The sequence below is a fragment of the Zoogloea dura genome (genome assembly GCF_012927165.1).
GTDB lineage: Bacteria > Pseudomonadota > Gammaproteobacteria > Burkholderiales > Rhodocyclaceae > Zoogloea > Zoogloea dura.
Genome location: NZ_JABBGA010000011.1, coordinates 1 through 55,491 on the forward strand (window position 1 = coordinate 1; position 55,491 = coordinate 55,491).

Below are 55,491 nucleotides of genomic sequence, written 5' to 3' on the forward strand. Positions count from 1 at the left end.
TGAGCTCGCCGAGGGTTTCCAGCTCGCCCAGCTGGGCCGCATCGTTGGCATCGTAGATCGAGCCCGGACGCAGGCCGTCGCCCAGCGAGAAGGCCACATCGTAGGCCTTCATGATCTCGCAGATCTCCTCGAAATTCGTGTAGAGGAAGCTCTCCTTGTGGTGGGCCAGACACCACTTGGCCATGATCGAGCCACCGCGGGAGACGATGCCGGTCATCCGGTTGGCGGTCATCGGGATGTAGCGCAGCAGCACCCCGGCGTGGATGGTGAAGTAGTCGACGCCCTGCTCGGCCTGCTCGACGAGGGTGTCGCGGAAGATCTCCCAGGTCAGCTCCTCGGCCTTGCCGTCCACCTTCTCGAGGGCCTGGTAGATGGGCACGGTGCCGATCGGCACCGGGGAGTTGCGGATGATCCACTCGCGGGTCTCGTGGATGTTCTTGCCGGTGGACAGATCCATCACCGTGTCGCCGCCCCAGCGGGTGGCCCAGGTCATCTTGTCGACCTCCTCGTTGATCGAGGAGCCGAGGGCCGAGTTGCCGATGTTGGCGTTGATCTTCACCAGGAAGTTGCGGCCGATGATCATCGGCTCACTTTCCGGGTGGTTGATGTTGTTGGGGATGATGGCGCGGCCGCGGGCGACTTCGGCGCGGACGAACTCGGGGGTGATCTCGGCGGGGATGGAGGCACCGAAGTCCTGGCCCTTGTGCTGGCGGCCGAGCAGGGCGGCCATCTTCTCGCCCATCGGCCCGGTGGCGCGCAGGCTCTCGATGTAGGCGGCGCGGTTGACGTTCTCGCGGATGGCGACGAACTCCATCTCGGGGGTGATGATCCCCTGGCGGGCGTAGTGCATCTGGGAGACGTTCTTGCCCGGCAGGGCGCGGCGGGGCTTGCGGTGCAGGCCGGGGAAGCGCAGATCAATGAGCTTGGGGTCGGCGGCGCGGGCGCGGCCGAACTCGCTGCTCAGGTCGGGCAGCACCTCGGTGTCGCCGCGCTCCTCGATCCAGCGCTGGCGCAGGGCGGGCAGGCCGGAGCGGATGTCGATGCGGGCGGCGGGGTCGGTGTAGGGGCCGGAGCAGTCGTAGACGAAGATCGGCGGGTTCTTCTCGCCGCCGAAGCCGGTGGGCGTGTCGGCCTGGGAGACTTCACGCATGGGCACGCGGAGGTCCGGGCGGGAGCCTTCGATGTGGATCTTGCGGGAGTTGGGCAGCGGCGCTACGGCCGCTTCGTCCACATGGGCGGAGGCGGCGAGGAATTTGTCGGTGGCGTTCATGAAGGCTCCTTGATTGGGGTCCGGACTCTTTGTGCTTATTTGAAGGGGCGCCGAACCGGCGAAAGCCCGGTTGGTTGGCTGCAGTTTCATTCAGCAAGTATCAGACCAAGCGGAATCCCGCAGAAGAGCAGGGGGCGCACGGTGCTTCCCGGAAATATGCCCGGGCGTCTCGCCCTATTCCGGAGACGTTTGTCTCTGCCGTCGCAGGAAATATGAGACATCTGTCTCCTTGTTTTCTCCAATTCCGGGAATAATTCCCGGGAAAATACGGGAAATTGTCTCTGGCAAAGAAATTGCAGAGAGCCTCTTGCCGCAGGTTATTTCAGGCCCGCGGAGTTTCGGGTTTCCGGGTTGGGATACCGGGACGAAAAAAACAAGAGGAGACATTCATGATTCAGCACGCATCCAATTGCCGCACCCCGGTGCTCCGGCCGCTCTGTGCAGCCCTGCTCATGTCCGCCCTGGCGGCACCGGCCCTGGCCGAGACCAATGTGGCCATCTACGGCATCATCGACGCCGGCCTGCTTTACCAGAGCCGCACCGACCCGAGCGGCAAGAGCAAGACCTCCATGGAAACCAGCGGCCTGCGCCAGTCGGTGCTGGGTTTCAAGGGTGACCGGGATCTGGGGCGGGGCCTGGAAGGCTTCTTCAACCTGGAAGTCCATTACGACACCAATAACGGCAGGTTCCATGGCACTGGCGATGCCCAGGGCACCGGCACCCCCTTCTTCCGGCGCCAGGCCAATCTGGGCCTGCGTGGCGACTGGGGCAGCGTGACCTTCGGCCGCCAGTACGGCCCGGCCCTGCTGGCCCACCTCGGCACCGAGCCGCGCGCCTTCAAGGAGCAGTTCTCCAACCTGTATGCCTGGGCCTACAACCAGTACGCCGCCACTGCCGGTGCGCCGGGCACCGACCGCAACACCAATAACGACGTCGGTATCTTCTTCAGCAACGCCATCCAGTACCGGCATACCGTGGGCCCGGTGAACTTCGGCATCCTGTGGGCGCCTGGCGGCCAGGCCGGCAGCACCCAGAAGAATACCGCCTGGGCGATGGGCGCCACCTATACCGGCCCGGTGGTCTTGTCGGCCTCCTACCAGGTCATCAAGGACGAGGCGACGGCCAATGACAACGTGCGTCACGGTGGCCTCGGCTTTGCCGTGCCCTTCGGCCCCTTCACCTTCAAGGCCAATTACCTCAACGCCCGCAACGAGACCAGCACCGGCGCCAATGTTTCCAACGTGAACGGCATCAGCACCGGCGTGGACTGGAAGTGGAATCCGGATAACACGGCGACCCTTGCCTATTACGACAACAAGGACAAGCGCAACGACAAGGATCACACCCGCAACGTGGTGATCAGCAACGACTACGCGCTGCGCAAGGACACCACGATCTACGTGCAGGCCGCCTACGTGGATGCGGATTCGGGCGCCACCATCAAGACCAGCATCGTCGCCGCGGGCATCCCGAGCGTGGGCAACAAATCCACGCTGCTCAACGCCGGTATCAATTTCACTTTCTGAGCGCAGGCCTCTCCATGCCCTCCGTGTGTTCGAGACAGCCGCGCGGTAGGGCTTGTGTGTCCGACAATAAAGGAAACAACATGAAATTCGCCCTGAAGCCCCTGCTTGTCGCCGTAGGTGCCAGCCTGCTGGCCGGTTCCGTCCTGGCTGCCGACAGCCGCCCCGGTTATGCCGACCCCGACAACTGGCCGCAGTACCACCGCAGCTACAACGCCTGGCGCTACAGCCCGCTGGCCCAGATCAACAAGACCAACGTGAAGAAGCTCAAGGTGGCGTGGATCCACCAGCCGGGCAACATCACCCACGGCCTGCAGGCCACGCCCATCGTGCTGGACGGCGTGCTGTACTACATCTCCGCCGACAACAACGCCTGGGCGGTGGATGCCGCCACCGGCAAGACCATCTGGCACTACACCGCCAAGCTCAACCCGATCGCCAAGCAGGCCTTCTACGCCGCGGCCAGCCGGGGTGTGACGGTGGGCCGTGGCAAGGTCTTCATCGGCAGCCTCGACGGGCGCTTCATCGCCCTCGACCAGAAGACCGGCAAGGAGCTGTGGTCCACCCAGCTGACCGACCCCAAGACCCAGTACGGCGCGCTCTTCTCGGCACCGCCCCAGCTCGCTGGCGACGTGCTCTTCGGCGGCACCACCGGCGGCGACCAGCCCATCGCCGGCAAGATCTATGCGGTGAATGCCGACACCGGCAAGCCGGTGTGGACCTTCGACGTGATCAAGAACGACCCGGCCAGCTGGCCCGGCGACAGCGGCAAGGTGGGCGGCGGCTCCGCCTGGATGCCGGGCACCTACGACGAGAGCAGCGACACCATCTACATCGGCACCTCCAACGCCGCGCCCGACTACTACACCCCCGGCCGCGAGGGTGACAACAAGTACACCGCGACCCTGCTGGCCATCGATCCGAAGACCGGCAAGCTCAAGTGGCACCGCCAGGAGATCCCGCACGACACCTGGGACTTCGACTCTGCCTACGAGGCCCTGCTGGTCAAGAAGGACGGCAAGGACGTGATCGTCCACCTCAACAAGAGCGGCTTCGTCTTCGTGATGGACAAGAAGGACGGTGCCCTGGAGAACGTCTGGCAGTTTGCCGAGAACATGAACTGGGCCAAGGGCATCGACCCGAAGACCGGCGCCCTGATCGAGCCGCGCCGTCCCCAGCCGGGCAAGCGCGAGCTGCTCTGCCCCAACCTGCTGGGCGCCCGCAGCTGGAACCACGGCGCCTACAACCCGGGCACCGGCCTGTGGTACTCCCACGCCATGGAGGTGTGTAACGAAGTGGTGTCGGGCAAGGATGATCCGTCCAACCTGACCGCCATCTCCTCCCTGTCCCTCGGCATCGACGAGATCAAGCTGGTGCCGCCGCCCAACGGCAAGAAGCCCGATGGCCGCCTGGATGCCCGCGACCCGCTGACCGGCAAGGTCAAGTGGAGCATCCGCTACGAGCTGCCGCCCCTCTCCAGCGTGCTCACCACCGCCGGCGGGCTGGTGTTCACCGGCGACATGGAAGGCCGCCTGTATGCCTACGACGCCGACAACGGCAAGGAACTGTGGCGCTTCAACGCCGGCTCCGGCGCCCGTGGCGGCCCGGTCAGCTACGCCGTCAAGGGCAAGCAGTACATCGTGATTCCCACCGGCCTCGGCTCCCACGCGCCGGGCTTCCTGGCCGGCGCCTTCCCGCAGATCAAGGATCTGCCGGGCGGCGCCGCCCTGATCGGCTTCACCCTCGAGTAAGCCGCCGGTTCAGCTCCGCGGCACGACCAGGCCGGACGCGGCGGGTCGTGCTGTTCCGGGGTGCGGCGCACCTTCCCGCGCCGCACCCCTTTTTTCCTACTGGATCAAGACAAAAACATGACCCCTTTGCGCACACTCCAGCAGATGCTCCGCCCGGCCAGCCTGATCCTGGCCCTGATCGCCGCCACCGCCTCCCATGCCGTGGCACCGCCCGCCGACGAGGGCAAGGCCCGTGTGTCGGCCGGCAAGAACCGCTTCGAAAAACTCTGTGTGAGCTGCCATGGTGCCGACGGCGCCGGCGTGGCCCCCGGTGGCGCGGGCAGCAGCTACGGCCCCAGATTGTCGGCCCGGCCCGACCTGGCCGAGGCGCAGATCCGCGACCGCATCATCCACGGCAAGCACGGCGACAAGGCCATGCCGCCCTGGGGCACGGTGTTGCAGGACGCCGAGATCGAGCAGCTCACCGCCTACGTCAAGGTGATCGCCGCCGCCCAGCCCGGCAAGCCCGCGGCCGGCCCGCTGGCTCCCTTCGACCTCGGTGAGCAGGCCCGCATCGACGCCGGCAAGCGCCGCTTCGCCAAGACCTGTGCCGGCTACTGCCACGGCTTCGAGGGCGTCGGCGGCCGCGCCCCCGACTTCAAGGGGCGCACCGACCTGCCGCCCGAGATGGCCTACGAGACCATCTTCAAGGGCCGCCAGGGCGCCGACGTGATGCCGCCGTGGGGGAGCGCCTTCACCAACGAGCAGATCTGGGAGCTGGTGGCCTACCTGATGTACCTGGGCAAGCAGCAGCCCTGATGTCTGCGCGTTGATACCGACACCGTACGGGGAGGGTTTTTCTAAGCACTAGATAGCCAGTTCATCCATCGAATTTGCCTGGACTGCAGGACGGGGCGCCGGATCCAATTTGCCGCCCCGCATCTTCCATTTTCGGAGACGTCTGTCTCCGCAGTCTCAGGCTGTTCGATACATCTGTCTCCTTATTCTCGTATTGCAGGGTGGTTTTCTCCATGCAATGACGGGAATTACGGCCCTGGCAAACTAATTGCAGAGGGCCTCTTGCCGCTGGCTATTTCAGGTCGGCGGCGTTTCGGGCTTCCCGCTTGGGATACCGGGACGAAAAAACAAGAGGAGACATTAATGATTCAGCACTCATCCATACCGCGCAGTGCGCTTCGCCGCGGAGTCTGCGCAGTGGCCCTGCTGTCGGCCGTGTCGGTCCCTGCGCTGGCGGAGACCAATGTGGCGATCTACGGGATCATCGACGCGGGTCTGCTGTACCAGAGCCGCACCGACCCGGACGGCAAGAGCAAGACCTCGATGGAAACCAGCGGGCTGCGCCAGTCGGTGCTGGGCTTCAAGGGCGACCGGGATCTTGGGCGGGGCCTGGAAGGCTTCTTCAACCTGGAAGTCCATTACGACACGAACAACGGCAAGCTGCACGGCACGGGGGACGCGCAGGGGACGGGCACGCCGTTCTTCCGGCGTCAGGCAAACCTGGGCCTGCGGGGCGACTGGGGCAGCGTGACCTTCGGGCGCCAGTACGGTCCGGCGCTGCTGGCGCACATCGGCACCGAACCGCGGGCCTTCAAGGAGCAGTTCTCGAACCTTTACGCGTGGGCGTACAACCAGTACGCGGCGACGGCGGGTGCGCCGGGCACCGACCGCAACACCAACAACGACGTCGGCATCTTCTTCAGCAACGCGATCCAGTACCGGCACACGGTGGGCCCGGTGAATTTCGGGATTCTGTGGGCGCCTGGTGGCCAGGCGGGCAGCACCCAGAAGAACTCGGCCTGGGCGATGGGGGCGACCTACACCGGCCCGGTGACCCTGTCGGCGTCCTATCAGGTGATCAAGGACGAGGCGACGGCCAATGACAACGTGCGCCACGGTGGGCTGGGCATTGCGGTGCCCTATGGCCCCTTCACGTTCAAGGCGAACTACCTGAATGCGCGTAACGAGACCAGCAGCGGGGCCAACGTCTCGAATGTGAATGGGATCAGCACGGGCGTGGACTGGAAGTGGCACGCCGACCACACGGCGACGCTGGCGTACTACGACAACAAGGACACGCGCAACGACAAGGACCACACCCGCAACATCGTGGTCAGCAACGACTACGCGCTGCGCAAGGACACCACGATCTACGTGCAGGCCGCCTACGTGGATGCGGACTCGGGCGCCACCATCAAGACCAGCATCGTCGCCGCCGGCATCCCCAGCGTCGGCAACAAATCCACGCTGCTCAACGCAGGCATCAACTTCACTTTCTGAACACGGTTCCGGGCCTGTGCGCCCGAGCCAGCAAGGAGTATCGAACATGAAGACCAGCCGGACCCTGATTGCCGCCCTTGTGCTGAGCGCCTGTGCCAGCATGCCGAGCCGTGCCGCCGATGCCGTCGGCAACTGGCGGGAATACAACGCCGACAAGAGCGGCTCGCGCTTTGCCGCCGCCGCCGATGTCACCGTGGAGAGCGTCAAGTCGATGAAAGTCGCCTGGCGCTGGGCGATGCCCGACAACGCAATCGCTGCGGACAACCAGGAGCTGCGCACCTGGGTGAACGAGTCGACCCCGATCGCGGTGGATGGCGTGCTGTACACCACCTCGCCGATGAGCCTTGTCTCCGCCATTGACGGCGCCACGGGCAAGACGCTGTGGACCTACGATCCGAAGGCTTACCAGGACGGAACCCCGCCGAATCTCGGCTTCATCAACCGCGGCCTGACCTACTGGGAGGAGGGGGCCGACAAGCGCCTGATCCTGGGGACCGGCGATGGTTACCTGATCGTTCTGGATGCGAAAACCGGCAAGCCGGTGAAGTCCTGGGGCGACAACGGCCGGGTGGATCTCACCAAGGGCCTGCGTCGTCACGTCGACCGGTCGCTGGTGGCGGTCACTTCGCCCCCGATCGTGTGCGGCAACCAGATCATCCCCAGCATCGCCGTCCTCGACTCTTTTGCCGTGGGCCGTCAGCCCATGAAGAGCCATCCGCCGGGGGACATCCAGGCCTTCGACATCAAGACCGGCAAGCGCGCCTGGCTCTTCCAGCAGCCGCCGCAGGCGGGTGAAACGGGCAACGAGACCTGGGAGAATGACTCCTGGAAGACCACCGGCTCCGGCAACATGTGGGCGCGCCCCAGCTGTGACGAGGAACTGGGGCTGGTGTACCTGCCGTTCTCCACGCCCACCAACGATTTCTACGGCGGTCATCGCAAGGGCAACGGCCTGTTCGGCGAATCCCTGGTGGCGTTGAACGCGCGCAGCGGCAAGATCGCCTGGTATTACCAGATCGTGCACCACGGACTGTGGGACTACGACCTGCCTACCGCGCCGAACCTGATGGACCTGACGGTCAATGGCAAGAAGATCAAGGCTGCCGTTCAGGTGACCAAGCAGGGCTTCGTCTTCGCCTTCGACCGCAGCAACGGCAAGCCGGTGTGGCCCATCGAGGAGCGGCCGGTACCCCAGTCCACCGTGCCGGGTGAAAAGTCTTCCCCGACCCAGCCTTTCCCCACGCTGCCCGCGCCCTTCGTCCAGCAAGGGGTGACCGAGGACGATCTCCTCGACCTGACGCCGAAACTGAAGGATGAGGCCAAGAAGATCCTCAGCCGCTACAACTACGGCCCCCTGTACACCCCACCGACCCTGGACAAGGCTGGTACCTTGCAGGTGCCGGGCGTGCTCGGCGGTGGCAGCTGGGTCGGTGCGGCGCACAACCCGCGGACCAATGTGCTCTACGTGCCGTCCTTCACGATTCCCTTCGGGATCAAGATCAAGAAGGAAAACACGGGCGTTTATGAATACACCGGCACCTGGGCAGGCGTGGGCGGACCGCAAGGGCTGCCGCTGTTCAAGCCGCCGTTCTCCACCGTGACCGCCATCGACATGAACACGGGCAAGCACCTGTGGCGCATTCCGGCGGGGAAGGGCCCGGTGGATCACCCGGCGATCAAGGATCTGAACCTGGATCGGGTTGGCGTGCCCCGTGAGAGCTTCGTGGCGCTCACTGACAACATCCTGTTCCTGGCACCTGAAGGGACCAACAGCGTGCTCGGCCTGTCGTCCCGCGGGAATGCCCTGATCACCCAGGCGACCGCCGACGAGAAGGAGCCTTACCTGTATGCCCACGACGCGAAGACGGGTGCGCTGGTGTCGGAGCTGCGCCTGCCCGGTGCGGCCTTTGGCAGCCTGATGAGCTACCGGACCAAGGGCAAGCAGTACGTGATCGTGCCGATCGGCGGAGCCGGGCTGCCGGCTGAGCTGGTGGCTGTCCAGGTTAACTGAGACGGCTGACCCGGCAGGCTGCCCTCACCCCGGGGCGGCCTGCTGGCACAAGCCTTGTTCCCCCGCAGATCAACGATCAAAAAATAACGGAGACAAACATGATCAACAAAACGGGCCTGATGGCCTGCCTGCTCGCGACCTTTCTGGCGCCTGCCCTGGCTTTCAACGCCGTCCTCCCCGAAAAGGCCGCTGACGAGCCGGCTGCCGCCCGCCAGCCCGATGCCGTCAGCCTTGCCCTGCCTTTCGAACTGAGCAACAAGGCGCGGATCGTGTCGGGCCGTGACCGCTTCCAGTCCACCTGCGCGGCCTTCTGCCATGGGCATGAGCCGGCGCTGTTCATCGGTCGCGATGGGCTGGAACCCCAATACGTCTACAACACCATCCGCGATGGCGGCAAGGGCGCAACCCCGATGCCCCCGTGGGGCGAGGTGTTCTCTTCTGAAGAAATCTGGGAAATCGTTGCCTACCTGAAATCCCTCGGCAAATGGTGAGTCGCTCCAGGGCAGCCAGACCCTGAGTGACCGACCCCCTCCGGCGCAGGGACCTTCCTCCTGCGTTTTTGCGGGCGATCCGGGTGGATCGCCCGTTTTTTTTCAGAAGTCCCGGCGGTTGGGTGGAACGATGTTGAGGCGGGTCAGCTTGCGGTAGAAGGTCGCCCGGGAGAGCCCCAGTTCCTTGGCCGAGACCGTCACCTGCCATTGGTTGCGGCGCAGGGTCTCGAGCATGAGTTCGCGCAGGCGCAGATCCTTCTCCTTGAGCTGCGGCAGTGCTTCGGTTTGCTGAGGCGCGGGGACGGGGCCGCGGAGCGCTTCCTCGCGCACCGGCCGGCCCGACATCAGGCGCGGGCCGAAGAAGAGGTCCGGCGGGAAATGCGAGGCGTGCAGCAGGGTGCTCTCGCAGATCGCACAGGCGTAGCGCATGGCGTGGCGCAGCTGGCGGATGTTGCCCGGCCAGCCGTGGCGGATCAGCGCGTCGCGGGTCTCCGGCGCCAGGCGCAGGCTGTCGCGGCCCATGGCGATGGCCTCTTCCTCCAGCACCCGGTCGATCACCGTGCCGATGTCCTCCCGCTCGCGCAGCGGCGGCAGCATGAACACCGCGCCGTTGAGGCGGTAGTACAAGTCCTCGCGGAAGCGCCCTTCCTCGACCAGGGTGGGCAGATCCTGGTGGGTGGCGCAGACGATGTGCAGCTGCACCGGGGTGGGCTGCTCGGCGCCCAGGGGCAGCACCTCGCCCTCGGCCAGCACCCGCAGCAGGCGGCTCTGCAGCTGCAGCGGCATGTCGCCGATCTCGTCGAGGAAGAGGGTGCCGCCGTCGGACTGGATGATCTTGCCGCGGGCGCCCTTGCTGCGCGCGCCGGTGAAGGCGCCGTCGCGGTAGCCGAAGAGTTCGCTCTCGATCAGGGTCTCGGGGATGGCCGCGCAGTTGAGGGCCACGAAGGGCTGCTTGTGGCGGCTGCTGCAGTCGTGGATGGCCTTGGCGAAGGCTTCCTTGCCGGTGCCGGTCTCGCCCAGCAGCATCACCGGGATGTCCCGGTTGGCCACCTTGAGGGCCCGCTGCACATTGGTGCGCACCCGCGAGTCGCCGGTGGCCAGGTGGCCGAAGCCGCGGGCTTCGTTGCAGCCGTTGAGGTCGGGGGTGTCGCCGGCCAGGTTGGCCGGCGCCCGGCGGCGCGCATCGGGGGCCCGCAGCAGGCCGAAGATGCGCTCGCCGCTGTCGGTGATGCGCAGCGGAATGGCCTGGCCCGGGCGGGCATGGGCGGCGGCCAGCAGATCGTTGGCCGAACACTCGAAGAGGTCGGACACGGTGCTGGCGCTGCGGCTGCCACGCTGCAGGAGCTCCTTGCGGGCGCGCCGGTTGCCGCCGACGAAGAGGCCCGCGTCGTCGAAGGCCAGCAGGTAGTCGGTATGCACGTTCATCAGCTCGGGGGTGCGGCCGAGCTGCAGGATCCAGTAGTCGCGCAGGCTGTGGAAGGCGAAGGCGTCCTCGATCAGGCGGGCCTTCTCCACCACCATCTGGAACACCAGCATCTGGCTGTCGCGGTTCTCGGGCGAATACAGGGCCGAGGCGTCGAGCACCGCCAGCGGCCGGTCGTCGATGCCGAAGATCGGCGCCGAGCTGCAGGTGAAGGCGATATTGTGGGAGCGGAAGTGCTCGCCCCGGTGCACCAGGATGGGCTGGCCGTCGGCCAGGCTGGTGCCGACACCACAGGTGCCCTCGTCCCGCTCCGACCAGCGCGTGCCATTGCGGAAGCCCTCGCCGCGCAGCTCGCGGTCGAGGCTGGGCACGGTGCGGAAATCCACCGTGACGCCGCTCGCGTCGGTGAGCAGCACGCAGTAGTTGCTGGGCAGCAATTGCTCATGCAGGCGGTCGAGGCCCTCGCGGGCAATCCGCATGAAGGCGTCCAGCCGGTCCCGGTGCTCGCGCAGCTCCTGGGCGGTGACCACCTGCGGCGTGCTCGCCAGGGATGGATCCACCTGGTAATTGCTGAGCGATCTCTTCCAGGAGCGGGCCAGCCGGTCCTGTGCGGCAGTGTGCCTTGGCAGGCTCACGCCTTTCTCGACCACCTCGACCACGCGTTCCACGTGGCGGGCAATCTCTCCATGTCCCCGGATCATTCTATTTCCCCCTTATAGGTCGGGAGTGTATTGGTTGAAACCACCTTTGGTGATAGCAAAGCGTATTCCCCTACGGCAATTAAATCAATGCTGACGTTTGTCTCCCGAATCTGAGACAGGTGTCTCAGTTTCTCGTTTTCTCACTGTCTCAGGGCCGGAAGTGCGTAGGTGTCCGGGGTTCTGTGCTGCGCAATCTTATTTTCATTGAATTAAGCAGTGGATTGATCCTGAAGGGGAATTCGTTTTTGTGCGCTGCAATCCAATTGCCCCGGAATGAAAGCTGGCATGCCAAGTGCTGAATGAAGCCCAATTGCCAATCCAATCCGGGACAATTGTGAAACACACATCCTCCACTGCCGCGCTGGGAATAATCGCTAATCCGGCGTCGGGGCGCGACATCCGCCGCCTGACCAGCCGGGCACTGGTATTTCCGACGGTGGAGAAGGTCAACATGATCGAGCGCCTGCTCGGCGCCTTCGCCGCCACCGGGGTGCAGCGGGTGCTGATGATGCCCGACCTGGTGGGGATCGCCGCCGGCCTGCTGCGGGCCATCGAGGGGCGTCGCGGCCAGGGCGAGGCGGCCTGGCCCGAGGTGGAGTTCCTCGAGATGCCGCTGACAGACAGCGCGCTCGACACGGTGCGGGCGGTGGAGCGGATGCGTGCCGCCGGCGTCGCCGCGATTGTCGTGCTGGGTGGTGACGGTACCCACCGGATCGTCGCCGGCGCCTGCGGTGATACGCCACTGGCGACCCTTTCGTCCGGCACCAACAACGCCTTCCCCGATCTGCGCGAGGCGACCCTCACCGGCCTGGCTGCCGGGCTGTTTGCCAGCGGCGCGGTGAGCCCGGCCGAGGGCCTGGTCGGCAACAAGCGGCTGCGCCTGAGGGTGGGCGAGCGCGAGGAACTGGCCCTGGTGGAGGTCTGCGTGACCCGCCTCGAACACGTGGGGGCCCGCGCCGTGTGGGACCCGGCGAGCATCGCCGAGGTGTATGCGGCCTTTGCCGAGCCGGACGCGATCGGCCTGTCCAGCATCGTCGCCGGGGTGAGCCCGGTGGGCCGGCGCCAGCCGCACGGTGCCTGGGTGCATTGCGGCGGGGCGGGCGCTGAGGTGGGTGCTGAGAGGGGTGGTGTTTGGGCTCCCATCGCCCCGGGCCTGGTGGTGCCGGTGCCTATCGCCGCATCCGGCCTGCTGCAGCCGGGCCAGCCGGTGGCGCTGCGCAGCCTGCGCGGCAGCGTGGCCCTGGACGGCGAGCGCGAGATCGAGCTCGACGGCCGCCAGATGGCGACCCTGACCCTCGAGCTGGACGGCCCGCGCAGCCTCGACGTGCCGGCCACCCTCGGCGCCGCGATCCGCCGCGGTGCCCTGCGTTACCCCGCCGCGGCCCCTCTCGGGCCGCCCTGAATCAGCGGGTGGCGAGCGCTTCGCCACCCCTTGCCGAATCCACGAACGGGCGCGCTCCGCCCGTTCCGGATGTACCCCCAGAAATCCAACAACCTGGAGACGACCGTGACCAAAGCACTGACCCGCGAAGACCTGCTGAAGGCCTATCGCACCATGCGCACCATCCGCGAGTTCGAAGAGCGCCTGCACACCGACTTCGCCACCGGCGAGATCCCGGGCTTCGTGCACCTTTACGCCGGCGAGGAGGCCTCGGCCACCGGCGTGTGCATGAACCTTACCGCCGAAGACCACATCGCCAGTACCCACCGCGGCCACGGCCACTGCATCGCCAAGGGTGTGGACCCGGTCGGCATGATGGCCGAGATCTGGGGCCGCAAGACCGGCACCTGCAAGGGCAAGGGCGGCTCCATGCACATCGCCGACCTGTCGGTGGGCATGCTCGGCGCCAACGGCATCGTCGGTGGCGGCGGCCCGCTGGTCTGCGGCACCGCCCTGGCGGCCAAGCTGCGCGGCCAGCCCCACGTCAGCGTGTGCTTCTTCGGCGACGGCGCGTCCAACCAGGGCACCATCTTCGAGGCCATGAACCTGGCTTCGGTGTGGAACCTGCCGGTGATCTTCCTGGCCGAGAACAACGGCTATGCAGAAGCCACCTCGTCCAAGTTCTCGGTGGCCTGCGACAACATCGCCGACCGCGCCTCCGCCTTCGGCATGCCCGGCATCACCGTGGATGGCTTCGACTTCTTCGCGGTGTATGAAGCGGCCGGCGCCGCCATCGAGCGCGCCCGCAAAGGCGGGGGCCCGTCCCTGGTGGAGGTCAAGCTGTCCCGCTACTACGGCCACTTCGAGGGTGACCAGCAAACCTACCGCGCCCCCGGCGAAGTCCAGAACATCCGCGACACCAAGGACTGCCTGCTGCAGTTCGCCCGTCGTGTCACCACCGGCGGCCAGCTCACCCAGGCCGACCTGGACAGCATCGACGCCGAAGTGAAGGCCCTGATCGACGGCTCCGTCGTGAAGGCCAAGTCCGATCCCAAGCCTTCCGAGGCCGATCTGCTCACCGATGTGTACGTGAGCTACTGAACGCGCCCGATCACGAGATAACAGGAGACAAAAAATGGCACGAAAGATCACCTACCAGCAAGCCATCAACGAGGCGCTGGACCAGGAAATGAGCCGCGATCAGAACGTGATCGTGATGGGCGAAGACGTGGCCGGCGGCGCCGGCTCGCCGGGCGAGCAGGATGCCTGGGGCGGCGTGCTGGGCGTGACCCGCGGCCTGTACCACAAGCACCCGGGGCGGGTCATCGACACGCCCATCTCCGAGTCCGGCTATGTCGGCGCCGCGATCGGTGCGGCCTGCTGCGGCATGCGCCCGGTGGCGGAGCTGATGTTCGTGGACTTCCTGGGCGTCTGTTTCGACCAGATCTTCAACCAGGCGGCCAAGTTCCGCTACATGTTCGGCGGCAAGTCCGAGACCCCGGTGGTGATCCGCGCCATGTACGGCGCCGGCTTCCGCGCCGCGGCCCAGCATTCCCAGTGCCTCTACAACATCTTCACCCACATTCCGGGCCTGAAGGTGGTGGTGCCCTCCAACCCCTATGACGTCAAGGGCCTGCTGATCCAGTCGATCCGCGACAACGACCCGGTGATCTTCCTGGAGCACAAGGCGCTGTACACCATGGAAGGCGAAGTGCCGGAAGAAAGCTACGCCATTCCCTTCGGCGAAGCCGCGGTGGTGCGCGAAGGCCATGACGTGACCATCGTGGCCATCGGCCGCATGGTGCTGAAGGCCCAGGAGGCGGCTGCCGAGCTGCAGAAGCAGGGTATCCACGCCGAGATCATCGACCCCCGCACCACCTCGCCGCTGGACACCGACACCATCCTCGAAAGCGTCGAGAAGACCGGCCGCCTGATCGTGGTGGATGAATCCCATCCCCGCTGCAGCATGGCTTCCGACATCGCCGGCCTGGCCGCCGAGCGGGCCTTCTCCAGCCTCCGGGCGCCGATCCGCCAGATCACCGGCCCCCACTCTCCCGTGCCTTTCAGCGATGCGCTGGAAGAGCTTTACATCCCCAGCGCCGCCCACATCGTGGCGGCCGCCAAGAGCCTCAAGGAGTACCGCTGATGTCTGCCATTCACCCCGTCACCATGCCCAAGTGGGGCCTTTCCATGCAGGAAGGAAAGGTCAACGGCTGGCTCAAGCAGGTCGGTGACACCATCGAGCCGGGCCAGGAAATTGTTGAAGTCGAAAGTGAGAAGATCGCCGGCGCAGTGGAGGCTGCTGTTGCCGGGGTGCTGCGCCGCCAGCTGGCGGCTGAAGAAGATGTACTGCCGGTCGGCGGCCTGCTCGGCGTGATCGCCGATGCCAGCGTCGCCGACGCGGATATCGACGCCTTCGTCACCGAGTTCCAGTCCAACTTCACCCCCGCCAGCGGCGATGAGGAAGACCAGGGACCGACGCCCCAGAAGATCGATGTGAAGGGCCGCAAGCTGCGCTATCTGAAGCGTGGCGAGGGTGGCGAGCCGATGGTGCTGATCCACGGTTTCGGCGGCGACCTCAACAACTGGCTGTTCAACCACGAAGCCCTGGCGGCCGACCGGGAGGTGTATGCCCTCGATCTGCCTGGCCACGGCGAGTCGTCCAAGGACGTGGGCGAGGGCACCCTGGAGGCCCTGGCCGACACCGTGGCCGATTTCATGGCCGCGGTCGGCATCGATTCCGCCCACCTGGTCGGTCACTCCATGGGCGGGGCCGTGTCCCTCACCGTGGCAGCCCGGCATCCGGCGCGGGTGCGCTCCCTGAGCCTGATCGGCAGCGCCGGCCTGGGCGAGGAGATCAACTCCGGCTACATCGACGGCTTCGTGTCGGCCGCCAGCCGCAATGCCCTCAAGCCCTTCCTGGCCGACCTGTTTGCCGACAGCAGCCTGGTGACCCGCCAGCTGGTGGACGACCTGCTCAAGTACAAGCGCCTGGAAGGCGTCGGCAGCGCGTTGGGGACCCTCTCCGGCAAGCTCTTCGTGAATGGCCGCCAGACCAGCGTGCTGGCCGACCAGGTGGCCGGGCTGGGCAAGCCGGTGCTGGTGATCTGGGGCGAGCAGGACCGCATCATTCCGGTGGCCCACGCCCACGCCCTGTCGGGCAAGGCCCAGGTGGAAGTCATCGGCACGGGTGGTCACATGGTGCAGATGGAAGCCGCCAACGATGTGAACCGGGTGATCGCCCGCTTCGTCGGCTGAGGCCCAGAGGGGGCAGGGGCCGCGACGCCCTCTGCCTCCTCCGGTGGCCCGCAGTTTGCGCGGGCCCGGCGCTGTCCGGACAGCCTCCTCCCTCGCTGCCCACGATTCCGGACCGGCGCCGCGGCCCGCGCACCCCATCCTGTGCCTCATCTCGTGCCCCCTCCCAGGAGAGACCATGTCCAACGCTTCCACCCCCCGCGCCGAGCCCGTCAGTCTGCGGGGTTCGGCCAAGCTGGCGCGCATTCCTGTCCGGGTGGACAGCCAGCGCGCCTCGCCGCCCAAGCCGCCCTGGCTGCGTGCCCGTGACCCCGGCACGGCCAAGGTCGCGGCGCTCCAGCAATTGCTGCGCGAGCAGGAGCTGCACACCGTCTGCGAAGAAGCGGACTGTCCCAACATCGGCGAGTGCTTTGCCCGCGGCACCGCCACCTTCATGATCATGGGCAGCATCTGTACCCGGCGCTGCCCCTATTGCGACGTGGCCCACGGCCGCCCGGCGCCGCTGGACGCGGACGAGCCGGCCCGCCTGGCCCGCACCGTGGCGGCCATGAAGCTGCGCTACGTGGTCGTCACCTCGGTGGACCGGGACGACCTGCGCGATGGCGGCTCTGCCCATTTCGCCGCCTGCATCGGGGCCATCCGCGCGGCGACTCCGACGGTCCAGATCGAGGTCCTCACCCCCGATTTCCGGGGCCGCGAGCAGCTCGCCCTGGAGACCCTCGCCGCGACCCCGCCGGACGTCTTCAACCACAACATCGAAACCGTGCCGCGCCTCTACCGGGCGGTGCGGCCGGGGGCCGACTATGCCGGCTCCCTGCGCCTGATCGCCGCCTTCAAGGCCCGCAATCCGGCGGTGCCGACCAAGTCCGGCCTGATGCTGGGCCTTGGCGAGACCGACGACGAGGTGCTGCAGACCCTGCAGGACCTGCGCGCCCACCGCTGTGACATCCTGACTCTCGGCCAGTACCTGCGTCCCTCGGCGGCCCACCTGCCGGTGGAGCGCTACGTGCCGCCGGAGGAGTTCGACCGCTGGCGCGTGCGCGCCCTGGCGCTGGGCTTCCGCGAGGTGGCGGCCGGCCCGCTGGTGCGCTCGTCCTACCGTGCCGACCAGCTGGCCGCGGCGGCGGAGATCTCATCATGAGTGGCGTGGCCATCCGCCTCAATGGCGAGCCGCGGGCATTGCCCGGCCCGTGGGCGATCGCCGATCTGATCGACGATCTGGGTTTCACCGGCAAGCGCATTGCAGTGGAAGTGAACGGGCAGATCGTGCCCAGGAGCCATTACGGTGAAATCCGCCTGGCGGCGGACGACCGGGTGGAAGTTGTCGTTGCAGTGGGAGGAGGTTGATTCATGGGATACATGGACACGCAATGCGCCGGGCCGCTGGATACGCCCTTCGTGATGGGCGGGGAGACCTTCCGCTCGCGCCTGCTGGTGGGCACCGGCAAGTACCGGGATTTTGCCCAGACCCGCGACGCCATCGAGGCCAGCGGGGCGCAGATCGTCACGGTGGCGATCCGCCGCACCAACATCGGCCAGGAGGCGGGCCAGCCCAATCTGCTGGAGGTGATCGACCCGCGCCGTTACACCATCCTGCCCAACACGGCCGGCTGCTATTCGGCCATGGAGGCGGTGCGCACTCTGCGCCTCGGGCGGGAGCTGCTGGACGGGCATGACCTGGTCAAGCTGGAAGTGCTGGGCAGCAAGGAGACCCTCTTCCCCAACATGCCGGAGACCCTCAAGGCCGCCGAGATCCTGGTGCGGGACGGCTTCCGGGTGATGGTGTATTGCTCCGACGATCCTGTCCAGGCGCGCATGCTGGAGGAGATCGGCTGTGTCGCGATCATGCCCCTGGCCAGCCTGATCGGCTCGGGCATGGGCATCCTCAACCCGTGGAACCTGCGCATCATCATCGACCAGGCGCGGGTGCCGGTGATCGTCGACGCGGGGGTGGGCACCGCGTCGGATGCGGCGATTGCGATGGAGCTGGGCTGCGACGGGGTGTTGATGAACACGGCGATTGCCGCCGCCGGCGACCCGGTGCGCATGGCGCTGGCCATGCGCCAGGGGGTGGAGGCCGGCCGGAACGCCTTCCTGGCCGGGCGCATGCCGCGCCGGGAATACCAGGCCAGCCCGAGCTCGCCGGCAGAGGGCTTGCTGGGCTGAGCCCGGAAGATCAGCCGGCCAGGTTGGCCGCCGCCAGCGCGGCCAACCAGCCGCCGGCCACCACGCCGGCCGGGAACAGCAGGCGGGTGCGGGTATTGAAGGGATGGCTCTCGATGCGCCGGTGGAACTGGTGGCCGCCGGCGATGCTGACCGCCACGGCCAGCAGCATGCCGAGGGCGTTGATCACCGGATTGACCGGGAACAGGGTGGTGACCAGCGCATTGACCAGCAGGCACAGGGGGAAATGCACCAGGAACACCGAGTAGGAGATCCGGCTCAGGTGGCTCAGCGCCGCCGGCACCGGCAGGGTGTGCAGGAAGCCGTGCTGCCGGCTCAGGCCGAGGAAGAGCATCACCCCGGTGGCCACGGCGATGCGGGCGCGGAACTCGACGGCCAGCGCGGCCAGGGCGAGCAGGGCCAGCAGGGCCAGCCAGCGTCCGGCCCGCGGTTGGCCGGAGACCCACCAGGCCAGCATGCCGAGCCCGAAGGCACCGAAGAAGTAGAAGGCGCTCTCGTCCCACAGGGCGTCGCGGTTGAAGCCGAACAGCGAGGCGGCGGTCATCAGCACGATGAGGGCCGGCGCCAGCAGGGCCAGGCGCGGATCACGGCGGGCCAGGCGGGTTGGCAGCCACAGCAGCAGGATGGCCAGGGCGAACAGCTGGAAGTCGATGGCTACGTACCAGACCCCGGCGGACAGGGCCTCCTGGTCCAGCAGGTCGTGCAGCAGGAGGACATGGGCGAGCAGCTGGCCGAGGTCGGGCGCCGCCGAGATGGAGGGGTGGTCCATCCACACGCTGGCCACCGCCGAACAGGCCACGGCCAGGAAGATGGCGGCGGAGTAGGGCATCACAAGGCGGATGTAGCGCTGCAGCACCAGGGCCAGCGGCGAGGCGCCGGCCGGCAGGCCGAAGGGGCCGAACTTGCTGGCGAACAGGAAGCCGGAGGCGACCAGGAAAGCCTGCACGGCCATGCGGCCGTAGTCGTTGAACCACTGCACGAGGCCCGGCATCAAGGGCTGGGCGATGTCGGCCATGGGGCCGTAGAAGGCCAGGTGGTGTACCACGATGGCGATGCAGGCGAGGGCCTTGAGTGCATCCATCGCTGGCATTCGGTGTGTGTCCTTGCGCATGGGGCTTGCGCGTCCTCCATTGCAGAAATCGGGGCTCAACAGGGCTCCGCGGGAGCCTTTGGGGACCCCGTGTTGGCGTGATCTGCGGAAATGAACGGACGACCCCTGGCTCGGGATGACCGGGCCGGGCGCCTGATGGGACTAAGTTGCGAGATCCTGCCGGGAACCGTCAGTGCCTCAAATGAGCGCTGCGGTTGAGCGAGAATTCATAATTATACGCGGCGGGAATGGATTCGCGCCCGGGATTGCCCCGTTTTGGGCAGATCCGGGCGCGAATTTTTTCATGCAGGCGGGCGGGAAGGCGCCTCCCTGCGGCAGCAGAGCACGTCGATCAGGGCTTGTAGGCTTCGACGGCGATGGTCAGCTTGACCTCGTCGCCCACGTAGGGAGCGTACTTGCCAGCGTTGAATTCGCTGCGCTTGATGGTCGCCGTGGCGTTGGCGCCACAGGCGTCCTTCTTGAGCATCGGGTGGGGCATGCAGTGGAAGGAGGTGACGGTCAGGGTGACCGGCTTGGTGACGCCCTTGACGGTCAGGTTGCCTTCGATGCTGGTGGGCTTGTCGCCGTCGAAGTTCACCTTGGTGGACTTGTAGGTGATGGTCGGGTAGGTGGCGGTGTCGAAGAAGTCTTCGCCCTGGATGTGCTGGTTGAACAGCGGATAGCCGGTGTTCACCGAGGTGGTGTCGATGGTCACGTCCACCGAGCCGGTCTTGGCGGCCTTGTCCAGGGTGATGGTGCCGGTGGTCTTGTCGAAGCGGGAGAGCTGGGTCGAGTAGCCGAAGTGGCTGTACTCGAAGCGCGGGAAGGTGTGGGTGCCTTCGATGGTGTAGGTCTCCGGCGCGGCGAAGGCGGCGGTGGACAGGGTGGCGGCAATGGCCAGGGCGGCGAGTTTCTTCATGGAGTTCTCCGTTGGGTCTATGAGTAAGGGAAACAGGGTTACTTCTTGGCGGCGTTGGCCACCACGTGGAACTTGATCTCGATCTCGTTGGCGACGGCGGATACGTCGGCCCACGGGCCTTCGCCGATGTTGTATTCCATGCGCTTGAGCACGAAGCCGCCGTCGAACACTCCGCTGGCGCCGTCCTGCTTGAAGGTGAAGGGGGCGACCACGTCACGGGTCTGGCCCTTGATGGTCATCTTGCCGATGGCCTCGAAGCGGTTGCCGCCGAGCGCCTTGACGCCGGTGGACACGAACTTGGCGGTGGGGAAGGCTTTGACGTTGAACCACTGCTTGCCGACCACTTCGTCGTTGGCGTCCTTGGAGCCGGCGTCGATGCTGGCCAGGTCGATCTCGAGGGTGGTGCTGGCGGCGGTGGGCTTGGCCGGGTCGAAGGCGATCTGGGTGGTGAAGCGCTTGAAGCTGCCGGGCACCGGTACGCCCATCTGCTTGGACGAGAAGGCGAGGCTGCTCCTGGCCGCATCCACCTGGTTGAATTCGGCGGCGTGGGCGTTGCCGGCCAGCAGCAGGGCGGTGCTCAGCGCAGCGTTGAGGGTCAGGGTCTGGATCTTCATGGTCTCTCCTTGAGGTCTGGGTTTATTTGCCGAAGGGCAGCATGCGGCGCAGGGTGCCGTCCTTGTCGAGGATCACGTGCTTGAGGGCGCCGGCCACGTGCAGGCCGACCAGCACCAGCAGGGCCCAGTTGAGGGCTTCATGCACCTCCTTGAACAGGTCGCCCAGTTCTTCGCTCTTGCCGATCAGGTCGGGCAGCGGCAGTACGCCGAAATACACCACCTGGAAGCCCTTGGCCGAGCTCATCAGCCAGCCGGTCAGCGGGACCAGGAACATCAGCAGGTAGAGCAGGTGATGAGTGCCCTCGGCGATCTTGTGCTGCCAGGCCGGCATCGGCAGCGCTGCCGGCGGGCGGTGGGTGATGCGCCACAGGATGCGCGGCACGAAGAGCAGCAGCACGGTGATGCCGATCCACTTGTGGTACGAGTAGAGCTTGAGCTTGTTGGGCGACAGGGGCAGGTCGTGCATGTACACGCCCAGCGGGAAGGCGACCAGGATCAGCGCGGCGATCAGCCAGTGGGCCGCAATGGCGGGGCCGCTGTAGCGGGGGGCGGTGGTGTTCATTTCAGTGCTCCGGATTGAAGGGGGCAGGGCTGGCGTCCTGCCAGAGATAAGCGTCCATGGCCAGACCGCCGTAGGTGTATTCCGGTTCCAGGCGGACGGGAATCTCTCCGTGGCCGGCGGCGCCCAGGGCGGCAAAAAGGGGCAGCAGGTGCTCCTCGCTGGGGTGGGCGGCGGCACCGTGTTCGGAAGCCTGCCGGTAGTTGAGAAGGGCCGGCCGGTCGTCGCGGGACAGGGCTTCGGCCAGCCAGTTGGCGAAGGCGCGGGCTGCTTCGTAGGGCTTGCTGTTCTCGCCCCAGGTGAGCCAGCCGAAGTTGTGGGTGACCGCACCGGAGGCGAGGATCAGCACACCTTCGTCGCGCAGGGGGCGCAGGGCGGCGCCCAGGCGCCGGTGCCAGTCGGTTCCGGCATTGGGCTGCAGGGCCAGCTGCACCACCGGGATGTCGGCTTCCGGGTACATCGCCGTGAGGGGAATCCAGGCGCCGTGGTCCAGGCCCCGTTCGGGGGTCTCGGCGCAGGGCAGGCCGGCTTCGCGCAGCAGGTCGTGGACCCGGGTGGCCAGCTCCGGGGCGCCCGGTGCCGGGTATTGCATGGCGTAGAGGGCCGGCGGAAAACCGCCGAAATCATGGATCGTCTCCGGCCGGGTCACCGTGCTGACGGTGGGCTCGCGGCTGGCCCAGTGGGCCGAGATCACCAGGATCGCCCGGGGGCGTGGCAGGTCGGCGCCGAGGCGCTTCCACAGGGCCACGCTGGCACCGGGCTTGAGCAGCACGTCGGGTGCGCCGTGGGAGACGAAGAGAACGGGGTGACGGTGCGTCATGACGGATTCCTCGGGGCGTAGAACTCGTGGATCAGGCAGTCCAGGGACTTGGGCGGATGGCCGACCAGGGCGGCGAAGTCGCAGGTGGTCGCGGCGAAGCGGCCTTCTGCGACGCAGCGGAACATGTCGCCCAGCGCGGCGGCAAACCAGGCCGGGATGCCGGCAGCGACCAAGCTCCCGACGTAGTCGTCAAGAGTCACGTGCTGGTAGGCCAGGGGCTTGCCGCTGACCCGCGCGATGCGGGCGGCGATGTCGGCATAGCTGGCGGACGACTGGCCGGTGAGGGTGTAGATCCGCTTGTCCAGGCGGGGCGCCTGGGCCGCCGCGGCGATGGCCTGGGCCAGTTCGTTGCGGGACACCAGGCTCACCGCGCCGTCACCGGCGGGCAGGCGCAGTACATCCTGTTGCAGTTCCGGGGTGACGAGCAGGCACAGGTCGTCGGCATAGAGGGTGTTGCGCAGGATGGTGTGATCCATGCCGCTGTCGGCCAGCGTGGCCTCGGTGTCCTTGTGGACGATGGCGAGTTCGGTGGGGGCTGCCGCATCCGCATCCATGAAGCTGGTGTAAAGGATGTGCCGGACGCCGGCCTCCCGCGCAGCCCGGATGGCATTGCGGTGCTGGGCGATGCGCACATCCCGCGGGCCGTCGGTGGACACCAGGACCAGCCGTTCGGCGCCGGCGAAGGCCGCCGCCAGGGTTTCCGGCTGACCGAAGTCGCCTTGTCGGACGAGCACGCCGCGCCTGGCCAGGTCGCCGGCCCGGGCCGGATCGCGCACGCTGATGGCCAGCCGGCCGCCCAGGAGGGCGGGCTCGCGGGCGATCAGGTGCTGGACGATGCGCCGGCCGAGTTGGCCGTTGGCGCCGGTGACGAGGATCATGATGAGTGGCTGTCCGGGTTGCTTGAATGAGTTGAGCAGACTTTAGGCTTTTGATTCGTCGTGAAATAGCCTTTAATAGAGAAATCTTTGTTGCAAGAAGTAGAACAATGGATCGTCTGCAAGGTATGGAGGTGTTCATCCGGGTGGCTGAAACCGGCAGTTTCACTGCGGTGGCGGAGCATCTCGGAGTGGCCCGGTCGATGGTGACGCGGGTGGTGGCCGGGCTCGAGGCCCACCTGGGGGTCAAGCTGCTGGCCCGCAGCACGCGCAGCCTGCGGCTGACCGCCGAGGGCGAGGTTTACCTGGAGCGCTGCCGTGAGATCCTCGATCTGGTGGAGGCGGCGGAGGGCAACCTGTCCGGCGCCGACCGGGCGCCCCGCGGCCCGATCCGCATCAGCGTGCCGGTGAGTTTCGGGGTGCGCCACCTGTCCCCGCTGGTGGCCGACTTCGTGACCACCTACCCGGAGGTCAGCCTCGACATCGATTTCAACGATCGCCAGGTCAATCTCATCGAGGGTGGGCTGGACATGGCGATCCGTATCACCACCCAGCTCGACCCGACCCAGGTGGCGCGCCGCATCAGCACCTCGCGGCTGCTGACCCTGGCCTCGCCGGAATACCTGGCCCGCCACGGTAGCCCCAGGGTGCCGGCCGATCTGGCGCAGCACCACTGCCTGGGCTACACCGGCACCTCGCGGGCCGCCTGGCCGTACCGGGTGGAGGGCGAGACGCAGTGGGTGCCGGTGCAGGGGCGTTTGCAGGCCAACAGCGGAGACGCCCTGCTGGATGCCTGCCAGCGTGGCCTGGGCATCACCCGGCAACCCAGCTTCATCGCGGCACCTGCGGTGCAGGCGGGCTTGCTGGAGGTGCTCCTGCCGGAGTTTCCCGGGCTCGACCTGGGGATCTACCTGATCTTCCCAAGCCATCGCTACCTGCCGACCCGGGTGCGGGCCCTGGCGGACTACCTGGCGGAACGCATCGGGGCGTCGCCCTATTGGGATCAGGGCTTGCCCTGACCAGCCTGCCGGGCGCGCCGTGGCGAGCGCTCCGGCGTTTTTGCCGATTGCCGATGGGATGTTGTTTGCTATAACACCATCATCACCGGCTCCGGCAGAGAGACCTTCAGCCAGGCACAGGGGCAGCAGATCCCGCCATGGAGGAAGAGGGCGCCGGTATCCCATTTCAGGGAAGGGATGCATCCATGAAGCGCACCCTCTGGGCCGTTGTTGCGGCCATCGCTGTCTTGTCCGGCATCTACTACAGCGGCGTCGCCGATCCTCCTCCGCTGATTCCCGTTCAGGCCGCCGATCCGCCGGCCGCCGCGGTGCCCGCCCAGGCTGCGGCCCGGCCCGAGCCCGGTGTGCAGGACCAGAACGCACCCTACATGGAGGCCTGCGCCCGGGAGGGGCTCAACGCCTCGGAATGCGTGGGCCGCCTGATCTGGTTCAAGGCCACCGGCGGCAACGAGCGCTTTCACACCTACACCTTCCAGCAGCGCGTCGGGGTGCTGGTGGACTGGTTCAGGGTGCTCCGCGCGGACCAGCGGGACGACCGCTTCTGGGCCTGGGGAATCATCAACGACCCGTCCTGCTGCAAGCCGGGCGAGGCGGATTGCCCGGCAAAATCCCTGGACGACACCTATGGCCTCGACTGGTGTCCCGGCGACGACGTGCTGCTCAAGTTCGTGGGCAAGCCGGGCTACGTGGACCCGGCCTGCGGGCTGCAGGATGCCGCCCTCGACCCCGAGGATCCGCACACCAAGGGCGGCAAGGTGGACCAGCGCCACAGCGCCTGTGACCTGCGCTTCGGCACCTCCACCGGCGCCCTGGGGATCCGCAAGTTTCCCAATCCGCGTTTCGATCCCGAGAAATGGAAGGCCCTCAACGGTGGCACGGCCAGTTGGGCCGGCTTCAACCGCAAGCTCGACGCCGTCACCGGCATCGAGTCCGACAGCCGGGTCAGCAAGCTGGCGGATGCTTCGGTCGAGCCGCCCTTCCTGATCGGCACTTCCTGCGGCTCCTGCCATATCGCCTTCGACCCCCTCAACCCGCCGGCGGATCCGGCCCATCCCAAGTGGGAGAACATCAAGGGCCTGGTCGGCAACCAGTACACCCGCATGTCCGAACTGCTCGGCTCGGGCATGCCGAAGACGGCGCTGGAATACCAGATGTTCGCCCACGCCCGCCCAGGGGTGACCGACACCTCGGCGATCTCCCATGACCAGGTGAACAACCCGGGCACCATCAACGGCCTCTTCAACGTGGCCCAGCGCCCGGTCTTCAAGGGCGAGCCGGTGACCAAATGGCGCAAGGTGGCCAGCTGCGCTGCCGGGCAGGATGAGGCCAAGTGCTGGTGCGAACCCGGTCGCGACGGCAAGTGCTGGCAGTTCTCCACCCGCACGGACGACGTCACGCCGGTGTTCCTGGGCGGTACCAAGGTCAACCTGCCGGGCATCCACCACATCCTGAAGGGCAGTGAAGACTCCACTGGCGCCCACGAGGCGATCCAGCGTGTGTACTTCAACATCGGCTCCTGCTCGGAGCAGTGCTGGGTCAATCATTTCACCGACATGCGCCAGGTGGACCCGGAACAGCGCGGCTTCGGCCAGACGCCCTTCAACGTGGGCCAGTGCCGGCGTGACTGCCCCAACTTCCGGGCGGTGGAAGACCGGCTGCAGAACATCCTGGACTTCTTTGCCTCCGCCGAGTCGGACCAGACCGACCTGCAGGTGGCACGCGCGAATGCCCGCCAGGCGAAGGGCGCGACGGCCACATATGGTCACGCCGAGCTGGTGGCCGACCTTGAGAAGGAGTTCGGCAAGGGCGCCGTGGCACGGGGCCAGACGGTCTTCGCCGAGAACTGCGCGCGCTGCCACTCGAGCATCCCGGAGGCCGAGGGCGGAGCCTTCAAGGGGCGTGATTTCGCGGCGCCGAACGAGGCCCACCCCCGCAAGGTGCGCGCCGACTTCCTGGGCAATGACCAGGCCACGCCGGTCACCGAGGTGGGCACCTTCCGCTGCCGGGCCCTGCACTCCAACCACATGGCGGGGCATCTCTACATGGAGTACGCATCGGACGCCCTGCGCACCCGCCAGGTGGTGGCCGACATCCCCGAGCCAGAGGCCCTCAAGAATGGTGGCCGGGGTTATTACCGCAACATCTCGCTAGTGAATGTATGGGCTACCGCGCCCTTCATGCACAACAACGCCATCGGGCCCGAAGTGTGCGGCAACCCGGCCAACAAGGACAACGACTTCCACCGGGCCCGCTATGCCGACGAGAACAACGTCCTGCTGGCGAGCCAGCCCGCCTGCGTGCGTTACGACCCGAGCGTGGAGGGGCGTTTCGATCTCTACAAGCGATCGATGCAGGAGCTCCTCAACCCCAAGGCCCGCGGCCGCAAGATCACCCTGACCAATGCCGACCTGCTGATCGACCTGGGCATCCGGCCCCTGGATGGCAAGGCCGAGAAGCCTCTGGGCGGCTTCGGCCAGGTGAAGATCCCGATGGGGGCCAGTGCCGGCTTCCTGAACGGCCTGCTGCACAAGCAGCTGATCGGCGACCTGTTCCTGGCCAAGCGCGACCCGGCCCGCCTGGAGGCGGCCGGCCGGAAGGACCTGGTGCCGACCCTGCAGGCCATCGCCGACGAGGTGCTCAAGAATCCGGCGCGTTTCGTGGAGATCCTGCGCGAGAAGCGGGACTTCCTGGCCGCCCACTACCAGACCTGCGACCAGATGGTCGAGAACGAGGGGCACCGCTTCGGCGAAGACCTTTCCGACGCGGACAAGAAGGCCGTCACCGCCTTCCTGGCCACCCTGTGAGGAGAACCGCCATGCGTGCCCGCACTGCAGTCTTCGCCCCTCTGGCCCTTGCCGTCCTTGCCCTGAGCGCCTGCAACAAGGAGACGCCGCCGCCGAACATCCCCTTCGCCCCCTGGGACAAGTCCTACGCCTCCAAGCCGGATCTGGCCCTGGTGGATCATGCCTATCCGATCCCCACGGTCGAGCTGGCCCGCATCACGCCCGAATACCTGGCCACGCTGGACCAGGAGCAGATCGACCAGATCTATGCCCGCCTCAGCGCCGGCCCCATTCCGGATGGTGCCTTCGACGGCAAGATCCTGCTGCCCCGCGGCGGCGGCGGCAAGTTTCGCTTGTCCGAGATCGTCGGCGGCTTTACCGGCACGGCCCTGCACCTGAAAGGCCTGGTGCTGGAGGATGTGGGCGAGACCCTGTGGCGGGGCAAGGTCTTCTATCGCAACGAGCGGGTGCTGCGGAACCGCATTGAGGACCTGTCCTTGCTCAAGAAGATGGGGCTGGTGCAGGGTGATCCGAAGAAGATGGACTTCAACGGCAAGGAGACCTGGCTGCTCTTCCCGGCCAAGCTGTACTGCGGGCAGAGCCTGCTGGACGCGCGGCGGGAGTCCATCATCATCGACTACTTCTTCACCGACGAGATCCCGGGCTACCAGGAGAACCCCGACTTTCTGGCGGGGCGCCGCGGCTTGCGCGTGCGTGACGAGATCCGCATGATCCGGCCCGGCCTCTACTTGGGGCGGGCCTACCTCGACAAGGGCTTCGCTCTCAACTTCACCCTCTACAACAAGGCCATGGACGAGCAGGGGCGGGACGCCTTTGTGAAGACGGGGCAGGCCCAGGAGGATTGCTGGTCCGGCACCCAGCCCCGGCGGATACTCGCCTCGGCCGGCTGACGGCGGCGGCCCGTATGGAGCGCGTGGATGATCAGCCGTTGGCGGCAGGGGCTGGTGGCGGGTGTCCTGGTCATGTGGGCAGCCTGCGGGGCTGAGGCGTCCGATGTGGCAGATGCGGCCTGGGTCGTGGATCCGGCCCGGCCCGGGGCGCATCTGCCTCCCCGGGGAGCATCCCTGTTCGACCGCCTGTTTGCCGCGCCATCCGGTGATCGTCACGCGCTGCCTTTTCCCTTCGAAAGGCTGGTTGCGCGTATCAATCGCGAGTTGTCGCCCGCTGCACCGGGTGGTCTGCCGCCGCTGAAGGCGGTGCTGCTGCCCCTCGGGCGTTCCCTGCAGCGCACTGCGGCAGCGCCGGACTACTTCCGCTTTCCCCGGGTGGTGGTGGCGGTGGATGCCCCGCCAGCTGCGGGGTCGTCCCTGTTGCTGAAGGACCGCCTGTACATCGGCTACCAGGAGAAGTCTGCCGTGCTCGAGGTCATCAGCTACAACGAAGAGGCCGGCCGCTTCGAGTTCCAGCTGGTCAAGGACTACCGGGCCGGCGGGCAGCCGAGGGTCTTCCAGGCCAACCGTAACATCTGCTTTGCCTGCCATCAGAACGGGGCGCCGATCTTCTCCCGTGCCCTGTGGGACGAGACCAACGCCAATCCGGCCATTGCGGCCCGCCTCAAGGCGACCGGGCGCCGCTATTACGGTGTGCCACCGGAGCGCGGGGTGGATCTGCCCTATGCCATCGATGTGGCGGTGCGTCGCGCCAACCGGCTGGCCCTGGCCCAGCGCCTGTGGCGCGAAGGCTGTGGCGATGGCGAGGCGGGCTGGCGCTGCCGGGCCGGCCTGTGGCAGGCCGCCCTGCGCCTGCGTCTGGGGGACGATCGGCGCCTGCCGCCCGATGCGGCCTTCGAGGAGGTCAGTGCCGCGCCGCTGCGGCGCACGGCCGCCCGCAACTGGCCGGCCGGCCTGGCCCTGGGGCGCCCGGATCTGCCGAATCGCAATCCCTTGCCGGACGGCGCTGCCTGGCCGTCTTCCCCCGCGGAGCAGGTGGCCCGCTCGAACGTTGCGGCAATCTTCGACCCGCTGCTGCCGCGCGCGGCCGAGCAGGTCTGGCGCAGCGACTCGCCGCAGGCGGTGGACGAGGCGGTCGAGGCCGTCGCCGGGTTTGTCGTCGACGGCCGCTGGCCGGGCCTGATGGCGGCCTTGGCGCGCCGCGCGGCGGCCCTGCCGCGGTTGGTGATCGCGCTGGAATGCACGCAGCCGGCCTCCGGGCCGGAGCGCGAATGCCTCGGCGCCGACGGCAGCCGCCTGCGCCTCGATCCGGCCGCCGGGCGGGTCGAGGGCTTGCGCCTGGCCGGCGGTCTGCCGCATCCCGCCTTCACTCTGCGGCCGGCTACGGCGTTGCGCCTGGCGGGTGGCAACTGGCTTGAGCGGCTGGACATGTCGGGGCTGAAGAACGGGAACGGAACACTCCGGCTGGTGTTGCGGGACGACCACGCCGCCCTCGCCGCCGCGTTCCGCCGCCTGGCCGGGCAGCCGTCATGGCAGGCCTTGCTGGATGGCCGCCCGCTGCCCCGCGAGGCCTTGCTGAATGCACTCCTGCTCGAGCTGGGGGAGCGCCTCCCACCGTCGGCCTCTGGCACGCTGCCGGTGCCGCAGCTGGAGCTGCCCGCCGCCTTGCCCACCACGGAGACCCGCGGGCTGGCACCTTCCCTGGCGGCCTTCCATGCCTGGTGCGCGGCCTGCCACTGGAGCGCCGAGACCTTTCCGCCCAATTTCCTGCAGGGGCCGGCAGAGACCCTGGAGGCCCGGCTGCGCCAGTGCGCGCCGCGGATCTACGTACGCCTGGCCATGGCCAGCCTGCCCCGCGCCCAGCGCGCCAAGACCCCCATGCCGCCGGAGACCATGCTGCCGGCCTTCGGCACCCACGCCGAGGCCTGGGCTCAGGGGGCGGAGCGCGCCGCACTGGAGGCGACCATCCGCCGCATGCTCGTGGCCGAAAGCGGGCGCGAGCCCGATCTGCCGACCCTGCTGGCCGGGGGCTACGAAGCGCTCCGCCCCTGCCTGGCTCCAGCCCGTCCTTGAAGGGATGCGACCATGACCCGCCCCACCGTGCCCTCCCTCCCGTGGAAGCATCGCTTCCTGATCCTGTTTGCGCTGACCGTGATCCTGCCGGCCAGCCTGGGCTTGTGGCTGCTCGGGCGCTTCGGGGCCGACACGCCGGTGGACTATGCCGATCCGGTCGAGCACTTCAAGTACGGCTCCACCGGCGGCGAGCACGAGATGGGCTTTCCCTACTGGATCTGGCGCGCGCTGCCCGAGGTGTGCGGCCACTATCTGCCGGGGCCGGGCTATCAGTCGATTGGCATGATCTACGAGAAGAACCCGGATGGTAGCCTCAAGGACCTGCCTGTCGGCACCTCGAAGCGTCGCTACCAAGGGGTGGACCGGGTCTTCGTGAATTGCGCGGTGTGCCATGTGAGCACCGTCCGGGCCGCCGCCGACACGCCGCCGCTGCTGGTGCCTGGCATGCCGGCAGCCTTGTTCAACATGAAGGCCTTCGAGGAGTTCTTCTTCCGCTGCGCTGCCGATCCGAAGTTCTCCCAGGAGTATCTGATCCCCGAGATCCAGCGGCAGGGCGCCGACCTGGACCTGCTCGACCGCTACCTCGTGTATCCCCTGGCGATCGGCATCATGCGCGACCGGGTGCTGGCCCTGAAGGGGCGCTTCGAGTGGGTCTTCGAGCAGAAGGCGTGGGGGCCGGGGCGGGTCGACACCTTCAACTCGGCCAAGGTGATCTTCAACTTTCCGATGCACCGGCTCGACCCGAAGGAGTTCGATGCCCCGGCGGACTTCCCGTCGATCTGGCTGCAGCGCCCGCGCCGCGAGCCGCGGGCCATGGAGCTGCACTGGGACGGCAACAACTCTGACATGACCGAGCGAAACAAGAGCGCCGCCTTCGGCACCGGCACCACCCCGCCCACCATCGACCTGCCACGCATCCGCCGCGTGGAAGGCTGGATCATGGATGCCGAGCCGCCACGCTTCGATACCCTGTTCCCGGTGGATAAAGCCCTCGCCGAGCGAGGGGCGCCGCTCTACCGGGAATACTGCGCCGCCTGCCATGGCGCCAGCGGCCGGGACTTCAGCGGTGAAAAGGTAGGGCGGGTGACGCCCCTTGCCGATATCGGCACCGACCGTCGTCGCCTGGATTCCTACACCTATACGCTGGCGGTGAACCAGGCCACCCTGTATGCGGGCTATCCGTGGCGCTTCACCCGTTTCCGCAAGACCCACGGCTACGCCAACATGCCCCTGGACGGCATCTGGCTGCGCGCCCCCTATCTGCACAATGGCTCGGTACCCAGCCTGCGTGATCTGCTGGAACCCGCCTCCCGGCGCCCTGCGGTGTTCTGGCGGGGCAATGACCTGTACGACCCGCTACGCGTGGGCTTTGCTTCCGACAAGGCGGAGGTGGCCGGGCGGCCCCTGTTCGAGTTCGATACCCGCCAGCCCGGCAACGGCAATGGGGGGCACGAGGGCAAGGCCTACGGCACCGAGTTGTCCGCCGACGACAAGGCGGCGCTGGTCGAATACCTGAAGACATTCTGAGCGGAGGGTGCCATGAACAGCTTTAATCCCCGTGATCGCCGGGCCTGGCGGCGGATCGCCTGCGGGCTGCTGGCGGTCCTGCTGGTGGCCGCCGCCTACCTGGGCTGGAGCCGCGGCTTCCGGGAGGAGCCCCAGCCTGCCTGGGTCTTCGAAACGCCGGACAGTCGCTACCGCTATGGCTCCATCGGCGCCGAGCATGAGGCCGGGATCCCCTACTGGATCTTCTACGTGCTGCCACGGGTCTTTCCCGAGAAGTTCCGGCAGGACGGCCAGGTGGTGGCCGGCGGCTACGCGGCGCTCGGAGTGGCCTGGGAGCAGGGCCAGGAGCTGCCCGTCGGCTTCACCAAGAAGACCATCGGTTTTCCGCGGGTGGCCAACAACTGTGCGGTCTGCCATACCACCAGCTACCGGGTGAGCGCCGACTCCAACCCGGTGTTCGTGTCCGGCGGGCCGGGGCACACCCTGAACCTGCAGAATTTCTTCCGCCTGCTGATCGACTGCGCCCGTGATCCGCGCTTCAACGCGGACATCCTGATGGCCGAGATCAACCGGGTCACCAAGCTCGACCTGATCGACCGGCTGCTCTACCGCTTCGTGATCATTCCCATGACCCGCCAGCGCCTGCTCGAGCGCGAGGCGCAATTCGCCTGGATCTACCGTCCCGACTTTCCCGATTGGGGGCGCGGGCGTGATGACGGCATGAACCTCACCAAATACCTGTTGATCCGCGCGCCGATGGACGAGACCTACGGGCCCGCCGACATACCCGCCATCTGGAACCTGGCCAAGTACAAGGCGGAGACCGGGCAACTGCCCAACTACGCCGGCGACACCCACGACGTGCATTCGGTGATGATCGATTCAGCCCTCGGGGTGATGGCCGCCGCACCGGCCGATCCGGAAGATTTTCGCAAGCAGATGGCCTGGTTGCAGGATTTCCTGTCCAGGCTGCCGCCGCCGAAATACCCCTTCCCGGTGGATGGCGACAAGGCTGCGGCCGGCCGGGCCATCTTCGCAGCGGAATGCGCGGCCTGCCATGCCGGCACGCGCGTGGGCACCCGCATCCCCCTGGCCGAGGCGGGGACTGACCCCGGCCGTCTCGAGTCCTGGAACCCCGACGCGGCCAGGGCCGCCAACCGGATCGTCGGCAAGATGGGTATCGAGCGCAAGGGGCTGGTGGAGGCGCCCCTGCCCGGCTACAAGATCCCCTTCCTGGACGGGATCTGGCTGAGGGCGCCCTATCTGCACAACGGCGCCGTGCCGACCTTGCGGGATCTGCTGGAGCCACCGGAGCGCCGGCCGCGGGTGTTCTGGCGGGGCTACGATGTGTATGACCCGGTGAAGGTGGGCTTCGTGAGCGATGGCGAGGAGGCCCGCCGGGCGGGTTCCCGCCTCGACACGGCCGAGCGGGGCAATGGCAATGGCGGACACAATTTCGGCACCGGGCTGGCTCCCGCCGACAAGGAGCGCCTGGTGGAGTACCTCAAGACGCTGTAGCGCAGCCGGCACGGCCAGGAAAGGCTGGCGGAGCCCGCCGGGAGGCCCTAACATGAGTGCCCGCGTGGGCCGCATGGCCTGCGCGCCTACAACAACATGATGATCCCCAAGGAGTTTTTCCATGTCTTCGACCGTTACCCTGGGTGGCAACCCCGTGCAGGTGGAGGGTGATCTGCCCCAGAAGGGCCAGCAAGCGCCGGCCTTCACTCTTGTCGCCAAGGATCTGTCCGACACCGCCCTCACCAGTTTTGCCGGCAAGCGCAAGGTGTTGAACATTTTCCCGAGCATCGACACGCCCACCTGCGCCACCTCCGTGCGCAAGTTCAACCAGTCCGCCAGCGAGATCGCCAACACCGTCGTGCTGTGCATCTCCGCCGACCTGCCCTTTGCCCAGAGCCGTTTCTGCGGCGCCGAAGGCCTGTCCAACGTGGTGACCCTGTCCACCCTGCGTGGCGCGGCCTTCATCAAGGATTACGGTGTGGCCCTGGCCAGCGGCCCCCTGGCCGGCCTGACCGCCCGTGCCGTGGTGGTGCTGGACGAGAACGACAAGGTGCTGCACAGCGAGCTGGTGCCGGAGATCAAGAACGAGCCGGATTACACCGCCGCGCTGGCCGCCCTGGCCTGATCGAGCGGGTTGGGGAGGCAGCTGTCATGCAGGATGCAGTCGGCTTGGACGAAGCGCATCTCGAGGCCCTGGTGCGGGGCTTCTATACCCGCGCCCGCCAGGATCCGGTGCTGGGCCCGGTCTTTGCTGTCGCGGTGACGGATTGGGAGCATCACCTCCAGGTGGTGACCGATTTCTGGTCGCGCATCCTGCTGGGCAGCCAGCGCTATTTCGGGTCGCCCTACACGGCCCATATGCGCCTGCCCCTGCAGCCCGCGCATTTTGATCGCTGGCTGGCACTCTTCCGTGAGGCCGCCGCAGACTTCCTGCCACCCGATGCGGCGGTGACTGCGGTGGCCAAGGCCGAGATGATGGCCGCCAGCTTCAAGGCGGGGCTGGAAGGCGCCAGTCTTTCCGCGCCTTGATGGCGTGTGGCGCCGGGCGGCGTCAGTAGGAGTAGTCGACGACCCGGGCGCCAACCATGCTGCCGACCACGGCGCCCACCGCGGTTGCCGCAATTCGGCCGCTGCCACGGCCGATCTGGTTGCCGATCACGCCGCCGGCGATGGCGCCCACGGCCTGACCGACCACACGGTTATCGTAACGGCGCGAGCGGGGCGGCGGAGCGTCGTAATACACCGGCTCGGGCTGGGCGTAGTAAACAGGGCGGTCGCGATAGACGACCCGCTCCTGGTAAACCACCCGGGGTGCCGGGTAGACCACCGGCGGAGCCTGGTAGACCACCTGAGGCTGTTCATAGACAAGCGCCGGGCGGTCGCGCCAGTGGCGGTGCCCACTGTAATGTTCGTCGCAGTCATCGTGCCAGCCCCGGTCGGCAAAGGCGTTTGCGCTGGCGGTCGCGGCGAGGGCCAGAATCCAGAGTTTTTTCATGGTGTCGCTCCTGGGAGGTGCCGCCCGCCGCGATGAGGCGTCGGGCTGCCGGCCACGGCCTTGCGAGGCGGTGACCGGATGGCACGCGGGCTTACTTGGTCGGGATGGCCTCGACGGGCTTGGTATCGGCCGCCTGCTTGGCGGCATCGGCGGCATGCTTGTGGGCATGGGTAGCCTTGTTCTTGGCGCCATCGACGGTCTTCGCAGCGTCGGCCTTGGCGGCATCCACCTTCGGTGCTTCGACCTTCTTCTCGAGGGCGGCTGCAGCAGCCGGCTTGATGCTTGCGGCAGGAGCCGCGACAGGGCCGGCAGTGGGGCCGGCCGCGGGCCCGGCGGAGGGGGCCTGGGCGAAGGCGGTGGTGGCGAAAACAGTGGTGGCGGCGACGGCGAAGATCTTGTTCAGCATGTGTGTTCTCCTGGAAGGAATCGGTCTTGGTTGCCGGGCGGCGGGAGAGCCAGCCCTTGCATCGAGTAACGCGACCCGTTTCCGGAGGTTGTCTGCCGAGATGTAAGACCTTGTTGACTTGTAAGCAGGCGGCCCGGCTCAGGGGGCCGTCCGGAGGGGTTGGGCCGCCTGGCGCCGTTGCATTTCGTTGATCACGGCGGAGAACTGCTCCGCGGTCTCGTGGCGGACCAGGGCTGTGCCGACCCAGGGCGGGAACCAGAAGCCCGGCAGCACTTCAGCGTGGTAGCGCAGGCGAGTGCCCTCGTCGGCCGCCTCCACCTGCATCAGGCTCTCCATCTGCCTGACGTTGCCACCGCTGCCATGGGCCCGGATCTCCCGCTTCGGGGTGAGCTGGATGTCCCGGATCGACTCGAACTCGGTCGAGAAGGGGCCATAGCGGGCAATGCCCTTCTGGCTGATCTGCAGCAGATTGCCCTGGCTGGAGAGCACCTGGCTGCGCGTGAGGTTGGGGACGAAGCTGGCCATGTGCTCGAAGTCGGTCAGCACGGCCCAGGCCAGGGCCGGCGGGACACGGGCAAGCATGACCAGATCGACGGCGAAGCCGCCGTTGGCGGTGCGCTCCACGTGGACGGCTGCTTCTGTAACGGCGGGTGGGGCTCCGGCCGTGACGGGCATGGGCAGAATACAGGCGACCCAGCTCGCAAGGCCGAGAGCCCGGACTGTGAGGGCGCGATTCATGGGATGGATCCGTCAGGCTTCGGGGCGGTGTGCCGGCTCAAAGCGTAATCGCTCCACCCGGGAGCTTCAAGGGGAGTGGGGAGCTCCGCGCTTACTGGACAATGAAGGACGTGAAGAACACCTGCTTGACCGGCCCCTCGCCGGCAATCCGCTTGCCCTTCTTGTCCGTCCTGGCGGGGGTGCCGATGACGCCGTTCACCGCGTCTTTGATCTCGTCCACCAGGGTTTCGCGGCCCGAAGTGAGCTTGAGGTCTTCACCCGTGTGCGACGACAGCACCAGCAGGATGTCGTGCCGGATCTGCGGCATGTAGGCGGTGATGGCGGCTGCGGCCTGGGGGTCGTGGAGGCGCAGGGCGATGACGAGCTGGATGAAACGGGATTCCTTCCCGGTCTTGGAGGCAAGGTTGGTGGTGATGGCTTCTAGGGAGACGATGTCGCTGACGCCACCCCCGCCATGGTCATTGGCCGTGGCGTGTCCGGTCAGACCGAGGAGGCAGAAGAGAAAGGCGGCTGTGCGCAGGGCACGAATGGCATTGAACATGAGTGTGGCGGTGTTGGCTGATGGAGGACCGGCGCCCAATCTATTCGCTTGGGGCCGGGCCGTGATGATGCAGGTCAAACCTGTTGCTCTGCACAAATGCGGGGTGCCGCCCGTGGTGCCCGGGGCAGGCTCAGGGGGATGGTGCCGCCGAGTTCCTGTCCTCGAGATGCGGGATCAGGATCGGCCCCATGGATTTGAGGATCTGCACGGGCAGGGCCGAGGTGAACTGGTAGCTGGCGGCGTCCGGGCCCATCACGTAGGCGGTGAGGGTGCCGAAATGGCGGGGGCCGAGGTAGAAGACGAAGGTGGCCGTGCGGTTGAGTGCGACGCCGCGTCCATGCCCCTGGCTGATGACGATGCGGTTGTCGCCAGTGCCGGTCTTGCCGCCCACCGGGAGGGGCTTGCCGTCGGCGAGCTTGAAGGCGCCGGACAGGCGCCGCGCGGTGCCGCCCTCGACCACTTCGGAGAGGGCATTGCGCAGGGCCTCCGCTACTTCCGGTGCCATCACCCGCTCGCCCTCGCCGGCCGGGCGCGCAAAGCGCGTCTCGTAGGGGGTTCCAACGCCGAAGTCGAGGCGGTCGATGCGCAGGGTGGGCTGGCGCACCCCATCGTTGACGATGATGCCCATCAGCTCCGCCAATGCTGCCGGGCGGTCGCCTGAGCTGCCCAGCGCGGTGGCGAAGGACGGCACCAGGTGGCCGAAGGGGTAGCCGACCCGGGCCCAGCGGCGATGGATGTCCACGAAGGCTTCGATCTCCATCATGGTGTAGATGCGCGAATCCCGGGCGCCCTTGTGGCGTGAGCGGAACAGCCAGCGATAGACCGCCTGACGCTCGTCGGCGCTGGCGGCCACGACGTCGCTCCAGCGTGCCTCGGGATGGGCGATTAGGTGGCCGACCAGCCACAGTTCGAGCGGATGCACGCGCGCCACGTAGCCGCGGTCGGTGAGGTCGTAGGCCTCCGGAGCATTGCGTTCGTGGACTTTGACCAGGGCGTCGTCGGAGAGGGCCTTGCCTGCCAGACGCTCGCGCAGGAAGGCGCCGAGCTGTGCTGGTGTGGCCTTGGGGTCAAGGTACCGGAACACCGCAGCCAGCCGGTCGGCAGTGGGGCGCAGGTCGTCGAGGAAGTCCTCGCGGATCTGCTCCGGAGATTTGCCGTGGTACTTGTGCCAGAAGCGCCGCAGGAAGGTCTGGCCTTCCCGGTCTGCGAAGCGGGCGAGGTAGTCGGCGCGTTGCGGGTTGCTGTCGTCCTCGAGGAGCTGTGCGGTCTGGCTCGGGCCGTTGTACATCGTGTAGCGCACGATGTCGCGCATCAGGCGCACGAAGGGCAGGTTGATCGAGCCTTGCAGGGCTTCGCGCAGGGTGGGTACGCGCCCGTTGTCCTCGGCGCGGAAGTTGTTGAAGGTATGTGCGCCGCCACCGGTGAAGAAGGTCTCGGCGGGGCTCGCCGAGTAGTGGCGTTCCAGGGCCGCCTGCAGCATGACGGACAGGCTGCGGTCGGAGGCATGGGCCTGGTACTCGACGGCCCACAGGGACAGCCTGTCGCGCGAGTCGATCTTGAGCTTGCGCAGTTCGGCGGGGCTCTGGCTGGAGAGCCGCTGATGCAGCTCGGCGATGATCTCGAGATAGCTGGTGAGTACCCGCAGTTTGGCGGTCGAGCCGAGTTCCAGCTTGCTGCCCTCGTTGATGTCGAGGGGCTGGTCGGTGGTGTCGGTCTGCACGCGTACCCGGTTGCCGTCGGGTATCCGCTCGACCAGGTTGAAGCTGTAATGGACGCCTTCCAGCTTGGCCGGAACGAGCATGCGTTCGCCAAGCAGGCCCTGCTTGCGGGCGAACTCGGGGGTGTGCAGCTGCCCGAGAAAGTCGCTGACCTTTGCCTGCAGGTCCCCGTCGAGGGTGGTGGTGACGGCCAGGTCAAAGCGGTCGAGTTCGTAGAGCGAGGCGTCGAGCATGCCCGCCAGCCGGTTGCGGATGGCCGTGGTGCCCTTGCTGACGCGGGCCGGCTGGAGCGGCGGGTTTGCCACCAGGTCGCGGAAGCGGAGGGGCTGGGCGAGGGCCGCGTCGCGCAGCGCCGGGCTGATCAGGCCATTCTCGGCGAGCAGCCGTAGATGGCTTTCGGAGAGCTTGGCGAGGGCTTCCCGGCCCTTGAAGGGCAGGTAATAGGTGGGGCGGCGATGGGCGATCAGCAGGGCGACGACCTGGTGCAGCACCCGCCCCTGGGCGGCCAGCTGCTCGCCGGTGCCGTCCGGTGCGGCCAGCAGGGCGTTGGCCTGTTCGAAATCGGTGCCGAACCACACCCACATCCCATCGCCGATGCCATTGACCTCGCCGTGCCCGGGCGCTGCGGACAGAGGCACGGTGTTGAGGTAGTCGAGGATCAGGCGGCGGCGCGTGGGCAGGGTTTCCTCGCCATCGAGGTAGGCGCGCACGCTGGCCGACACCATCTGGCGCAGCTTTTCGCCGGCGTTGGGGGTCACGCCGTCGGGGGAGTGGCGGTACTTCTCGATCTGGGTGGCGAGGGTGCTGCCGCCAGGTGCATCGAAGTCCTCGCTCACCAGGCGGCCGACCCGGCCGAGCACGGCACGTGCAAAACGCACCCAGTCGACGGCCGGGTTCATGTGGGGACGTGCTTCGTCGAGCAGGTCGCGGTTCTCGATGAACATCAGGGCCTGGGCCATCCGGGTGGGCACGGCCTCGAAGTCCGGGTAGCTCCGGTAGGGGTAGCGGAAGTCGTAGAGCGTCTCGCCGCGGCTGTCGACCAGGTCGAGCCCGGCCCGGGTCTTTTCGTGGAAGGGCGCGAAATAGCCGCGCCCGGTGTAATCCATCAGCGTTTCGGAGAAGCGTGTCTGGCGGACCCGCCGGAAGCCGTGGGCATCGAGGTGGCTGATGACTGCCGGCAGCCGGGTGTAGCCCAGGCGCTCGTCGAAGGGACCGTGGCCCGGATAGCGCAGCCTGCCGTCCTGCCCGTCGACCGTCTGGTAGTCGAGCTGTGCGGCGTAGCGGGTGAGGTGTTCGGCCTGTAGCCGGGATGTCTGGATCTCGTCGGCGAGGAAGACGCCTCCACCGATCAGTGCAATCACCGCGAGGCCTGTCAGGGTCCAGCGCAGGCGATGACGGGGTTGGGCGGCCGCAGGCGGCGGGGTCGGGCTTTCGGTTTGGGTTGGATCGAGTTCAGACACTGCGTGACGGTCGGTATTGCGGCGCGATAAGTATCCTGCATCCCGGTGGAAAAGCGTTCATCTTTCCGCGCGCTTCATTGAAAAATAACCTCGGCGATTGCCCGGGCCGGCCGAGGTGGGGCGTGGGGGCCGGGAGTGCCACGCTAGCCTTGATCAGGCGAGGCGCGCAGGGTCGGATCGTTGGCGGCGGTCAGCAGGTGCCGTGCCTCTTCTTCCGACCGGCAGCGCAGCCAGCTTCCCCAGGCATCGTGGGGCAGGATGACCACGGAGCGCTTCTCATCCTCGGGCTTGTGCATGCGCCCCATCAGCGGATGGCCGTCGGCATTGACGGTCAGCATGCTCATCGACCACTGCGGCAAGCCGTCGTCCTGCTGCCGTCTCTCCCAGATTCCGGCAATCCCCATCGGCTTGCCGTCATCCCGTTCGATCCGCCAGCGCACCGCCTTGCCGGTCTCGTAGCAGGGTTCGTAGAGGGCAGCGGCGGGAATGATGCAGAGCTGCCCTCGTAGCCAGGCGCGCCGGAATGAGGGCTTCTCGCCCACGCTCTCGGAGCGGGCGTTATAGGTGCTGCGGGCGATCTTCGTGTCCCTGGCCCAGGCCGGGATCAGACCGAAGCAGGCAGGCACCCACATGCGCGGCGCGTAGTTGGTGACGATGGGAACGATGGCGCCCGGGTAGGCCTCGGCATAGGCGAAACCGGGGGGCGGCAGTGGAAAGGCGGCGAGGTCTTCCGGGGAGGAGGGGCGGTAGTTTGCACACATGGGCGGAGGATAAGGTGCCAGGAGGCCGCGCAGGTCTGCAGGGGGGCGATCTGCCAGGTGGTGATCGCTCCCCCGTACCCGTTTGTGGGCGTGCGTCTCGGACGGTTGACCATAACTGCGGATATAGTAAAGGGCATATGGCTGCGCAGCCAAAAGAATTGCGCCTGGAGGCGCGGAGGGGTGTATGAAACGTTCCTGGAGGGTCAGTCTGGTCGTGCTTGGACTGGTGGGTTCGTTGATCGGGGTGGATATCTATTTTGAATACATCAGAACCGCCGAACGCGAGGAGGAACGGCTCACGCTCCTGGCCAAGGCGCTGGACGCAAACATAGGCGAGCAACTGCGCGCCACGTCGCGGATGATGGATGCGCTCAGGGAGGATATTCCCGGCCAGTTGTTCGAGAAGGATGGTGTCCAGCGTGTCAGCCGGAGAATGATGATTCTCTCCGAGGCGATGACCGGTATAAGAACCTTGCTGTATGTCGATGCCGAGGGCGTGGTCGTCGCCAGCAACAAGGCCCAGCTCATCGGATTGAACTTCCGGGACAGTGAGCGCTATTCGACGATCAGGGAAAGCCATCAGCCGGACATGTTGTATGTGTCACGCCCCTTCAACACGCCCCTGGGAAACTTCACGATCAGTCTGGGCAAAACGCTAAGTGTCGATTCCGAGCCGTTCAAGGGCTATCTGCTGGCCATCGTCGACCCGGAGTTCTTTGGCGTGCTGATGCGCTCCATGCTGTACGCGAGCGACATGCGCCTGTCGGTGGCTCATGCCGACGGGCAGGTTGTTTATAGTACCCAGACGAGTCCGGACATCCGCGGCATATCGCTGTCAAAAAAGTCCGATTCACCTTTTGTTCGCCACATGGAGAGTGGCCGGCATGCCTCCTTTATCGCGGATGTGGCGACAGCCACCGGTGACAAGCGCTTCTTTGCGATCCGTACGGTTCATCCTTCCGGCGCCACCGCCGACAAGCCCCTGGTGATTGGGGTAAGCCGCGACGTGGATGGCGTTTTTGCCGAATGGCGTCATTCGGCGATGGAAATGGGAGCCCTTTATGCATTCAGTGCCGCCGGCACATTGGTCGGATTGTTGCTGTTAGGGCGGCGCAAGCATGCATTCAGGAATTTGCATGCAGAGAAGGAGGCCTTGAGGAGAGTTGCAGAGGAGAAGATCCAGGAGAAGAACGAGCAGTTCAGGGTCTATTTCAACAACCTTGCGATCGGCGCCGCCCAACTCGATGCGGAGGGGCTCTATCAACTGGTCAATGACCGCTATTGCGAGATGACCGGCTATGCGCGCGAGGAATTGATAGGGCAGATGCGGCCATCCGACATCACGCATCCCGATGATGTTGGCGGCGAACTCACCCGGATGCGTTCTTTCTGGGCTGGGGAGAGCGATGTCCTGGACATCGAGAAGCGTATCTTGACGAAGAGCGGCACCACGATCTGGGTGCATGTCGTTGCCCATTCCGTCCGGGACGCCGCAGGGCAGATCAAGTTTTCATCCGCGGTCATTGAAGACATCACCCACCGACGGGCCCTCATGCACGCCCTGGAAGATGCGCGGGGGCGGGCAGAAGCTGCGAACCGGGCCAAGACGCTGTTCCTCGGCAACATGTCCCACGAAATGCGCACGCCCTTGCATCACATTGCCGGTGTGGCAGGCCTTTTCCGGCGGGACCCGCTGACCGAAAAGCAGTCGCGCCGCCTCGCGATGCTGGAGGCCGGTGTCAAGAGACTCGATACCGTCATCGGCGGCATCCTGACCCTGGTGGATATCGAATCAGGATCGACTCACGTGCGGCTGAAAAAGCTCGACATCGAGCAGTTGATCGGTGATGTCGCCGCAATGGCCCTTGAGCGAGCACAGCCAAAGGGGCTTCAGGTCACGCATCACGTTGGGCCACTCCCGGAGCTGCTGCTGGGGGATCCTGTTCACCTCACCACGATTCTTGCCTGCTTCTGCAACAATGCCATCACGTTTTCCGAGAAGGGTACGATCCGGATAGGGGTCATGTGTGTGAGCGAGGCGGCGGGCAATGCGTTGGTCCGCTTCGAAGTGCAGGACGAGGGGATCGGCGTGGCCAGGGAGCATATCGACCGGCTCTTCGAACACTTCGAGCAGGCCGACAACTCGAACACGCGGCGCTACGGCGGGACCGGCGTGGGCCTTGCCATCGTCCGGCAACTGGCCAGGATGATGGGTGGGGACGCAGGGTGTGACAGCTTGCCGGGCGAGGGAAGCACCTTCTGGGCTACCGCCTTGCTGGTGAAGAGCACGGCGCCCGGCGCCCACTCCGACGTGGAGGACTACCAGATCTGAGGGCTGGGGCAGCGCCGCGGCCGTCAATCGAACTCTACGGACAGGCTGGTCAGGCAGAGTGAATGCAGATCGGCGGTCACGGCTTCGACCCTGCCATCCGCTCCTGCCCAGTCATCGGCAATGAGCTTGAGATGGAAGATCTCGGTTTCGCCTGTGGCGGTGATGGCGCGCCACAGGATGGTGCTGGAAAGGTTTGAGATGGGCCCCATGGTTTCAATGCAGAGTCATGCCTGCCGACATCCTAGGGTCGTAAGGGGCTGCAGGCTATGACGCGCTTCACTTCACTCATGGATGGCAATCCCGTACCGTGATCGAGATAGTGCCCCAGCCTGATGAACACGCTACTGCCATGACTACGCCGATGACGCCCCTTCCTTCGATTCCTGAGGGTTCTGCCGTGCCCCCGGCCGCATCCGGCTCCGCCGCCGAACTGGCCCGCCTGCGCTGCCTCAATGAATGGTACGAACAGGCCCTCGCCTTTGCCAGAATCGGCCTGTATCGCTGGGAGTCCGCGACGGACCAGTGGTTCTGGTCGGACGAGGTATATGACATCCGCGGATTTCCCCGGGATGTGAAGTTCGCCAATCCTGCCGATTTCTATGCCCGTGTGCATCCGGACGACAGGGCGCGCCTGCTGGCTGCCGAGATGGCCTGCAAGGCGGGGCAGGAACCGATGGACGTGGAGTACCGCTTCCTGCTGCCGGACGGCGATCTCCGCTGGCACCGGGAGCGGGCCGACCGGGTCCTTCTTCCTGACGGCCAGCACGAGATCCTGTCGGGCGCGCTGATGGACATCACCGCGCAGAAGCGCTCCGAACTCGAGCGTGAGCGTCGCCAGGACCACCTGGAAGCGCTGGTGGCCGACCGTACGACCGCCCTGCGCATTGCCAAGGACGCCGCCGAAAGCGCCCACCGCGCCAAGAACATGTTCGTGGCCAATGTCAGCCATGAACTGCGCACCCCGATGAACGCCATCATGGGGATGACCAGCCTGGCCTTGAAGCGGGCGGAGGACCCGAGGCAGCAGGGCCACCTCGATAAAGCCAGGCTGGCTTCCCAGCGCTTGCTCACCCTCATCAACGATTTGATCGATATCGCCGACATCGAGGCCGAGCGCATGTCGCTTGAACTGAAGGCATTCCGTCCGGCCGGGATCGGCGAGAGCCTGCAGGAGATATTCGGCCCGATCGCAAGTGGCAAGGGCCTGACCCTCGGCATCGAAATCGAGCCCGCCTTGTCGGACAGAACCGTCTTTGGCGACCCGGCCAGGATTACCCAGGTCGTCCACAACATGGTGGACAACGCGATCAAGTTCTCCGGGCAGGGGCGGATCACCGTCCGCTTCCGCATTGCCAGCGAGAGCCTGGCCGAGCTGAGCCTGTACTGTTGCGTGGAGGACGAGGGAACAGGTATTCCCGAGGCCGACCTGCAACGGATCTTCTCCCTCTTTGAGCAGGGTGATGGCTCATCCACCCGGCGCCACGGTGGCACCGGCCTCGGCCTGGCCCTGTGCCGCAAGCTGGTCCAGTTGATGAATGGCGAGATCGGTGTCAGCAGCCGGCCCGGTGTGGGCTCGAACTTCCACTTCACGGTACGGCTGGCGACTGTTGCCCCGGAGCGATGAGGGGGCGGGCGTCGATCCGCCTTGGCCGGGCAGCACAGCTAGCCGAGTACGACGACAGGGGCCGTGAAACCCTGGCTCGACCCGAACCCATATAAGCACTCAGGCCAACCCCGGAGGGTTGGCCTGAGTGCTTGATGCATATGGTGGGCCCAACAGGACTTGAACCTGTGACCAAGCGATTATGAGTCGCCTGCTCTAACCAACTGAGCTATGGGCCCGAAAGGGTTGCGGGCCGCGGGCGGCCCCTTGGTCGGGTCAGGCTTCGTTGTCGAGGAAGCTGCGCAGGCGCTCGGAGCGGCTGGGGTGGCGCAGCTTGCGCAGGGCTTTGGCTTCGATCTGGCGGATCCGTTCGCGGGTCACGTCGAACTGTTTGCCGACCTCTTCAAGGGTGTGGTCGGTATTCATCTCGATGCCGAAACGCATGCGCAGAACCTTGGCTTCCCTCGGGGTGAGGGAGTCGAGGACCTCCTTGGTGGCGTCGCGCAGGCTGGAGTACAGCGCCGCGTCGGCCGGGGCCATGGTGGCGTTGTCCTCGATGAAGTCGCCCAGGTGGGAGTCGTCGTCGTCGCCGATCGGGGTCTCCATGGAGATGGGTTCCTTGGAGATCTTGAGGATCTTGCGGATCTTCTCCTCGGGCATTTCCATCTTCTCGGCCAGGGTCGCGGGATCCGGCTCGTTGCCGGTTTCCTGCAGGATCTGGCGGGAGATCCGGTTCATCTTGTTGATCGTCTCGATCATGTGCACCGGGATGCGGATGGTGCGGGCCTGGTCGGCAATCGAGCGGGTGATGGCCTGGCGGATCCACCAGGTGGCGTAGGTGGAGAACTTGTAGCCGCGGCGGTATTCGAACTTGTCCACGGCCTTCATCAGGCCGATGTTGCCTTCCTGGATCAGGTCGAGGAACTGCAGGCCGCGGTTGGTGTACTTCTTGGCGATGGAGATCACCAGGCGCAGGTTGGCCTCGGTCATCTCGCGCTTGGCGCGGCGGGCCTTGGCTTCACCGGTGGACATCTGCTTGTTGATGTCCTTGAGGTCCTTCAGCGGAATGCCGATGCGGTCCTGCAGGTCGATGAGCTTTTGCTGCTCTTCCAGCACGGCAGGCTGCATGCGCATCAGCACGGCGGTATTGGCCGGGCCGTTGGCGATCTCGGCCTTGAGCCAGTCCAGGTTGGTCTCGTTGCCCGGGAAGCTCTTGATGAAGTGGGGGCGGGGCATGCCGGCCTTGTCCACGCACAGGTTGAGGATCTTGCGCTCGTGGGTGCGGGCCTGGTCGACCATGTGGCGCACCGCGTCGCACAGGCGTTCGGTGGTGCGGGCGGTGAAGCGGATGTTCATGAGCTCGCTGGAGATCTGCTCCTGGAGCTTCATGTAGGTCTTGTCCTGGGGCCCCTTCTTCTGCAGGCTGGCGACCATCTTTTCGTAGAGGTCGCGCAGGGTTGCGAAGCGTTCCAGGGCCTCGGCCTTGAGCTTGATCAGGGAGGCAGACTGGGCGCCGCCGCCGGCGCCGTCTTCCTCGTCTTCTTCCTCTTCGGCGTCGTCTACGTCGAGGTCGTCGCTCTCGGCGAGCTCTTCAATGGCCTCGACGGCGTTGGGGTCGATCAGCCCGTCGATCAGCTCGTCGATGCGCATCTCCTCCTTGGAGATCTTGTCGGCGGCTTCGAGGATGTCGGAGATGGTGGTCGGACAGGCCGAGATGGCCTGGATCATGTGCTTGAGGCCTTCCTCGATGCGCTTGGCGATCTCGATTTCGCCTTCGCGGGTGAGGAGTTCCACGGTGCCCATCTCGCGCATGTACATGCGCACGGGGTCGGTGGTGCGACCGAACTCGGAGTCGACCGCGGAGAGGGTCTGCTCGGCTTCGGCTTCGGCCTGCTCGTCGTCCACCACGGTGGGGGCGACTTCCGACATGAGCAGGTCTTCGGCGGCAGGGGCCACGTCGAAGACCTGGATGCCCATGTCGTTGAAGGTGGTGATGATCGATTCGATCTGCTCGGCGTCAACCAGGTCGTCGGGCAGGTGGTCGTTGATCTCGGCGTAGGTCAGGTAGCCGCGCTCCTTGCCGAGGGCGATCAGGCTCTTGAGCCGGGTGCGGCGGACTTCCGCCTCTTCCGCCGAGGGGGCCTCGGCAATCATCGGGGCGAGTTTGTCCTTGACCTTCGCAGCTCGCGGCTTGGCAGGCGCTTTGCGCGGTTGTTTGGCTTTTTCCGTGGTCATGACTGTCCTCGATGTGTCGTCCGATTTGTCGTTGATCGTCTCGGCGAGCGAATTGCGCGAAACCGAAAATTATATTACGAATCCGATACTTTGGGTCGTTTTTTAAGCTTTTCTTTCTGCACCAGCAGCTCCGCGAGGCGTCTGCGGCCGGTGGGGTCGAGCCCGCCTTCGCGAGCCTGGGCATTGAGGGCGAGGAATTCCTGCTCGACCTGGGTGGCCTCGAGCTTGTAGAGCGTGTCGTTGAGCAGGGGTTCCAGAACCGTCTCGTCCATGGGCATGTCGGCTAGCTGCGCCGCGATGCGGCCCAGCGTGGCGGCGTGCGGGGTGTCCCGGTAATGCTCCAGCAGGGCGCCGACGCCGTGGGTCGGCAGGTCGCCCACGCTCATTGCGTCGGTGATGGCGATCAGTGCGCTGCCCTCGGGGGTGTCGCCCGGCAGCAGGTCGATGGGCATGCGGGCTGCCAGCACGGGGTGTTGCACGACCAGGCGCAGCAGGGTCTCGATGGGGTTGAGCGGTGCGGTGCGCGGGGCGAGTCGCGGCAGTTCCTTGCCAAAGCCCCGGCGCCCGCGGAAGTTGCCGTTGCCGCGCCGGCCTTCGCCCTCGAACGCGTTGTCCGGGTCGAAGCGGCGAGGCGGTGGGTTGGTCTTGAGGCCGAAGGATTGCTCGACTTCGGCCTGCGTGAAGCCGGCTGCTTCGGCCAGCATCTTGATCACCTGCAGGCGCAGCAGCGGGGCGGCGATGCGGGTGACCAGGGGCTTGGCTTCGTGGACCAGGCGGGCGCAGCCTTCGGCGGTGTCCAGGTCGATGTCCTTGCGCAGCTCGGCTAGCAGAAACTCGGCCAGCGGCAGGGCGCGCGTCATGGCGGCGCGGAAGGCGTCGGGGCCTTCGCTGCGCACGAAGCTGTCCGGGTCGTGCTCTTCGGGCAGGAACAAGAAGGTGATGGTCTTGTTGTCGGCCAGGTGCTCCAGGCTGACTTCCAGGGCGCGGCCGGCAGCGCGGCGGCCGGCCGCGTCGCCGTCAAAGCAGAAGACCACCCGGTCGGTAAGGCGCAGCAGCTTCTGGATATGGTGCGGAGTGGCTGCGGTGCCGAGGGTGGCCACGGCGTTGCCGACGCCGAACTGGGCCAGGCCGACCACGTCCATGTAGCCTTCCACCACCAGCACGCATTCATGGTCGCGCACGGCCTGGCGGGCCTGGACGAGGCCATAGAGTTCGCGGCCCTTTTCGAAGATGGGGGTTTCCGGGGAGTTGAGGTACTTGGGTTCGCCCTTGCCGAGCACCCGGCCGCCGAAGCCGATGACGTTGCCGCGCTGGTCCTGGATGGGGAACATGATGCGGTCGCGGAAGCGATCGTAGCGGCGGGCCTGTTCGTTCTCGAGGACCAGGCCGCACTCCAGCAGCTGCCCGGCGCTGTAGTCGGCGAAGGCGGCCTGCAGTGACTGCCAGCCTTCGGGGGCGTAGCCGAGGCCGTAGCGGGCGGCAATCTCGCCGGTGAGGCCGCGGCCCTTGAGGTAGTCCACCGCCACCGGGCTGCGTTTGAGCTGCTCCTTGTAGAAGCGCGCGGCCTGGGCCATGACCTCGGTCAGGGATTGTTCGTGGGCGCGGTCCCGGTTTGGGGTGAAGTCGTCGTCCGGGACCGTCATGCCGACGTTGCTGGCCAGTTCCTTGACGGCGTCGATGAAGCCCAGGCCGCTGTATTCCATCAGGAAACTGATGGCGCTGCCGTGGGCGCCGCAGCCGAAGCAGTGATAGAACTGCTTGGTCGGGCTGACGGAGAAGGAGGCGGATTTCTCGCCGTGGAAGGGGCAGCAGGCGAAATAATTCGCTCCGCCCTTTTTCAGGGGGAGGTAGCGCTCGACGACCTCGACGATGTCGACGCGGGCGAGCAAATCCTGGATGAAGGACTGCGGGATCATGAATGGGGCGACGGCGCCGGAGGCGCCATCCTCATGAATCCTAGTTGCCGAGTCGGGCTTTGACCAGCTTGGAGACCTCGGCCATGTCGGCCTTGCCGGCCAGCCTGGGCTTGAGTTCGGCCATCAGCTTGCCCATGTCTGCGGGGCTGGCCGCGCCGGTGGTGGCGATGGCGGCGTCGATGAGGGCGGTGATCTGCTCGGTGCTCAGGCCTTCGGGCTTGTAGGCGGACAGTACCTCGATCTCGAAGCGCTCTGCGCTGGCCAGGTCGAAGCGCTGGGCGCCTTCGAACTGGGAGACGGAGTCCCGGCGCTGCTTGAGCATCTTGTCTACCACGGCGACGATCGCTGCGTCGTCCAGTTCGATGCGCTCGTCCACTTCCCTCTGTTTGATGGCTGCCAGAAGCAGGCGCAGGGCGGAAAGGCGGGCGGCTTCCTTGGCGCGCATGGCGGCCTTCATGTCATCGTTGATCCGGACCTTCAGCGACATTGCGTGGGGATTCCTCTGTGATGGAGCGGGTGGCCTGGGGAGGCCCGGGGGAGGGCGTCCGTCGGCGGGCGCGGAAAAGCGCAAACGCCACGCGCTCGCGCAGATGCGCGTATCGCGTGGCGATCGGGAAGCGTGTACCTGGGTGTTGCTTAGTACATCTTCGGGGGCAGGGTCTGGCTGCGCAGGCGCTTGTGATGGCGCTTGACGGCGGCGGCGAGCTTGCGCTTGCGCTCGGCGGTCGGCTTTTCGTAAAACTCACGCGAGCGGAGTTCGGGCAGCAGGCCCACTTTTTCGATAGTGCGCTTGAAGCGGCGGATGGCAACTTCGAACGGCTCGTTTTCTTTGACGCGAATACCCGGCATTGCGTGCTTCCTCGAAAATTCTTGGACGGAAAAAAGAAGAGTATAACCAGTTCGTTCGGGTCTACCAAGTCCACTTTTCGCTTTGTGGGTGGGCTGAGGGTAAAATCTCCTTTTTTCTTGCGGATGCATCATGCGCATTCTGGGTATCGAGTCCTCCTGTGACGAGACGGGCGTTGCCATTTACGACACGGAGCGGGGCTTGCTGGGCCACCGCCTGCATTCCCAGGTCGATCTGCATGCCGCCTACGGCGGGGTGGTGCCGGAGCTGGCATCGCGGGATCACATCCGGCGCCTTCCCGTGTTGCTCCGCGAGTTGCTGGAGCACACCGGGCTGAGCCTGGCCGGGATCGACGGGATCGCCTATACCGCCGGCCCAGGGTTGGCCGGTGCGCTGCTGGTCGGGTCGAGCGTGGCCGAGGCGCTGGGCGTGTCGCTGGGCATCCCGGCGCTGCCGGTGCATCACCTCGAAGGGCATCTGCTGTCGCCGCTGTTGTCTGCAACGCCGCCGGATTTTCCATTTGTGGCCTTGCTGGTGTCGGGTGGGCATACCCAGCTGATGCGGGTGACGGGGGTGGGCGGCTACACCCTGCTCGGAGAAACCGTGGACGACGCGGCGGGCGAAGCCTTCGACAAGACAGCGAAGCTGATCGGCCTGGGCTATCCGGGTGGTCCGGCGCTGGCCCGCCTGGCGCAGGCGGGTGCGCCGGGACGCTTCAAGCTGCCGCGGCCGATGCTGCACAGCAAGGATTTCGATTTCAGCTTCAGCGGGCTCAAGACGGCGGTCCTCACCGCTGTCGGGACGCCGGGCTTCTGCGAGGCCGACAAGGCTGATCTGGCGGCGGAGTTCCAGGCGGCGGCGGTGGAGGTCCTGGTGGCCAAGTCGATGGCGGCCTTGCGCCATACCGGGCTGAAGCAACTGGTGGTGGCTGGCGGGGTGGGGGCCAATCTGGCCCTGCGCAGCGCCCTCGACCAGGCTGCATTGCGGCGCAAGGCGCGGGTGTTCTACCCGGAACTGGAGCTGTGTACCGACAACGGCGCCATGATCGCCTTCGCTGGCGCCCTGCGTTTCATGGCCGGGGAGCGGGGGGCGGATGCGGATGGGTGCTTTGCGGTGAGGCCACGCTGGAACCTGATGGACATCGCGGCGCCGGTGGGTGCCGGGTAGCCTCCCGGCCGGGAGTGGTCAGGCGTCCTTCTTCTTGCTGCCGATGCGGCTTTCCTGGCCGCTCAGCAGGCGCTTGATGTTGTCCGTGTGCCGCCACACCAGCAAGCCCGACATGATGCTGATGGAGAGGATCCAGGCCGGGGCAAGGCCCAGCAGGAAGGCGATGCCCGGTGAGGCGACGGCGGCGCACAGCGCGGCGAGTGACGAGTAGCGGGTGGTGACGGCGACTCCCAGCCACACGCCGAGGGTGGCCAGCCCCAGCCAGCCGCTGGCGCCGAGCAGCACGCCGGCCGCCGTTGCGACGCCCTTGCCGCCCTTGAAGCCCAGGAATACCGGAAACAGGTGGCCCAGGAAGGCCGCCAGTGCGGCGATGGGGGCGGCGCTGTCGGGCAGGCCCAGCTCGGGGCCGAAGCGTGCGGCCAGGAAGACGGCAAGCCAGCCCTTGAAGCCGTCACCGAGCAGGGTCAGGATCGCGGCGAGCTTGTTGCCGCTGCGCAGGACATTGGTGGCACCGGGGTTGCCCGAGCCGTAGCTGCGGGGGTCGGCCATGCCGAAAAGGCGGCTGACGACGACGGCGAAGGGGATGGAGCCGAGGAGGTAGGCGGCGAGCAGGAGCGCGAGTTGCATTCGTTGAGTGTGGCGCGAGCTAGAATGGCGGCGATTTTAGCTGGGACAGACGATGGATTTCATTTTTATCGAAGCATTGCGGGTCAAGTCCCGGGTTGGTATTTATCCGCGGGAGCGGGTGACCGAGCAGACACTCGAGTTGAATCTGACCTTCGGGGTGCCGGACGCCGCGGCAGAGCACGACGACATTGCCGATACGATCGATTACGCCAGGGTGATCGAGCGGATCCGCGAGGAGCTGGCCAGTCATCAATTCAATCTGATCGAGACGCTTGGCGAATTCATCGTCAAACTGCTTTTTGACGAATTTGGTGCGCCGTGGGTGAAGCTGGCGATTGCAAAAATTGGTGTGATGAAGGATGTGCGACGCGTGGGTGTATTCATAGAGCGGGGGCGGGATGGGTCCCCTCCGCCCGAGCATGCACCCACCGCCGGATTGCCACGCTGATTGCGCATGGCAATCAGCGTGCTCGATACCGCTGATTGAAACACTGCGGGGACATTACAGGGCGCTCGCGGCCAATGCCGTCGGGCGCCCTGTTGATTTGTGCCTCAGGCTGCTTCGGCGGCAGCGGCATTGGCGCGCAAATCATCCAGCGGCTTGCCCTGGGCCAGCCAGTCGATCACCCACTGGGGCTTGCGGCCGTGACCGGTCCAGCCGATGGCGGGGTTTTCCGGGTGGCGGAACTTGATCGTGGAGGCGGGCTTGGCGGCCTTCTTGGCCGGCTTCGCGGCGGCCTTGCGGGGAGCCGCGGCAGCCGGCTTTTCGGCACTTTCCTGACCGAGCACTTCGGTGAGGCTCATGCCGTGTTCTGCGGCAAGCTTCTGCATGCGCTTGAGCAGATCCTTCTTGGCCGTGTCGGAGCGGCGGCGGATTTCGGTTTCAACCTTCGATTGCAGGCGGCGCAATTCGGTGAGGGAGAGGGAAGAGAGTTCCATGGTGTCGTGTCCTTTGGCCAGGGGCAATGGCTTTGACTGAAGTGCCCGATTGTAGGTAGAGGCTGGCATGTGCCATGCCCTTATTGCGCCTTTTATTTTGCCACCAGCAGGCTGGTATTTGGCAAGTGTTTTTATTTCATTTTATTCCAGGGCCACATTCACCAGGCCGGGGTGCAGCATCTGGACGATATCGTGGGGATGTACGCCGACGAGAAAGCCCCTCTTTCCACCGTTGATATATATCAGGGGCAGGTCCAGGATCGATTCCTCCATGAATACCGGCATGCTCTTGCGGGTACCGAAAGGCGAGGTGCCGCCGACCAGATAGCCTGTGTGGCGCTGGGCGACGGCGGGGTCGCAGGGGCTGATCTGCTTGCGGCCGGCCTGGCGGGCGAGCTCCTTGGTGGATACCTTGCGATCGCCATGCATCAGCACGATGAGGGGCTGCCGGGCTTCATCCTCCATTACCAGGGTCTTGATGACGGCATGCTCGTGCACATTCAGCTCGCGGGCCGAGACGCGGGTGCCTCCGTGCTCTTCGTAGGCATAGGGATGGGCGGAGAAGGCCGTGTGATGCTGGCGGAGAAAGCGGGTGGCCGGGGTTTCGGGAGCTGACAGGGACGTGCGGGACATGTTTCGGGGCTTTCCGGTGAAAGGCATTGACGGGAATTGGAGCGTGCCGTTGAGCGGTGGTTCCGCGAATTGAGGTTTCAGAAGCCCGGTAGCCTGGGGGGCAGGACACCTTCGTGACGCAATAGCCAGTGCTTTGTTTCGAGCAGAAAGCCGCCGCAGTCGTGGGCAAAGCCGCCGATTTCAGTCCGGCCCGTGACCCGGTGGCAAGGAATGACGAGGGGAAAGGGATTGTCGCCGCAGGCCTGCCCCACCGCCCGCGGGCTGCTGTCCAGCTGGCGGGCCAGTTCGCCGTAGGTGCTGCTGTGGCCCCGGGGGATCCGTGCGATGGCGGCCCACACCTGGCGGCGGAATTCCGTGCCACGCCAGGCGAGGGGCAGATCCAGGGGGAATTCCGGGTCGTTGAGGTAGCGCCCGATCTGGCTGACGGCCATTTCCTCGAGCATTCCGTTGGGGGCGATGAGGGGAGTTTCCGGCGGCAGGAAAACGATTTCGTCTATCAATCCGTCGGTGCAGCGGATGCCTATCCGGCCAAATGGGGCCGGCATGATGCTGGCAAATCCGGCAGGCGGCCGGGTGCCGGGAGGGGGGGCTTGAGCGGGCATCTCCCGATTCTGCGCCGCGGCGGGAGATGCCGCAATACGCTCAATTCCTGCCGAGAAGGCTGCTCCGCAAGTCGGAATCCACCGGCTTATCTCCCAGCCAGATGCGTAACAGGCCACGCTGGAAGTCCTCGCCGGGAATGTCCCGGCCGCGCTGTTCATTGCCGACTAGGAGGCGGGTGCCGCTGCCGGGCAGCCATTCGAGGCGGATCACCGTATTGGGGGCGGCGTTTCGCAGGCTGAGCAGCGCGGCCCTGAATTCATCGATACGGGCTTGCAGCCGGGCATATTCCGCTTCCGTGTGATTCCTGCGCAGGCCTTCGACCAGGCCGTCCGCAAACTGCTCGGCGGTGAGTTCGCGCAGGGTCACGATTTGAATGCGGCGGGGGCCGGCCTGGGCGAGAAGGGCCTCGAGGTTGTCGGCTTTCTTTGGCGAATACAGGCCGATCGCGTAGATCTTGAGCATGAAGCGGGTGCGCAGGCCGCCGCCATTGAGCTGGAGCTCGGAATTGGCAAGGCTGGTCCGCTCGTCGAAATGGACGCCGGCAATATCGCCGGCGTGTGCCGCGTGTCCGGTGAGCATGGCAATGGCGAGCAGTGCCGTGCGTAGAAAGGGTTTCATGGCTGTCTCCTGTCTTGTTGGTATGGATGTGCAAACGCCCGCCTGTCGCACTGAGATGCGAATCAAACGGGCGTTTGAATCTTAGCCGGGAATGCACCCGGACAGGAGATTTATGTGGGCATCAGGCGCGCACGTGGCCATCTCCGAAGACAATCCATTTCTGGCTGGTGAGGCCTTCCAGGCCGACCGGACCACGGGCGTGGATCTTGTCGGTGGAGATGCCGATCTCGGCGCCAAGGCCGTACTCGAAGCCATCGGCGAAGCGCGTCGAGGCGTTGATCATCACCGATGCCGAGTCCACCTCGCGCAGGAAGCGCATGGCCCGGGTGTGGTTCTCGGTGACGATGGACTCGGTGTGCTGGGACGAGCAGGTGTTGATGTGGTCGATGGCCGCATCGAGGCCGTCCACCACCTTGATGGCGATGATGGGGGCCAGGAATTCCTCGGTCCAGTCGGACTCGATGGCTTCCTTCAACTGGGCGGCCGGAATGCCGGCTTCCCGCAGGATGGCCAGCGATGCCGGGCAGGCGCGCAGCTCGACACCCTTGCCGGCCAGCATGATGCCCAAGGCCGGCAGCTGGGCCGTGGCAATGCTGGCATCCACCAGCAGGGATTCGGTGGTGTTGCAGGTGCCGTAGCGCTGGGTCTTGGAGTTCTCGACGATGGCCAGTGCCTTGGCCGGGTCGGCGAACTGGTCCACGTACACGTGGCAGTTGCCGTCCAGGTGCTTGATGACGGGCACCCGGGCGTCGTTGGAGATCCGCTCGATGAGGCCCTTGCCGCCACGGGGAACGATCACGTCGACGAATTCCGGCATGGCGATCAGCTCGCCCACGGCGGCACGGTCGGTGGTCTCGATGACCTGGATGGCGGTCTGCGGCAGTCCGGCGGCGGCCAGGCCGGCCCGGACGCAGGTGGCGATGGCCTGGTTGGAGTGCAGGGCCTCCTTGCCGCCGCGCAGGATGGCGGCGTTGCCGGACTTGAGGCACAGGGCCGCGGCGTCGGCGGTAACGTTGGGGCGGGCCTCGTAGATGATGCCGATGACACCCAGCGGGACGCGCATCTTGCCGACGGTGATGCCGGAGGGGCGGCGCTTCAGCTCGCCCATCTCGCCGACCGGGTCGGGCAGGGCGGCGACCTGCTCGAGGCCCTGGGCCATCGCCTCGATGCCCTTTTCGGACAGGGTCAGGCGGTCGATCATGGCTGCCTCGAGGCCATTGGCGCGGGCCTCCTGGAGGTCGCGCTGGTTGGCGGCGGTGAGCTCGGCCCGGTGGGTACGGATCTCGGCGGCCATGGCGAGCAGGGCAGTGTTCTTGGCGTCGGTGGAGGCGGCCGCCACCGCGCGGGAGGCGGCGCGGGCCTGGCGGCCGACGGTCTGCATGTAGGTCTTGATGTCCATCTTGTCTCTTCTCGATACGGGGGCGGCGGTCAGCGTCGTGCCGGGGTGCCGCGGGCCGGTGCGCAGATGCGCAGGCAGAGTTGCAGGAATTCGTCCCAGACGTCTCCGCCGGTCAGGCCCTTGATCATCCGGTCAATCCTTGCAGCGTGCAAGATCGCGGTACGCAGCTGGGCGCCGCCGAGGCGGGGCAGTGCACGCTGCAGGGCCTGTTTGCGACGGTCGTCGAAGATCCGTTCGACCTTGAGGAGCCCCTGAAGTTGCTGGCCTTCGTCGAGGCCCTGGCGCAGGTTGGCCAGGCTGCGGACTTCGTTGGCCAGGGCCCACAGCACCAGGGGTGGGGCTTCGCCTTCGCCCTTGAGGCCTTCGAGCAGGCGGGCGCAGCGGGCCGCGTCGCCTTCCAGCAGGGCGGTGCGCAGCTTGTCGACGTCGTAGCGGGCCACGTTGAGCACCGCATCGCGCACGGCGTCCAGGCTCAGCTCGCCGGGCGGGTGCAGCAGGC

The 55,491-nt window shown here is 66.5% G+C and carries 51 protein-coding genes and 1 tRNA gene (1 of these 52 only partly in view); 25 read left to right on the forward strand and 27 right to left on the reverse strand.

The features are described from left to right. A partial coding sequence (thiC, locus tag HHL15_RS14150; RefSeq protein WP_169146437.1) for a phosphomethylpyrimidine synthase ThiC occupies positions 1–1,270 on the reverse strand: 1,270 nt, incomplete at its 3' end. A gap of 389 nt (positions 1,271–1,659) precedes the next feature. Between thiC and HHL15_RS14155 the strand changes: the two genes are divergently transcribed. From HHL15_RS14155 to HHL15_RS14180, 6 genes are all read left to right on the forward strand, one after another. Then, positions 1,660–2,796 carry a porin gene (locus HHL15_RS14155; RefSeq protein ID WP_206198769.1) on the forward strand — a complete coding sequence of 379 codons (1,137 nt, stop codon included), beginning with the start codon at positions 1,660–1,662 and terminating at the stop codon, positions 2,794–2,796. 80 nt (positions 2,797–2,876) lie between these two features. Continuing rightward, positions 2,877–4,544 carry a pyrroloquinoline quinone-dependent dehydrogenase gene (locus tag HHL15_RS14160; protein WP_169146438.1) on the forward strand — a complete coding sequence of 556 codons (1,668 nt, stop codon included), beginning with the start codon at positions 2,877–2,879 and terminating at the stop codon, positions 4,542–4,544. Positions 4,545–4,661: 117 nt separating this feature from the next. Next, positions 4,662–5,342: a c-type cytochrome gene (locus HHL15_RS26545; RefSeq protein ID WP_235943401.1), complete on the forward strand. Its 681-nt coding sequence runs from the start codon at positions 4,662–4,664 to the stop codon at positions 5,340–5,342. A 342-nt stretch (positions 5,343–5,684) separates the two neighbouring features. Then, positions 5,685–6,821, forward strand: a complete 1,137-nt coding sequence (locus tag HHL15_RS14170) for a porin (RefSeq protein WP_169146439.1) — start codon at positions 5,685–5,687, stop codon at positions 6,819–6,821. 46 nt (positions 6,822–6,867) lie between these two features. After that, positions 6,868–8,832 (forward strand): pyrroloquinoline quinone-dependent dehydrogenase, encoded by a 1,965-nt coding sequence (locus HHL15_RS14175; RefSeq protein ID WP_169146440.1) that lies wholly within the window; start codon positions 6,868–6,870, stop codon positions 8,830–8,832. A 98-nt stretch (positions 8,833–8,930) separates the two neighbouring features. Further along, a complete protein-coding gene (locus tag HHL15_RS14180; protein WP_169146441.1) occupies positions 8,931–9,323 on the forward strand; it encodes a c-type cytochrome in 393 nt (130 codons plus the stop codon). Between the two features lie 102 nt (positions 9,324–9,425). Here HHL15_RS14180 and HHL15_RS14185 read toward each other — a convergent pair whose 3' ends face one another. After that, positions 9,426–11,447 (reverse strand): sigma-54-dependent Fis family transcriptional regulator, encoded by a 2,022-nt coding sequence (locus tag HHL15_RS14185; protein WP_206198770.1) that lies wholly within the window; start codon positions 11,445–11,447, stop codon positions 9,426–9,428. Positions 11,448–11,781: 334 nt separating this feature from the next. On the opposite strand from HHL15_RS14185, the gene HHL15_RS14190 reads away from it, so the two are divergent. The 7 genes from HHL15_RS14190 to HHL15_RS14220 all read left to right on the forward strand — a co-directional run bounded on the left by HHL15_RS14190 (position 11,782) and on the right by HHL15_RS14220 (position 18,249). Beyond that, the gene (locus tag HHL15_RS14190) at positions 11,782–12,849 is read left to right on the forward strand and encodes an ATP-NAD kinase family protein (RefSeq protein ID WP_206198771.1); all 1,068 of its coding nucleotides are present in this window, start codon (positions 11,782–11,784) and stop codon (positions 12,847–12,849) included. A 105-nt stretch (positions 12,850–12,954) separates the two neighbouring features. Further along, positions 12,955–13,929 (forward strand): thiamine pyrophosphate-dependent dehydrogenase E1 component subunit alpha, encoded by a 975-nt coding sequence (locus tag HHL15_RS14195; RefSeq protein WP_328825040.1) that lies wholly within the window; start codon positions 12,955–12,957, stop codon positions 13,927–13,929. Positions 13,930–13,963: 34 nt separating this feature from the next. After that, on the forward strand, positions 13,964–14,974 hold the full coding sequence (locus tag HHL15_RS14200; protein ID WP_169146443.1) for an alpha-ketoacid dehydrogenase subunit beta: 1,011 nt from the start codon (positions 13,964–13,966) through the stop codon (positions 14,972–14,974). Next, complete coding sequence (locus tag HHL15_RS14205; RefSeq protein ID WP_169146444.1) at positions 14,974–16,086, forward strand: acetoin dehydrogenase dihydrolipoyllysine-residue acetyltransferase subunit; 1,113 nt, start codon at positions 14,974–14,976, stop codon at positions 16,084–16,086. The genes HHL15_RS14200 and HHL15_RS14205 overlap by 1 nt, the downstream gene beginning before the upstream one ends. 175 nt (positions 16,087–16,261) lie before the next feature. Next, entirely contained in the window at positions 16,262–17,224 is a 963-nt protein-coding gene (gene lipA / locus HHL15_RS14210) for a lipoyl synthase (RefSeq protein ID WP_169146445.1), read from the forward strand. Further along, on the forward strand, positions 17,221–17,430 hold the full coding sequence (gene thiS / locus HHL15_RS14215) for a sulfur carrier protein ThiS (protein WP_169146446.1): 210 nt from the start codon (positions 17,221–17,223) through the stop codon (positions 17,428–17,430). The genes lipA and thiS overlap by 4 nt, the downstream gene beginning before the upstream one ends. A gap of 54 nt (positions 17,431–17,484) precedes the next feature. Continuing rightward, complete coding sequence (locus HHL15_RS14220; RefSeq protein ID WP_169146577.1) at positions 17,485–18,249, forward strand: thiazole synthase; 765 nt, start codon at positions 17,485–17,487, stop codon at positions 18,247–18,249. 10 nt (positions 18,250–18,259) lie between these two features. On the opposite strand, the gene HHL15_RS14225 is transcribed toward HHL15_RS14220, so the two are convergent. The 6 genes from HHL15_RS14225 to HHL15_RS14250 all read right to left on the reverse strand — a co-directional run bounded on the left by HHL15_RS14225 (position 18,260) and on the right by HHL15_RS14250 (position 23,147). Further along, positions 18,260–19,357 (reverse strand): acyltransferase family protein, encoded by a 1,098-nt coding sequence (locus HHL15_RS14225; RefSeq protein WP_206198772.1) that lies wholly within the window; start codon positions 19,355–19,357, stop codon positions 18,260–18,262. Positions 19,358–19,709: 352 nt separating this feature from the next. Next, positions 19,710–20,276, reverse strand: a complete 567-nt coding sequence (locus HHL15_RS14230; RefSeq protein WP_169146448.1) for a YceI family protein — start codon at positions 20,274–20,276, stop codon at positions 19,710–19,712. Between the two features lie 38 nt (positions 20,277–20,314). Then, positions 20,315–20,890 (reverse strand): YceI family protein, encoded by a 576-nt coding sequence (locus HHL15_RS14235; protein ID WP_169146449.1) that lies wholly within the window; start codon positions 20,888–20,890, stop codon positions 20,315–20,317. Positions 20,891–20,912: 22 nt separating this feature from the next. Continuing rightward, positions 20,913–21,452 (reverse strand): cytochrome b, encoded by a 540-nt coding sequence (locus HHL15_RS14240; protein ID WP_169146450.1) that lies wholly within the window; start codon positions 21,450–21,452, stop codon positions 20,913–20,915. Position 21,453: 1 nt separating this feature from the next. Continuing rightward, positions 21,454–22,269, reverse strand: coding sequence for a DODA-type extradiol aromatic ring-opening family dioxygenase (locus HHL15_RS14245; RefSeq protein WP_169146451.1), 816 nt, complete (start codon positions 22,267–22,269; stop codon positions 21,454–21,456). Continuing rightward, positions 22,266–23,147, reverse strand: coding sequence for an SDR family oxidoreductase (locus tag HHL15_RS14250; RefSeq protein ID WP_169146452.1), 882 nt, complete (start codon positions 23,145–23,147; stop codon positions 22,266–22,268). Before HHL15_RS14250 ends, HHL15_RS14245 begins: the two co-directional genes overlap by 4 nt. A 107-nt stretch (positions 23,148–23,254) precedes the next feature. Between HHL15_RS14250 and HHL15_RS14255 the strand changes: the two genes are divergently transcribed. From HHL15_RS14255 to HHL15_RS14290, 8 genes are all read left to right on the forward strand, one after another. Beyond that, positions 23,255–24,163 carry a LysR family transcriptional regulator gene (locus HHL15_RS14255; RefSeq protein ID WP_169146453.1) on the forward strand — a complete coding sequence of 303 codons (909 nt, stop codon included), beginning with the start codon at positions 23,255–23,257 and terminating at the stop codon, positions 24,161–24,163. A gap of 185 nt (positions 24,164–24,348) precedes the next feature. Further along, complete coding sequence (locus HHL15_RS14260; RefSeq protein WP_169146454.1) at positions 24,349–26,967, forward strand: cytochrome c family protein; 2,619 nt, start codon at positions 24,349–24,351, stop codon at positions 26,965–26,967. Positions 26,968–26,978: 11 nt separating this feature from the next. Next, on the forward strand, positions 26,979–27,857 hold the full coding sequence (locus HHL15_RS14265; protein ID WP_169146455.1) for a hypothetical protein: 879 nt from the start codon (positions 26,979–26,981) through the stop codon (positions 27,855–27,857). Positions 27,858–27,884: 27 nt separating this feature from the next. Next, a complete protein-coding gene (locus HHL15_RS14270; RefSeq protein WP_169146456.1) occupies positions 27,885–29,930 on the forward strand; it encodes a hypothetical protein in 2,046 nt (681 codons plus the stop codon). A 12-nt stretch (positions 29,931–29,942) separates the two neighbouring features. Next, on the forward strand, positions 29,943–31,457 hold the full coding sequence (locus HHL15_RS14275) for a c-type cytochrome (RefSeq protein WP_169146457.1): 1,515 nt from the start codon (positions 29,943–29,945) through the stop codon (positions 31,455–31,457). 12 nt (positions 31,458–31,469) lie between these two features. After that, positions 31,470–32,954: a c-type cytochrome gene (locus HHL15_RS14280; protein WP_169146458.1), complete on the forward strand. Its 1,485-nt coding sequence runs from the start codon at positions 31,470–31,472 to the stop codon at positions 32,952–32,954. Between the two features lie 121 nt (positions 32,955–33,075). Continuing rightward, complete coding sequence (gene tpx, locus HHL15_RS14285) at positions 33,076–33,579, forward strand: thiol peroxidase (RefSeq protein WP_169146459.1); 504 nt, start codon at positions 33,076–33,078, stop codon at positions 33,577–33,579. A gap of 26 nt (positions 33,580–33,605) precedes the next feature. Then, a complete protein-coding gene (locus HHL15_RS14290) occupies positions 33,606–33,983 on the forward strand; it encodes a group III truncated hemoglobin (protein WP_169146460.1) in 378 nt (125 codons plus the stop codon). 22 nt (positions 33,984–34,005) lie between these two features. On the opposite strand, the gene HHL15_RS14295 is transcribed toward HHL15_RS14290, so the two are convergent. The 6 genes from HHL15_RS14295 to HHL15_RS14320 form a co-directional block, all read right to left on the reverse strand. Continuing rightward, positions 34,006–34,449 (reverse strand): glycine zipper 2TM domain-containing protein, encoded by a 444-nt coding sequence (locus HHL15_RS14295; protein WP_169146461.1) that lies wholly within the window; start codon positions 34,447–34,449, stop codon positions 34,006–34,008. Between the two features lie 91 nt (positions 34,450–34,540). After that, positions 34,541–34,855, reverse strand: coding sequence for a hypothetical protein (locus HHL15_RS14300; protein ID WP_169146462.1), 315 nt, complete (start codon positions 34,853–34,855; stop codon positions 34,541–34,543). Positions 34,856–34,993: 138 nt separating this feature from the next. Then, positions 34,994–35,593 (reverse strand): SRPBCC family protein, encoded by a 600-nt coding sequence (locus HHL15_RS14305; RefSeq protein ID WP_235943402.1) that lies wholly within the window; start codon positions 35,591–35,593, stop codon positions 34,994–34,996. A gap of 91 nt (positions 35,594–35,684) precedes the next feature. Next, positions 35,685–36,134, reverse strand: coding sequence for a flagellar basal body-associated FliL family protein (locus tag HHL15_RS14310; RefSeq protein ID WP_169146463.1), 450 nt, complete (start codon positions 36,132–36,134; stop codon positions 35,685–35,687). 130 nt (positions 36,135–36,264) lie between these two features. Continuing rightward, a complete protein-coding gene (locus HHL15_RS14315) occupies positions 36,265–39,312 on the reverse strand; it encodes a transglycosylase domain-containing protein (protein WP_169146464.1) in 3,048 nt (1,015 codons plus the stop codon). A 143-nt stretch (positions 39,313–39,455) separates the two neighbouring features. After that, positions 39,456–40,073, reverse strand: a complete 618-nt coding sequence (locus tag HHL15_RS14320; RefSeq protein WP_169146465.1) for an SOS response-associated peptidase — start codon at positions 40,071–40,073, stop codon at positions 39,456–39,458. A 184-nt stretch (positions 40,074–40,257) separates the two neighbouring features. On the opposite strand from HHL15_RS14320, the gene HHL15_RS14325 reads away from it, so the two are divergent. Further along, positions 40,258–42,405 (forward strand): ATP-binding protein, encoded by a 2,148-nt coding sequence (locus tag HHL15_RS14325; RefSeq protein ID WP_169146466.1) that lies wholly within the window; start codon positions 40,258–40,260, stop codon positions 42,403–42,405. Between the two features lie 23 nt (positions 42,406–42,428). Here HHL15_RS14325 and HHL15_RS14330 read toward each other — a convergent pair whose 3' ends face one another. Continuing rightward, positions 42,429–42,614 (reverse strand): hypothetical protein, encoded by a 186-nt coding sequence (locus HHL15_RS14330; protein ID WP_169146467.1) that lies wholly within the window; start codon positions 42,612–42,614, stop codon positions 42,429–42,431. A gap of 140 nt (positions 42,615–42,754) precedes the next feature. On the opposite strand from HHL15_RS14330, the gene HHL15_RS14335 reads away from it, so the two are divergent. Then, on the forward strand, positions 42,755–44,029 hold the full coding sequence (locus HHL15_RS14335; protein WP_169146468.1) for a sensor histidine kinase: 1,275 nt from the start codon (positions 42,755–42,757) through the stop codon (positions 44,027–44,029). Between the two features lie 141 nt (positions 44,030–44,170). Here HHL15_RS14335 and HHL15_RS14340 read toward each other — a convergent pair. The 5 genes from HHL15_RS14340 to rpsU all read right to left on the reverse strand — a co-directional run bounded on the left by HHL15_RS14340 (position 44,171) and on the right by rpsU (position 49,008). Then, positions 44,171–44,247 (reverse strand) — tRNA-Ile (locus tag HHL15_RS14340). 37 nt (positions 44,248–44,284) lie between these two features. Then, a complete protein-coding gene (rpoD, locus tag HHL15_RS14345; RefSeq protein WP_169146469.1) occupies positions 44,285–46,243 on the reverse strand; it encodes an RNA polymerase sigma factor RpoD in 1,959 nt (652 codons plus the stop codon). Positions 46,244–46,317: 74 nt separating this feature from the next. Further along, a complete protein-coding gene (dnaG, locus tag HHL15_RS14350; RefSeq protein WP_169146470.1) occupies positions 46,318–48,159 on the reverse strand; it encodes a DNA primase in 1,842 nt (613 codons plus the stop codon). Between the two features lie 40 nt (positions 48,160–48,199). After that, on the reverse strand, positions 48,200–48,646 hold the full coding sequence (locus tag HHL15_RS14355; protein WP_169146471.1) for a GatB/YqeY domain-containing protein: 447 nt from the start codon (positions 48,644–48,646) through the stop codon (positions 48,200–48,202). Positions 48,647–48,795: 149 nt separating this feature from the next. After that, positions 48,796–49,008: a 30S ribosomal protein S21 gene (rpsU, locus tag HHL15_RS14360; RefSeq protein ID WP_079432811.1), complete on the reverse strand. Its 213-nt coding sequence runs from the start codon at positions 49,006–49,008 to the stop codon at positions 48,796–48,798. 130 nt (positions 49,009–49,138) lie between these two features. Between rpsU and tsaD the strand changes: the two genes are divergently transcribed. Continuing rightward, complete coding sequence (tsaD, locus tag HHL15_RS14365; protein ID WP_169146472.1) at positions 49,139–50,173, forward strand: tRNA (adenosine(37)-N6)-threonylcarbamoyltransferase complex transferase subunit TsaD; 1,035 nt, start codon at positions 49,139–49,141, stop codon at positions 50,171–50,173. 18 nt (positions 50,174–50,191) lie between these two features. Here tsaD and plsY read toward each other — a convergent pair whose 3' ends face one another. Further along, positions 50,192–50,800 carry a glycerol-3-phosphate 1-O-acyltransferase PlsY gene (gene plsY / locus HHL15_RS14370; protein ID WP_169146473.1) on the reverse strand — a complete coding sequence of 203 codons (609 nt, stop codon included), beginning with the start codon at positions 50,798–50,800 and terminating at the stop codon, positions 50,192–50,194. Positions 50,801–50,852: 52 nt separating this feature from the next. Between plsY and HHL15_RS14375 the strand changes: the two genes are divergently transcribed. Next, positions 50,853–51,248 (forward strand): dihydroneopterin aldolase, encoded by a 396-nt coding sequence (locus HHL15_RS14375; protein ID WP_169146474.1) that lies wholly within the window; start codon positions 50,853–50,855, stop codon positions 51,246–51,248. 104 nt (positions 51,249–51,352) lie between these two features. On the opposite strand, the gene HHL15_RS14380 is transcribed toward HHL15_RS14375, so the two are convergent. The 6 genes from HHL15_RS14380 to holA form a co-directional block, all read right to left on the reverse strand. After that, positions 51,353–51,739, reverse strand: a complete 387-nt coding sequence (locus HHL15_RS14380; RefSeq protein ID WP_169146475.1) for an H-NS histone family protein — start codon at positions 51,737–51,739, stop codon at positions 51,353–51,355. Between the two features lie 141 nt (positions 51,740–51,880). Then, a complete protein-coding gene (gene ybaK / locus HHL15_RS14385; protein WP_169146476.1) occupies positions 51,881–52,372 on the reverse strand; it encodes a Cys-tRNA(Pro) deacylase in 492 nt (163 codons plus the stop codon). Positions 52,373–52,449: 77 nt separating this feature from the next. After that, a complete protein-coding gene (locus HHL15_RS14390; protein WP_235943403.1) occupies positions 52,450–52,917 on the reverse strand; it encodes a methylated-DNA--[protein]-cysteine S-methyltransferase in 468 nt (155 codons plus the stop codon). Positions 52,918–53,014: 97 nt separating this feature from the next. Beyond that, complete coding sequence (locus HHL15_RS14395) at positions 53,015–53,593, reverse strand: chalcone isomerase family protein (protein WP_169146478.1); 579 nt, start codon at positions 53,591–53,593, stop codon at positions 53,015–53,017. A gap of 121 nt (positions 53,594–53,714) precedes the next feature. Continuing rightward, entirely contained in the window at positions 53,715–54,992 is a 1,278-nt protein-coding gene (locus HHL15_RS14400; protein ID WP_169146479.1) for a glutamate-5-semialdehyde dehydrogenase, read from the reverse strand. Between the two features lie 29 nt (positions 54,993–55,021). Continuing rightward, a protein-coding gene (gene holA / locus HHL15_RS14405) for a DNA polymerase III subunit delta (RefSeq protein WP_169146480.1) crosses the window boundary here: on the reverse strand, positions 55,022–55,491 show its final stretch. It continues 562 nt past the right edge of the window; only the last 470 of its 1,032 coding nucleotides appear in the window; its start codon lies off the right edge, out of view — the gene reads right to left on this strand; its stop codon occupies positions 55,022–55,024.

Excerpts from the sequence above, each read along its gene's own strand:
- HHL15_RS14155 (WP_206198769.1), top strand. The coding sequence starts at position 1,660 with ATGATTCAGCACGCATCCAATTGCCGCACCCCGGTGCTCCGGCCGCTC.
- HHL15_RS14160 (WP_169146438.1), top strand. The coding sequence starts at position 2,877 with ATGAAATTCGCCCTGAAGCCCCTGCTTGTCGCCGTAGGTGCCAGCCTG.
- HHL15_RS26545 (WP_235943401.1), top strand. The coding sequence starts at position 4,662 with ATGACCCCTTTGCGCACACTCCAGCAGATGCTCCGCCCGGCCAGCCTG.
- HHL15_RS14170 (WP_169146439.1), top strand. The coding sequence starts at position 5,685 with ATGATTCAGCACTCATCCATACCGCGCAGTGCGCTTCGCCGCGGAGTC.
- HHL15_RS14175 (WP_169146440.1), top strand. The coding sequence starts at position 6,868 with ATGAAGACCAGCCGGACCCTGATTGCCGCCCTTGTGCTGAGCGCCTGT.
- HHL15_RS14180 (WP_169146441.1), top strand. The coding sequence starts at position 8,931 with ATGATCAACAAAACGGGCCTGATGGCCTGCCTGCTCGCGACCTTTCTG.
- HHL15_RS14185 (WP_206198770.1), bottom strand. The coding sequence starts at position 11,447 with ATGATCCGGGGACATGGAGAGATTGCCCGCCACGTGGAACGCGTGGTC.
- HHL15_RS14200 (WP_169146443.1), top strand. The coding sequence starts at position 13,964 with ATGGCACGAAAGATCACCTACCAGCAAGCCATCAACGAGGCGCTGGAC.
- HHL15_RS14205 (WP_169146444.1), top strand. The coding sequence starts at position 14,974 with ATGTCTGCCATTCACCCCGTCACCATGCCCAAGTGGGGCCTTTCCATG.
- lipA (WP_169146445.1), top strand. The coding sequence starts at position 16,262 with ATGTCCAACGCTTCCACCCCCCGCGCCGAGCCCGTCAGTCTGCGGGGT.
- thiS (WP_169146446.1), top strand. The coding sequence starts at position 17,221 with ATGAGTGGCGTGGCCATCCGCCTCAATGGCGAGCCGCGGGCATTGCCC.
- HHL15_RS14220 (WP_169146577.1), top strand. The coding sequence starts at position 17,485 with ATGGGCGGGGAGACCTTCCGCTCGCGCCTGCTGGTGGGCACCGGCAAG.
- HHL15_RS14225 (WP_206198772.1), bottom strand. The coding sequence starts at position 19,357 with ATGCCAGCGATGGATGCACTCAAGGCCCTCGCCTGCATCGCCATCGTG.
- HHL15_RS14230 (WP_169146448.1), bottom strand. The coding sequence starts at position 20,276 with ATGAAGAAACTCGCCGCCCTGGCCATTGCCGCCACCCTGTCCACCGCC.
- HHL15_RS14235 (WP_169146449.1), bottom strand. The coding sequence starts at position 20,890 with ATGAAGATCCAGACCCTGACCCTCAACGCTGCGCTGAGCACCGCCCTG.
- HHL15_RS14240 (WP_169146450.1), bottom strand. The coding sequence starts at position 21,452 with ATGAACACCACCGCCCCCCGCTACAGCGGCCCCGCCATTGCGGCCCAC.
- HHL15_RS14245 (WP_169146451.1), bottom strand. The coding sequence starts at position 22,269 with ATGACGCACCGTCACCCCGTTCTCTTCGTCTCCCACGGCGCACCCGAC.
- HHL15_RS14250 (WP_169146452.1), bottom strand. The coding sequence starts at position 23,147 with ATGATCCTCGTCACCGGCGCCAACGGCCAACTCGGCCGGCGCATCGTC.
- HHL15_RS14255 (WP_169146453.1), top strand. The coding sequence starts at position 23,255 with ATGGATCGTCTGCAAGGTATGGAGGTGTTCATCCGGGTGGCTGAAACC.
- HHL15_RS14260 (WP_169146454.1), top strand. The coding sequence starts at position 24,349 with ATGAAGCGCACCCTCTGGGCCGTTGTTGCGGCCATCGCTGTCTTGTCC.
- HHL15_RS14265 (WP_169146455.1), top strand. The coding sequence starts at position 26,979 with ATGCGTGCCCGCACTGCAGTCTTCGCCCCTCTGGCCCTTGCCGTCCTT.
- HHL15_RS14270 (WP_169146456.1), top strand. The coding sequence starts at position 27,885 with ATGATCAGCCGTTGGCGGCAGGGGCTGGTGGCGGGTGTCCTGGTCATG.
- HHL15_RS14275 (WP_169146457.1), top strand. The coding sequence starts at position 29,943 with ATGACCCGCCCCACCGTGCCCTCCCTCCCGTGGAAGCATCGCTTCCTG.
- HHL15_RS14280 (WP_169146458.1), top strand. The coding sequence starts at position 31,470 with ATGAACAGCTTTAATCCCCGTGATCGCCGGGCCTGGCGGCGGATCGCC.
- tpx (WP_169146459.1), top strand. The coding sequence starts at position 33,076 with ATGTCTTCGACCGTTACCCTGGGTGGCAACCCCGTGCAGGTGGAGGGT.
- HHL15_RS14290 (WP_169146460.1), top strand. The coding sequence starts at position 33,606 with ATGCAGGATGCAGTCGGCTTGGACGAAGCGCATCTCGAGGCCCTGGTG.
- HHL15_RS14295 (WP_169146461.1), bottom strand. The coding sequence starts at position 34,449 with ATGAAAAAACTCTGGATTCTGGCCCTCGCCGCGACCGCCAGCGCAAAC.
- HHL15_RS14300 (WP_169146462.1), bottom strand. The coding sequence starts at position 34,855 with ATGCTGAACAAGATCTTCGCCGTCGCCGCCACCACTGTTTTCGCCACC.
- HHL15_RS14305 (WP_235943402.1), bottom strand. The coding sequence starts at position 35,593 with ATGAATCGCGCCCTCACAGTCCGGGCTCTCGGCCTTGCGAGCTGGGTC.
- HHL15_RS14310 (WP_169146463.1), bottom strand. The coding sequence starts at position 36,134 with ATGTTCAATGCCATTCGTGCCCTGCGCACAGCCGCCTTTCTCTTCTGC.
- HHL15_RS14320 (WP_169146465.1), bottom strand. The coding sequence starts at position 40,073 with ATGTGTGCAAACTACCGCCCCTCCTCCCCGGAAGACCTCGCCGCCTTT.
- HHL15_RS14325 (WP_169146466.1), top strand. The coding sequence starts at position 40,258 with ATGAAACGTTCCTGGAGGGTCAGTCTGGTCGTGCTTGGACTGGTGGGT.
- HHL15_RS14330 (WP_169146467.1), bottom strand. The coding sequence starts at position 42,614 with ATGGGGCCCATCTCAAACCTTTCCAGCACCATCCTGTGGCGCGCCATC.
- HHL15_RS14335 (WP_169146468.1), top strand. The coding sequence starts at position 42,755 with ATGACTACGCCGATGACGCCCCTTCCTTCGATTCCTGAGGGTTCTGCC.
- rpoD (WP_169146469.1), bottom strand. The coding sequence starts at position 46,243 with ATGACCACGGAAAAAGCCAAACAACCGCGCAAAGCGCCTGCCAAGCCG.
- dnaG (WP_169146470.1), bottom strand. The coding sequence starts at position 48,159 with ATGATCCCGCAGTCCTTCATCCAGGATTTGCTCGCCCGCGTCGACATC.
- HHL15_RS14355 (WP_169146471.1), bottom strand. The coding sequence starts at position 48,646 with ATGTCGCTGAAGGTCCGGATCAACGATGACATGAAGGCCGCCATGCGC.
- rpsU (WP_079432811.1), bottom strand. The coding sequence starts at position 49,008 with ATGCCGGGTATTCGCGTCAAAGAAAACGAGCCGTTCGAAGTTGCCATC.
- tsaD (WP_169146472.1), top strand. The coding sequence starts at position 49,139 with ATGCGCATTCTGGGTATCGAGTCCTCCTGTGACGAGACGGGCGTTGCC.
- plsY (WP_169146473.1), bottom strand. The coding sequence starts at position 50,800 with ATGCAACTCGCGCTCCTGCTCGCCGCCTACCTCCTCGGCTCCATCCCC.
- HHL15_RS14375 (WP_169146474.1), top strand. The coding sequence starts at position 50,853 with ATGGATTTCATTTTTATCGAAGCATTGCGGGTCAAGTCCCGGGTTGGT.
- HHL15_RS14380 (WP_169146475.1), bottom strand. The coding sequence starts at position 51,739 with ATGGAACTCTCTTCCCTCTCCCTCACCGAATTGCGCCGCCTGCAATCG.
- ybaK (WP_169146476.1), bottom strand. The coding sequence starts at position 52,372 with ATGTCCCGCACGTCCCTGTCAGCTCCCGAAACCCCGGCCACCCGCTTT.
- HHL15_RS14390 (WP_235943403.1), bottom strand. The coding sequence starts at position 52,917 with ATGCCGGCCCCATTTGGCCGGATAGGCATCCGCTGCACCGACGGATTG.
- HHL15_RS14395 (WP_169146478.1), bottom strand. The coding sequence starts at position 53,593 with ATGAAACCCTTTCTACGCACGGCACTGCTCGCCATTGCCATGCTCACC.
- HHL15_RS14400 (WP_169146479.1), bottom strand. The coding sequence starts at position 54,992 with ATGGACATCAAGACCTACATGCAGACCGTCGGCCGCCAGGCCCGCGCC.